Origin of the sequence: Plantibacter sp. RU18 (assembly GCF_050613355.1) — a bacterium.
Taxonomy (GTDB): domain Bacteria; phylum Actinomycetota; class Actinomycetes; order Actinomycetales; family Microbacteriaceae; genus Plantibacter.
Window position 1 is genome coordinate 2,206,307 of record NZ_CP159618.1, and the last position, 55,085, is coordinate 2,261,391.

The window sequence follows — 55,085 nt, forward strand, 5'->3', positions numbered from 1 at the left end:
TCCGCACCCGAATGGTGATGGAGGTCGGAAGCGCGGCGGAGATCCAGGACGTGACCGGTGAGGGTGTCGAGATCAGCTGGGTCGTCGGCGGCAATGGGCATGGTCCGTCCTGCTTCGACGAGGTCGTCCGAGACCTCGCGATCCCCGAAGGCGTGGGCTACATCTGGTTCGCTGGGGAGGCGTCGGTGATGCGCGGCATCCGCAAGGAACTCCGCCACGTGCGGAAGCTCCCGAACGCCGCCTACAAGACCGTCGGCTACTGGACGGTCGACGAGGAGCGCTGGGTGGAGCGCTGGAACGGCCTCGATGAGGTCACTCGGGCGGAGATCGATGCGCTCTGGGACGGTTGGGATGCTCCCGGTACCGACCAGGAGGCCATCACCGACGCGTACTACGACCAGCTCGAGCGCCTCGGGCTGTGAGCGTCGGCGGCCCGGCATGACCGTGACGCGTGAGGCGCGGACGTCCCTCGAGCAGCCGCTGGCGAGGGGCGTCGCACATCGGGACGGCGTCCGTGCCACCGGTCTGCTCATCTCGGTCTGCGTCTTGATCGTCGTGATCGCGCTGAGCCTCATGGTGGGTTCGAAGTCGATCGACGCGGGGACGGTGTGGCACGCGCTCCTCGGTGCTCCGGTGGGCGATGACGGATCGATCGTGCTCGAACTCCGGCTCCCGCGGACGATCCTCGGTGTGCTGGTCGGTGTGGCCCTCGGGCTGTCGGGTGCACTCATCCAGGCCCTGACCCGCAATCCGCTGGCCGATCCCGGAATCCTCGGGGTGAACGCCGGCGCAGGCTTCGCCGTCGTCCTCGCCGTCGCCCTGCTCGGCATCACGAGCATCCACCAATACCTGTGGTTCTCCTTCCTGGGTGCGGTCGTCGCGACCGTGCTGGTCTCCGTCATCGGCTCGGCGGGGCGCGGTGGCGCGACGCCCGTCCGCCTGACCCTCGCGGGGATCGCGCTCGCAGCGGTGCTCGGCGGGGTGTCCTCCGGCATCACCCTGCTCGCACCGCGGGTGTTCGACGCCATGCGGTACTGGGGTGCGGGGAACATCGCCAACCGACCGCCGGAGACCCTCGCGGTCATCGTTCCCTTCATCGTCGTCGGCGTCGTCATCGCGCTCGCCGTGGCGAAGCCGTTGAACGCTGTGGCCATGGGCGACGACCTCGCCGCAACGCTCGGCGCCAGGCTCGGCCGAACGCGAGTGCTCGTGATCGTCGCGGTGACGCTGCTCTGCGGAGCGGCTACTGCAGCGGCCGGTCCGATCGGCTTCGTCGGACTCATGGTGCCGCACATCGTGCGCTGGTTCGTCGGACCCGACCAGCGGTGGATCCTCGCCTACACCATCGTGCTCGCCCCGGTACTGCTCCTCGCCTCGGACATCGTGGGTCGAGTGGTGATGTCGTCAGGAGAGCTGCAGGTCGGCATCGTCACCGCGTTCATCGGCGCGCCCGTGCTCATCGTGCTCGTGCGTGGCAAGCGGGTGAGCGGCCTGTGAGCGCCCTCGTGGAGCGACCCGACGCTCGGACGCGCGAGCCCGTCGAGCTGTTCGGCAGGCGTCGTGTCGTCCTCAGGGTGGCAGGAGGCTCTGCGCTGATCGATGTGCGCTCCCTCGTCGTGTGCCTCGCACTGGCGGCGGTCGCCCTCGCCTGTGGTGTCGCCGCCCTCGCACTCGGCGACTATCCGATCGCCGTCCCCCAGATCCTCCTGGCAGTGACCGGCGGTGCCGACCCGCTCGAGCAGATGGTCGTCGTCGAATGGCGCCTCCCGCGGGTCGTGGCAGCGCTCGTCCTGGGCGGCGCGCTCGGCGTCAGCGGTGCGATCTTCCAATCGATCACACGCAATCCGCTCGGCAGCCCGGACATCATCGGCTTCAACACCGGCGCGTACACCGGCGCGCTCGTCGTGATGCTCCTGCTCGGCGGGAGCGGATCCACCGGCTTCGGGAGCGTAGCCGCAGGGGCGATGGTCGGTGGACTCGCGACGGCCGCCCTCGTGTTCCTGCTGGCCTATCGCCGCGGCGTCCAGGGCTTCCGGCTCATCATCGTCGGCATCGCCGTGAGCGCGACGCTCGCCTCCCTCAACACCTGGATGCTGCTGGAGGCCGAGCTCGGTGACGCGATGGCGGCGGCCGTCTGGGGTGCGGGCAGTCTGAACGCCGTCGGCTGGACGCAGGTCGGACCGCTCGTCGTCGCGATGGTGCTCCTGCTCCCGGTGCTCGTCGTCATCGCCCCAAGCCTCGGGATGCTCGAGCTCGGAGACGATCCGGCACGAGCCTCAGGCATCCGCGCCGAGCGGACGAGACTCGTGGCGATGTTCGTCGGCGTCGCCCTCACCGCTCTCGTCACCGCAGCCGCCGGACCGATCGCCTTCGTCGCACTCTCGGCACCGCAGCTGGCCAGACGACTCACCGCGTCCGCATCGGTTGGCCTCCTGCCGTCCGCGGTCATGGGAGCAACGCTCCTCCTCGCCAGCGACCCTCATCGCCCAGCGTGCGTTCGCACCCGTGCAACTGCCCGTCGGTGTCGTGACAGTCTGCATCGGCGGTGCGTACCTCCTATGGCTGCTGGTCAGGGAGGCGAGGCGACACTAGGCGGCCCGCTCGAGTCCCGTCCTCGGAACGGAACGCTCAGCCTCGAATCGTCGTGCGATGCGTCGCGCACGACCGAAGACGAACACCTGCTCTCCGACGACCGGTGGACACCAGCTGGCTGTTCAGGGCGAAGTTCGTGCCGGTTTTCTGGGAGAAACACGAGCAACAGGGACCGGTGGCGAAGCAGACCATCGGCGCTCGCCGCACCAACCCCACGACGGAGGAACGCATGACCGATGGCTGGAACGAGTTCTTCGTCGCGACCGCTGGAGCCGCAGCGGCGCTCGCCGGACTCATCATCGTGGCGATGTCGGTGAACATCGCGAAGATCATCGCGATTCCATCCATGCCGGCGAGGGCGGCTGCGACCATCAGCTCGCTCGTGCTCATCGTCGTGGTGGGGGTGGCCGGACTCATCCCGGGGCAGCCGGCGTCCGTGCTCGGCGTCGAGACGCTGGTGCTCAGCGCCATCGCCCTGGGCTTCGCGATCGACGCGGCCGGGCGCATCCTCCGCGAGGGGTACGGCCGACGCAGTACTCGGATCGTGAAGGCGCTGGTGCCGGTGCTGCAGATGGTGCCGTTCGTGCTCGGCGGCGTGATGCTCGTCGTCGGTTCGAGCGCAGGCCTCTACGCCGTCGCCGCCGGGTTCATCCTCGTCTTCATGGGTTCGGTGGTGAGCGCCTGGGTGCTCCTCGTCGAGATCCTCCGCTAGCTACCGGCGTCGCCGGGCGCATCTTCCGGGAGGCGGACGCCTGCAGCGCGGCGTCCGCCGCCCGGCTCACTTGGTCGAGCTTCGCATCACGCCGCGCACGACCCAGCAGGCTGAGGCGTGCCGGGCGGTCGAGCCCGCCGAGACCCGCTGGCGGCCGCCCGCGGACGCCAGGTGCTGCAGGGGAATATCGCCCATACTGAAAGGATGACGCGCGCGGGATCGTGATGCGGGAACGGAACGGGCCATGCGCAGAGCGGAGATCGACCCCGGGGGCGGCGCGCCGGCGAAGCAGTTGGCGCGCGAGGTCCTCATCCATGGTCCGCTCTCCCGTGCGGAACTCGGGCGGCGCCTCGGCCTGTCGCCGGCGAGCCTCACTCGCCTGAGCCGTCCCTATCTCGACGCAGGCCTGTTCGTCGACGGCCCGGAATCGGCGGAGCGGGTCGTCGGTCGCCCGGCCAAGCCGCTCGATGTGCGCACCGACGCTCAGCGGTACCTCGGCATGAAACTCACCGGAGATCAGCTGTTCGGTGTGAGTACCGATCTCCGGGCGAATCCTGGCGCCGACGCCGTGGAGCCGCTCGGGGGTCACGCGCCAGACCAGGTCGTCGCTGCGGCTGTACGCCTCGTCGAGCGACTGGGCGGTGTCGGCGGCGTCTCGGCGCTCGGAGTCAGTGTCGGGGGCAAGGTGGCGGATGCGCGGCGGGTCGTCCGAGCGCCGTTCCTCGACTGGCATGATGTGGAACTCGGGGAGATGCTCGAGCGGGCGCTCGGCGTGCCCGTCGTCCTCGAGAACGACGTGGTCGCGCTGACCGCGGCCGAGCACTGGTTCGGAGTGGCGAAGGGCGTCGCGAACTTCTCCGTCATCACGATCGGCGCGGGCGTCGGGTACGGTCTCGTCATCCACGATCGACCGGTCGTCACCGCTGACACCGGGCTCGGACTCGGCGGGCACTTCCCGCTGGACCCTGCCGGCCCGCTGTGCAGCGACGGGCATCGGGGCTGTTCGAGCGCCATGCTCGCCATCCCGCACCTCCGCGCGACGGCAGGAGCGGCCCTCGGCCGAGAGGTCGGCTACGAGGAGCTGCTGGCGCTCTCCGACGCCGGCGACCCCGTCGCCGCGGAGGTCGTCGGTGCTGCCTTGCGTGCGCTCGGGCGCATGATCGCCGCATCCGCCAACCTTGCCATGGTCGAGACGGTCGTCCTGTCCGGCGAGGGGCTCGCGCTCATCGAGGGGCGCCTGGACCGGGTGTTGACGGCGGTCCGAGCCGACCGTGACGTCGATGCGGCCCCCGTACGCGTCCTGCTCGACGACAGCGGATTCGCCGCTTGGGCACGTGGAGCGGCTGCGGTCGCGATCCAGGCCTCCTTCGGCTGACACTGGCGCCCCGGCTGTCTCGGACAGCTGTCCGAGAAGTCGTGGTATACTTGTCAGAATGCCTCGCACATCAGGAGTTCCCGCCCTCGGTGCCGAGCAGTCCACCGTCGGTCGGCCCGTTGCGGCCCAGGCGGACTCGTCCAGCCGTACAGCTCCGCCGTCGCGCGTCGAGCGTCCGGCTCCTGTGCTGCGCGTCACCGGAGATCCACGAGCCGAGCGCACGCGGTCGACGATCTTCGACGCGGTCGCCACCATCCTCGCCGGCCGCCCCGACCGCGTCTCCGTCGGCGACATCGTGCGGGTCGCCGGCATCAGTCGCAGCTCCTTCTACGCGCACTTCTCGAGCCTCGACGAACTCACGGCCGCCTACTTGCGCCGCCAGTTCGCAGAGCTCGGCGCACCGGTCGCGCTCGTGCGTTCGGCCCACGAGCCCTGGGGGAGTGCCGAGCGTGCTCGCGCGGCATACCGACGTCTCGTCGGCCAACTCCTGGAAGACGCGCCCCTGTACTCGAGCGTGCTCGAGCTGCCCGTCGCCCGCAGTGCTTTCGATGACCTGGTCGGGGAGCACGCAGACCAGCTCATCGCCGCCCTGCTGGAACACGCGGAGGCACCCGCCGGCATCCCGGTCGAGCTCGTCTCCGCTTACGTGGCCGGTGGCACACTGTCGCTCGTCGACGGCTGGCGTCGTGGCCGCATCGACGTGTCCGACGACGAACTCGTCGACGCACTCGTCGCGCTCCTGCCCGAGTGGCTGCTCGACGAACGCCCTGGAATTCCGAGCGCCTAGCCGCCCGGAGCACGACCGATCCGGCGCGGGAGCGCCGGTGACGACCTGAGAAGAGAAGAGGAACCATGCAGTTCATCGTTGGAGAGACCCTGGTCTACCCGCACCACGGAGCGGTCACCATCACCGAGTTGTCGAAGGTGACGATCAAGGGTGTCGAGCAGGACGTCATGACGCTTCGCGTGCACACGTCGGAGCTCACCATCAAGCTGCCGATCGCGAACGCCGACCTCGTCGGTGTCCGTGATGTCATCGACCACGATGGTGTCCAGGCCGTCTACGGCGTGCTCCGCGAGCCGTTCGTCGAGGAGCCCGGCAACTGGTCGCGCCGCTACAAGGCCAACCAGGAGAAGATGGCCAGTGGCAACGTCCACCGTGTCGGCGAGGTCGTCCGCGACCTGTGGCGTCGCGACCAGGACAGCGGTGTGTCCGCCGGCGAGAAGCGCATGCTGCAGAAGGCCCGTCAGGTGCTCGTCTCCGAGCTGGCGCTGGCACAGGCAGTGAGCGACGAAGAGGCCTCGCTCGGCCTCGATGAGGTGCTCGCGTCATCGATCTCCGCTCCGGAGGCCGTCGCAGCCAAGTAGTACTTCGCACGAGCGCCCCACCTGTCCGGGTGGGGCGCTTTCGTGTCGGTGCCAGCGCTCCCCTCTGGCGCGAGCGCACCCCTCTGGAGGCCCGCGCTCGCGTCAGCGGCCCGCGGCGGGATCAGCGCACCGCGCTGGCCCCCGAGCGACCTGATACGGGTGCGGAGCTCCTGTGATGTTTGTCGCTGCTAGTTGCCGCCGCCGCCGGCGACGATCGCCAGCAGACCGATGATCGCGATGATCGCGATCGGGCCGAACGACAGCGCCACCTTCGCGATGCTCCAGGTGCGGCTCTCCGGTTCGGGCGCCGGGAGCTCGGCGGGGGAGACGTAGACGGGCGCGGTGCGGTCACCGTCGGCGGCGTCGGCGCCGACGGATCCAGTCAACTGCAGGACCCTGGTGTCGGTCCAGGCGCGGCCGTCGAAGTGGACCTGCGTGTCGTCCTGGGTCGGGTGCGGGTACCAACCCGTGGCCTCGGTCTGGGCGGGCTTGTCGCGCTGGAACCGCAGTACCCGGGAGTCGCCCCATTCGAAGCCGTCGAAGTGCAGCTCCTTCGTGGGGTCGTCGGGGTGCGGGTACCAGCCTGCGGTCGTAGCCATTCCTCCAGTATGCCAGCGACAGCCTGAGGGAACACCGGAGCGGCGCGAACCTGTCATCGGCGTCCATCGCGGCGAGATGTAAAAGATTCTTGACGCCGTGTCTGCTTTTCTATACATTCAGCAGGGTTGGACCTGAACGAGCAGAGGAGCCCATGATGACGAGACAGGAACAGCGGGCATGGATCATGCTCGTCACCGCGATCGGCGGGTACGCGGTGTACCTCGTGATCGTGCTGAGCGCAGCGACGCACGCACCGCTGCCCGACATCGCCTACGTGGCGCCACTCCTCTGGACGATCGGTGGCGCCATCGCCGTCTCGATCGTCGTGGGAATCGTCGCCGGCATCGTCTCCTCGAAGGAGTCGTCGCTCGCGGACCAACGCGACCGCGACATCGCCAGGTTCGGCGATGCCGTCGGGCGGGCCTTCCTCGTCATCGGCGGGGTAGGTGCACTGCTGCTCGCGCTCGTCGACACCGACGGGTTCTGGATCGCCAATCTGCTCTATCTCGCGTTCGTCTGCTCAGCTGTGTTCGGTGGTGTCGCGAAGCTCGCCGCTTACCGACGGGGGATCCCCGCATGGTGAAGCCGACCGTCGTCACCAACTCGATCCGGTCGCTGCGCTTCGGCGCCGGTGAACTGACGCAGGCGGAGCTTGCCGCGCGCATCGGTGTCACTCGACAGACGGTGATCGCCATCGAGCAGGGCCGGTACTCGCCCACACTCGAGCTCGCCTTCAAGATCGCGCGTGCGCTGCAGGTGCCGCTCGATGCCGTGTTCCACTACCCCGAGACCGACGGAGACCAGCCGTGAGTGAGCCGACCGACGTCACGATCCCGACGTGGATGCGCGCGATCGTGCAGGATGAGTACGGCGACGCCGAGATGCTCCGCACGGAGCAGGTCCCGGTGCCGAGTCCAGGGCCGGGCGAGGTGCTCGTCCGGGTGCACGCTGCCGGAATCGACATGGGCGTCTGGCATCTCATGACCGGTAGACCCTTGCTGCTACGGCTGTTCGGATTCGGCCTGCAGCGTCCGAAACTGCGAGGCCGCGGTCGTGATCTCGCCGGGACCATCGTCGCGCTCGGCGCGGGCGTCGAAGGTCTGCAGGCGGGCGATGTGGTCTTCGGTACGGCCGACGCCGCATTCGCCGACCATGCCGTCACCAGGGCCGACCGACTGCTCGCGGCCCCACGGGGCGTGCCGCTCTCGCAGCTCGCCGCACTCCCCACCTCTGGCAGCGCCGCCTTGCATGGACTGCGGGATGCCGGACGCCTCCAGCGGGGGCAACGGGTGCTCGTCATCGGGGCAGGCGGCGGGGTCGGTAGCTTCGCGATCCAGCTCGCGGTGGCTGCCGGTGCGCACGTGACAGCAGTCTGCAGCGCGGCGAAAGCCGGACTCGCTCGATCGCTGGGCGCTGAGGCGGTCATCGACTACCGGTCCGAGACCCTCTCCCAGGCGATCGCCCGGGGCGTCGAGCGCTTCGACCTGGTCCTGGAGATCGCCGGAGAGCGGACGATCCGCGAGCTCCGGGCGGCGACCGTGCCGGGCGGTGCGATCGTGCTGGCCGGCGGCGAAGGGGGTGGGAGCATGCTCGGGGGCGTCGCGCACCAGCTCCGAGGCGTCCTCACCGCGCCGTTCGTCCGGCAGCGCATCGTCATGCTCGTCTCCGCCGAACGGCCGACCGACCTCGCAGAGCTCGCAGCCCATCTGGTCGCAGGAACCGTCGTGTCAACCGTCGACGCGGAGCTGCCACTCGAGCGTGTGCCCGACGCGCTGCGGCGGCTTGCACGCGGCGGCATCGCCGGAAAGCTCGTGATCAGAGTGTCGGATGACCCGGTCGACGCCGAATGATGGTCGGCCGGAGCCGCTCCGATCGGACGGATGGTGCGGTGAATCGGACCTTCGAGCCCAGCCGGTCGCGGATCGGCGGCAGAATGGAGGCAATCATGACGACGACACCAGCGCCCCGAGCCCCCCGTCCGCAGACGATCCTCGAAGTGGTCCGCACCACCTGGGTCACCCCGCACCTCGTGCGTTTGACGCTCGGGGGCCCGGGCTTCGCCGACTTCCAGCCGAAGGACGCCACCGACAGCTATGTGAAGATCTACTTCGCGAAGCCTGAACTCGAGCTCGACCCGCCCTACGACATCGCGGTGCTCCGCGACACGCTCGCACCCGAGGATCTGCCCGTCACGCGCACGTACACAGTCCGCCGTGTCGACACCTCGGCGCGCACGATCGACATCGACTTCGTGGTGCACGGCGACGAGGGGCTCGCCGGCCCCTGGGCAGCGGCAGCCCAGCCGGGGGACCGCGTCGTGTTCGCCGGTCCGGGTGGCGCGTACCGTCCGGATCCGGCAGTGGACTGGCATCTCTTCGCTGGCGACGAGTCGGCGGTCCCCGCCATCGCCGCAGCGCTCGAAGCGCTCCCCGCAGAGGCGAGGGGCCTCGCGTTCCTGGAGATCGGTGGCACGGACGACCTCATCGACCTGGTCCACCCCGCCGGCGTCCAGCTCATCTGGGTCGGGCGCAGCAGCCGCGACGACAGCACGGCAGGCCTGCTTGCGACAGCGGTCTCCGGGCACCCGTGGCCGGCCGGCCGCGTACAGGTCTTCGCTCACGGCGAGCGAGAGTCCATGAAGGCGTTGCGAGACGTGTTCCTCAACCAGCGCGGACTCGACCGGAGCCAGCTGTCGCTCTCCGGCTACTGGGCGAACGGCCGAACCGAGGATCGTTTCCAAGCGGAGAAGCGCGAGCCGATCGGCGTCGTCCTCCCGGCGTAGCGCCACTCGTCGTGCCAGCTTGCTGAGCGCCCGGTCAGAGATCGATCTCGCTCAGGCCAACCCGGTCACCGAAGCACTCCGGTCACCGAGCCTGTCGAAGTACAGGCTTCAGTGCGAGGGGTCCGCGGGCTTCGACCGGGCGCGTCGCACCCGCGACGGCCGTTCCACGCGCGCGCGGATGTCCGGTGGGACGAGGTCGAGTAGCTGGTCGCGGCGCAGCGGGAGGTCGAGGAGACTGAGCTTGAGCCGCCCCTTCCGAGAGTGTCTGCTGGGGTCGAGGCGGACCACGTTCGCGGCGTCGCGGACGAGCCTGACCGTCACGACGGCACCACTTGCGACGTCTGCGAGCACCTGACCGTCGATCTCGACCGCCGCCTGCTTCGTCGCCGCGCCGACCGAGAACTGCAGGCGCTCTGCCGGGCCGAGGATGAACGAACGGTCGATGCCCGACATCGGGGCGACCGGGGTCACCACGGTCGCGGCGACTGCTGGCGAGAGCACCGGCCCACCCGCCGCATAGTTGTACGCCGTGGAGCCCGTCGGCGTTGCGATGACGATCGCATCGGCTTTGAAGTAACCGTAGGCGGTGCCGTCGACGGCGAGGTCGGCCATGACCACGCCGGTGCCGGGGCGTCGTGCGATGGACACATCGTTGAAGGCGAGCAGGTGCGTGACGTCGTCGCCGGTCGTGATGGTCACTTCGAGGCCGTGGTGCGGTTCGAGGGAGAACTCCTTGTCGCTCACCCGCTGCAGGGCGTCGGGGAGTGCCGTCGGTTCGACCTCGACGAGGAAACCGACGTTGCCGTAGTTCACGCCGAGGACGGGCGCTGAGCGTCCGGCAAGGAGACGCATCGCTCCGAGCATGGTGCCGTCGCCGCCCATGGCCACCGCGACGTCGACCGAGGAGGCGAACGTGTCGTCGTCGAGCAGCTCGACGTCGTCTCCCAGGCGGCTCGCCTCCGTCTGCCGACCGACGAGCCGTGCACCGTGTTCGAGCTGCCACGCGCGCAGGATGCGGACCGAGTCGTCGATGTTCTTCGTGGGGTGGGTGATGAGGCCGATCGTCATCGACGGGCCAGCGGGATGCTTCGTGCGAGTGGTGGTCACCCGACGAGCATAGGGCGATCGGCTGACAGGCCGCTCGGGAGCGGAGCACCCTGTGGACAGCGCGCGTTTGGGATACTGAAGGCAGGTCGCGGGTGTGCCGCCGCCGAGGACGTCACAAGGAGCGACATGAGCGAGCAGACCAGCCGAGCCCCCAGGATGAGGCGCCCGGTGTCGATCGTGCTCTGGATCGTGGCCGTCCTCGTGATCGTGGTCCTCGGTTTCGTCGCGTGGACGCAGATCGTCATGCAGGGTACCCGCGACATCGCGCTCGAGGTCTGGAACGACCCCGCGGTGCGGGTGACGGACGTGGGCGACGCCGTGCTGCTCGAACCGACCGAGGAGGCCGACGAGGCGCCGAACGGCACCGGGCTCGTGTTCATCCCCGGGGCGAAGGTCGATCCGTACGCGTACCTGTACAAGCTCGCCGGCGTGGTCGAGGAGGCCGGGGTCACGGTGGTGATCACGAAGCCGACGCTCAACCTGGCGTTCTTCGATCAGCGTCCGCTGTCGACGTTCACCGCCGCGGCCCCCGATGTCGACTCCTGGTTCGTCGGCGGGCACTCGCTCGGTGGCGTCCGGGCCTGCCAGCTCGCGGACGACCCGGCCCTCTCGGGGCTCGTCCTGTTCGGTAGCTACTGCGCGAACGACCTGTCGTCCTCCTCGCTCGAGGTGCTGAGTCTCGCTGGAAGCGATGACGGCTTGAGCACGCCGGACAAGGTCGCCGATGTTCGCGTCCGTCTCCCCGCGGACGCGACGATGGTCGAGATCGAGGGTGCGAACCACGCGAGTTTCGGCGACTACGGCGTGCAACCGGGCGATGGCGCGGCGACCCTCTCCCCAGAGGATGCCCGCAGGGAGATCACGCGCGCACTGGTCGACCTCCTCGGCTGACCGCCTGAGGCCGAAGCGTTCCCGGGTCTCCGACCGGCCAATCGGTCATCGAGCCGGTCGGGACGCGATGCTCACCGGAACGGCCCCGTACTCGTCCTTCCGGCGATTGCGCTGGTGCGGAGCCTGCTGCGGCCATCCGGCTGGGGAGTCCTGCCAGTCCTCCTGGCGGCCGAACGGCGCGAGATCGAGATAGCCCGTCAAGGAGGACAGCGACTCGACGCCACGACCGGTCGTGGCGTACGTCTGGTACACCCGGTCCCCGTCGCGGAGGTAGACACTGATGCCGGGTACCTCGCCCGTGTCCTGGGTCCACCCGAAGTCGCGGTTGAACGGTGAGTGCTCCGATGAGACCCAGCGGGGCTCCCAGCCCATCCGTGCGCTGTAGGCGAGGAGTCGATCGATCGGTGCCCGCGAGATCCGGGCGACGGTGATGTCGTAGGCCTGGAGATGGACGAGCGGCCCGATCTGGTCGGCCAGGTTGGAACAGCTCGGGCATCCCTCAGTCCACTCCGGTTCGAACATGAAGTGCTGGACGACCAGCTGGCGGAAGCCGTGGAACAGCTCGAAAAGGCTCACCGGTCCATCGGCGCCGTCGAACACGTACTCGCCGACCTCGACCATCGGCAGGCGGCGGCGGGCCGCACTCGCCTCGTCCTTCGCGCGCGTCTCCGTCTTCTCGAGGGCGAGCAACGCGTCGCGCGACCGTTCCCATTCGACCCGGTCGACGACGGGTGGCCGCGCCGGCAGTTCGCTCGTGGGTTTCGACATCCGGAAGCCTCCTCGGTTGGGCGGCGGCGACCACCAGACCTCTTGTGGACACCGTTCACATTCGTTGGCCGCCACGATGCCACCGGTGGCGACACAGGTCAAGCCCCGCTTGCGTCCTGCCGCGTGTCATCCTCTGCGGCTCGCCCGATCAGGCCTTCGGGACTGGAGGTCCGACGATGAGCAGAGCGCTGAAGACCGCGATGACGACCGCCGTGCCGACGACGGTCAGGAGCACAGGGTGGCGCACGAGCCAGCGGGTCGTGCGATCCACGACGCGCTGATCGCGTGGGTCGTCGCCGGCGTCACGGCGCCACGGGCCGTCGAGGCGCCCGGCACGGTCGGCCCAGATGTCGAAGGGGATGGTCGCGTACGGGACGACGGCGCTGACGAGCCCGACCAGGATCGTGCCGGGTCGCCACCGCTGGTTGATTGCCGACGAGCAGCACGCTCGCGCCGTAGACGAGGAAGACGAAGCCGTGGACGGCGCCGCCGATGCTGACGCCGACGTCGGTCGTCTTCGCGCCGTACTTGAGGATCATGCCGATGATGAGCAGGGTCCAGGTGATCGCCTCGGCGATCGCGATCAGGCGGAAGAATCGGCGCGGCGACACGGGGGCTCCAAGGCTCGGGGTGCTGGTGTCCCATCATCTCAGAGCGTGGCTGGGAGGGTCGTCTCAGCGGCCGAGCGGCTGGAGGCCGACGACCTTCGCGTGCCACGGGCGGGAGGTGTCGGAGGCCACCGTGCCGTCGTCGACGTATTCGGAGTCGAGGTTTCGGCGTGCGCCGCATGGGCGCACTCTGGCACGCTGGGTTGGTCCGGGAATAGTCATCGTTCGGGCGAGGTTGACCGAGATGTATGCAAATGCATGTACACGGCGACCCGTCGACGACGCAGCACGCCCACCACGCGAACATGGAGGATCCCACATGACCACACCCCTCGAATTCGGCATCGACACCTTCGGGGACGTCACCGTCGACGCCGACGGCGCCACGCTGTCGCAGGCGCAGGTCCTCCGGAACGTCGTCGAGCAGGGGGTGCACGCGGAATCGGTGGGTCTCGACTTCATCGGCGTCGGAGAGCACCACCGGGCGGACTTCGCGGTCTCCTCACCCGAGGTCGTGCTCGCGGCCATCGCGTCGCGGACCGAGCGCATCCGCTTGGGGTCTGCGGTCACCGTGCTCAGCTCCGATGACCCGGTCCGCGTCTACCAGCGTTTCGCCACGCTCGACGGGATCTCGAACGGGCGGGCCGAGGTGATCCTCGGACGCGGCTCGTTCACGGAGTCCTTCCCGCTCTTCGGCTACGAGCTCTCGCAGTACGAGGAACTCTTCGAGGAGAAGCTCGAACTGTTCGCAGCGCTCCGCGAGGAGGGTCCGGTCACCTGGTCGGGCAACACCCGCGCACCGCTGCGGGAGCAGTCCGTGTACCCGCGCCTCGAGAGCGGCACGCTGAAGACCTGGGTGGGCGTCGGCGGCAGCCCGGAGTCGGTCGTCCGTGCCGCGCGATACGGCCTGCCGATGATGCTCGCGGTGATCGGCGGCGGCCCCCTGCGGTTCGCGCCGTTCGTCGACCTGTACCACCGCGCACTCGCCCAGTTCGAGCTACCCACCCAGCCGGTCGGGATGCACTCACCAGCACACATCGCCGAGACGGACGAGCGTGCTCAGGAGCAGCTGTGGCCGCACTACCGCGCGATGATGGACCGCATCGGTCGTGAGCGTGGCTGGAGCCCGATGTCCCGCAGCCACTTCGAGGACGAGGCCGGCCCTGAGGGTGCGCTCTTCGTGGGATCGCCGGAGACCGTCGCGCGCAAGGTCGCCGTGGCGGTGCAGGGCCTCGGACTCTCGAGGGTCGACCTCAAGATCAGCAACGGGACGCTCCCGCACGAGCACCTCATGGAGAGCATCGGGCTCTACGGCACCGAGGTCGTCCCGCGCGTGCACGAGCTGCTCGAGGCGCCAGCCGCCACAGACGAGTGATGGCTCGTGTCGGTCGGTTCCTGCCGGCCGACACCGCTGACGCGACGAGATGCTGCCGGAGGGTGCCGAGCGGCGCGTGTCGTCCTGGCAGAACTGCTCACCGGGGCGCCCGGTGTCGAGTTCGTCGGACGCGCGGGGACCGTCGCACAAGCACGACGGCTCCGCAGCTCGGCGTCGTCCTCCTCTCCGCCTAGGACCTCATGGACATGCTGCTCGACATGCCGGCGGACGTCCGGGAGGGGTGGAGCTACCTGTCGAAGACCTCCCCGCTCACCCACGAGATCCTGCCCGAGGCGATCCAGGAGTCGGCCGTCAGCTGCCTGCGCCGCGGTCCCGCGACGGGGCTTCGAGACCATCGGCCGTCAGCTCAGGACGCCAGCCGCGCCAGACCGGATGCCGGAGCCGGCCGTCCGGTGTCCACTCGCTGAATCGGACTTCACCGACGAGGGTCGGATCGAGCCAGTTCGCGTCGGCGGCGTCGGCGGTGGGGACACCGACCAGGTCTGTCGAGCGCCGGGCCAGGTCCTCGAACCGTATTGCCGTTGCAGCCAGCTCGCGGTCGGTGAATCCGCTGCCCACCCGGCCGGCGTAGTGCAGGCGGCCGTCCGCACCCGGCACGCCGAGCAGGAGCGAGCCGATACCGCCGGTCCGTCCGCCTCTGCCCGGTCGCCAGCCCGCCACGACCACCTCCTGCATCCGTTCGTGCTTGAACTTCACCCAGGTGCTGCTCCGCCTGCCCGATCGGTACCGGCCGTCGAGTTGCTTCGCGACGACGCCCTCCAAGCCGAGCCGACGGCTCACCTCGAAGGCGTCGCCGAGTGTGCCGTCGACAGCCGGTGGCACCTGTACGACCGCGCCGCCCTGGACCGTCCGCTCGAGGAGCTCGCGACGGTCCCGGTACGGCAGCGAGGTCCGGTCCACGTCGTCGAGGGAGAGCAGGTCGAACAGCAGGAGGCGGACCGGGGTGCGTCGGCGCTCGCGTTCCACATCGCGCTCCGAGGTGAGCTGCATGCGGCGTTGCAGCAACGAGAAGTCGGGGCGTCCATCGGGCCCCGAGACGACGATCTCGCCGTCGAGCACGGCGGCCCGGCCACCCATGCCGTCGGCGAGCTCGGCGACGACCTCCGGGTACGCCGCGGTCAGGTCCTTGCCGTTCCGGCTCGTCAGCCTGATCCGTCCCGTCTCGCCGTCGATGCTCGCGATGGCGCGGATGCCGTCCCATTTCATCTCGAACGCCCACGAGCCGTCGTCGACCACGTCGTCCGGAGCACTCGGACTCGCGAGCATCGGGGCGAGCGGCGCGCGGGGAGGGTGCGCGGTCGGCGCCGGCGTCTCTCCGGGTGCGCGCATCCGATGGATGAGCCAGGACGGCTTCCCCCGCTCATCGCCGCCGGAGGTCCGGATCAGCGCGAAGCGGACGGGGCCCCCGAGCCGCCCTCCGACTTCGCCGTGCAGGGTTGCGATCACCTCGTCGTCGCGCCACTTCTCGAGCTCGTACGTTCCTGCATCCCAGATCGCGACTTCACCGGCGCCGTACTCGCCCGCCGGGATCGTCCCCTCGAAGCTGCCGTACTCCAGCGGGTGATCCTCGGTGCGCACCGCGAGATGATTGCTGGCCGCTTCGTCGGGGACGCCTTTCGGCAGAGCCCAGGAGACCAACACGCCGTCGTGTTCCAGCCGGAAGTCGTGGTGCAGCTTGCGGGCGTCGTGTCGTTGGATCACGAACGCGAGAGCGGCGCCCGCCGGACTGGGTGCCGGGCGGTCCTCCGGAACCGGCTCAGGCGTCCGGGTCGCATCCCGCTTGTGCCGGTACTCGGCAAGTCGGTCCTCGTGTTCCGACGGCCGGATCGTGATCGACGGCCTCGCATCACCGAGCACCGACAACGGGTCTTTCCAGCCGCCGGCCAAACGCTCCAGCAGCTCGCGGAAGTCGAGCTGGGCGAGATCCGGACCATCCAGCTCACTCCACCTGCGGGGCGCCGCGACGGTGGGGCGCAGTCGCCCGCGGAGTGAGAACGGCGCGATGGTGGTCTTCGAGCCGTTGTTCTGGCTCCAGTCGACGAACACCTTCCCCGTCCGGCGTCGCTTCGCCATCTCGCTGACCACGAGGCTTGGCTCATCGGCCTCGAGCGCCCTGGCCAGCTCGTGAGCGACGAGTGACACCTCGGCTGCGCTCTGGCGGCCGTCGAGGGCCGCGTACAGGTGGATGCCCTTGCTGCCGCTCGTCACGGGTACCGGGTCGAGCCCCATGTCGACGAGGACGGGACGTGCGAGCCCGGCGACGGCTGCGCACTCGGCGAGCGAGACGCCGTCACCCGGATCGAGGTCGAGCACGAGCCGGTCCGGGTTCCGGCGTTCCCCCGACCTGTCGAACCGCCACTGCGGGACGTGGAGCTCCAGCGCCCCGAGCTGGGCGAGCCAGGTGAGCGTCGCGAGGTCGTCGATCAGCGGGTACTCGTTCGTGTGGTCGCTGTGCTCGATCGGCCGGCGCCGCACCCAGGACGGAGCCGACGGGCCGATGTCCTTCTGGAAGAAACCGGCCTCCGGTGCCTCGGCTGTGCCGACGCCGTGCACCCAGCGTTTCCTGGTCGCCGGGCGGTCGGCGACGTGCGGCAGGAGATGCTCGGCGACGGCGGCATAGTACGCGAGCACCTCCGCCTTCGTCGTGCCCGTCGCCGGGTACAGCACCTTGTCGAGATGGGTCAGCTGGATCCGGTGGCCGTCGACGCTGACCCACTGCGCCTCCCGATCGCTCCTGCTGGTCGTCGCCATGGGGATCAGCCTGCCGCGCGACGTCGTCAAGGGCTAGCCCTTGACGGGTTCGTGGGTGTCTACTGGGCGCAGGCCGCGGTCGGTCCGCGATCGAAGGGGAGGGATCCATGCGCGCGATCTGGAAAGGCGCGGTGACGTTCGGACTGGTGAACGTCCCGGTCAAGGTCTACAGCGCCACCGAGGACCACGACCTCTCGCTCCATCAGGTCCACGATGCCGATGGCGGACGCATCCGGTATCAGCGCAAGTGCGAGATCTGTGGCCAGATCGTCAGTTACGACCACATCGACAAGGCGTTCCAGGACGGCGAGCAGACGGTCGTCCTCACCGCGGACGACCTCGCGTCCCTCCCGGAGGAGCGCAGCCGGGAGATCGAGGTGGTCGAGTTCGTGCCGAGCGACGACCTCGATCCGATCATGTTCGAACGCAGCTACTTTCTCGAACCCGATTCTGCGTCGTCGAAGGCGTACGTGCTGCTCCGGCGGACGCTCGAGGAGACGGACCGCACGGCCATCGTCCGCTTCGCCCTCCGGCAGAAGACGCGACTCGGAGCCCTCCGGGTGCGCGAGGACGTCATCGTCCTCCAGTCGCTGCTCTGGGAGGACGAGGTGCGCGAGGTTCGTTTCCCGGCACTGGAGGAGTCCGTCAGGATCTCCGCCAAAGAGCTCGAGATGTCCGAGGCACTCGTCGAGTCGTTCTCCTCGCGTTTCCGTCCGGATGTCTTCGTGGACGAGTACCAGGCGCAGTTGCGGAAGCTCATCGAGGCCAAGCTGGAGCAGGGTGACGCGCTCGACACTGCTGCGACCTTCGGCGAACAGCCTGAGACCGACGAGGGCGAACCGGCCGAGCCGATCGACCTCATGGAGGTCTTGAAACGGAGTATCGAGCGCCAGCGCGGTGCCAAGCAGCCAGCCGCTGACGCACGGACCGGCGACACGGCGGCCGCAAAGAAGTCGACAGCGAAGAAGCCGGCCGCCAAGAAGCCGGCGGCGGAGAAGGCGCCGGCGAAGGCCAGGAAGACCGCCTGAGCGATCCCGCTCGGCATCGGGAGAAGGAGCAGCATCATGGAGCATCGCGTCACACCGTTCCTCTGGTACGACTCGCAGGCCGAGGAGGCGGCGGAGTTCTACGTGTCGCTCTTCCCGAATTCGAGAATCGTCTCGGTCAACAGGTATCCCGAGGGTGGACCGATGCCGGCTGGCCAGGCGATGGTCGTCGAGTTCGAGCTCGACGGGCTGCCCGTCAACGCGATGAACGCCGGACCGATCTTCTCCTTCACCGAGGCGTTCTCCTTCTCGGTGAAGGCCGACACACAGGAGGAGATCGACCGCCTGTGGGACGGACTCATCGCCGACGGCGGGAGCCCGAGTCAGTGTGGGTGGCTGAAGGATCGCTGGGGGCTGTCCTGGCAGATCGTGCCGGGCATCCTCGTCGAACTGCAGAACGACCCGGACCGCGAACGTGCCGGGCGCGCGATGAAGTGCATGATGGGGCAGACGAAGCTCGTCATCGCGGAGCTGGTCGCAGCAGCGGACGGCAACTGAGAGCGTCCTCCACAGGCTCGGCATCGGCAAGCGCCGACATCACCTCATCCGATCGACGGCGACGGTCAGCGGGTGCTGACAGACTGGCGACATGTCAGACAGCACCGCGCCCGAGTTCGACCACGTCCCGACGAATCCGCCCGACTCGGTCGCCGAGGCGACGGTGGCCCTCGAAGCGCTCACCGGCGTCGCCGGCGCACGGTTCCACGACGGACAGCTCGAGGCGATCCTCGCGCTCGTCGACGAACACCGGCGCACGCTCGTCGTGCAACGAACCGGCTGGGGGAAGTCCGCGGTGTACTTCATCGCGACGGCGCTGTTGCGTCGTCGCGGCGCAGGCCCGACCCTGCTCGTCTCGCCCCTGCTCGCGCTCATGCGCGACCAGGTCGCCGCCGCGGCCAGAGCCGGTGTCCGTGCCGTCGCGATCAACTCGGCGAATGCACACGAATGGGACGACGTCCGCGCCCGACTCGAAGCCGACGAGGTCGACGTGCTGCTCGTGTCGCCTGAGAGACTGAACAATCCGCGGTTCCGCGACGAACAGCTCCCGACCCTCGTCGCGCGTACCGGCATGCTCGTGATCGACGAGGCCCACTGCATCTCCGACTGGGGCCACGATTTCCGTCCCGACTATCGTCGCCTGTCGGAGCTCATCGGCAGACTCCCGCTCGATGTCCCGGTGCTCGCGACGACGGCGACGGCGAACGCCCGGGTGGTGCACGACATCGCCGAACAGCTCACCGCGCCGTCGGCCGCCGACGGGCCCGGCGGTGACGTCCTCACGATCCGAGGGTCGCTCGCCAGAGCGTCGCTGCGCCTCGGGGTCCTGCGCCTGCCCGAGTCTCGAGACCGCCTCACGTGGTTGCTGAGCCACCTCGGTGGTCTCACGGGTTCCGGCATCATCTACACCCTGACCGTCTCGGCCGCGGAGGACACGGCACGACTGCTACGGCAGGCCGGGCATGAGGTCCGTGCCTATACGGGCCGGACGGATCCAGACGAACGCGAGGAGTCGGAGCGCCTCCTCAAAGAGAATCGACTGAAGGCCCTCGTCGCCACGAGCGCGCTCGGTATGGGCTTCGACAAGCCCGACCTCGGGTTCGTCGTCCACCTCGGAGCCCCGTCATCGCCGGTCGCGTACTACCAGCAGGTCGGACGCGCTGGTCGTGCCACGGAGCACGCCGACGTCCTCCTGCTGCCGGGTTCCGAGGACGAGGAGATCTGGCAGTACTTCGCGACCGCCTCGATGCCCGACGAAGTCCGTGCAAGAGCAGTGCTCGACGCGCTCGACGATCGGCCGCGATCGACGCCGGCGCTTGAAGCGCTCGTCAACCTGCGCCGTACGCCGCTCGAACTGCTGCTCAAGGTACTCGACGTCGACGGTGCGGTGCAGCGGGTCGCGGGCGGCTGGGTGTCGACCGGGCAGCCCTGGAGCTACGACGGCGAACGTTACCGGCGGATCGCTGAAGCGCGCGTCGCGGAGCAGCAGGCGATGCTCCAGTACGAGCGCGGCGAGGAATGCCGCATGCTCGTGCTCCAGCGGGATCTCGACGATCAGAGTGCGGTCCCGTGTGGGCGATGCGACCGATGCGCCGGCGCGTGGTTCCCCACTGAGCTCGACACCGCTGCCGCCGCGTCGGCATCGGAGGCGCTCGGCCGGGTCGGCGTCGAACTCGAGCCGCGGGCTCAGTGGCCCACGGGTGCCGATCGCCTCGGGGTCTCCGCCGGCGGTGTCCCCGTCAAGGGTCGTATCGCCCCCGACGAGCGGCTGGAACCGGGGCGGGCTCTCGCCAGACTCACGGATCTCGGATGGGGAGGTGTGCTCCGGGAACTGTTCGCGGCCGGAGCGGTCGACGCGCCGGCGTCTCGTGCCGTCATCGACGCGAGTGTCCGCGTGCTCGCGGACTGGGATTGGGCGGAACGCCCGGCAGCGGTCGTGAGCATACCGTCCCGTTCGAAGCCGCTGCTCGTGGACTCGGTGGCGCGCGGCATCGCCGCACTCGGTCGTCTGCCGTATCTCGGCGAACTCGATCTCGTCGGCGACGGTCCGCGTGGTGGGCCGGGCGGCAACAGCGCATACCGTCTCGCCGGAGTCTGGGACGGTTTCGCCGTCGGGCAGGAGCTCCGCGCACAGCTGAGCGAGATCGAGGGGCGACCCATCCTGCTCGTCGATGATCGTGCCGACAGCCGCTGGACGCTGACGGTCGCCGGGCGTGTCCTCCGCCGCGGCGGGGCAGGCCCGGTCCTGCCGTTCACCCTCGGCATCGTCGGCTGACGACCGCCTCACTCGTCGCGCTCTGCCACGATGCCGGGACCCGGACGACGAGTGGTGTTGCCTCAATCGTCCAGTGCGCGGAGGAACGCTCCAGGAGTCGTGTCCGTCACACGACGGAAGGCGGCGATGAGGGAAACGTCGCCGCTCATCATCGTTCGTGCAGACTCGAGCGGCTGTCCTTCGCGTGGTGTCGTGGCAGGAGGATGGTGAACACCAGTCCGATCACCGCGGCAGCGGCGCAGATCGCGAAGCTCAACCGGAAGGCGTCGGCGCTCGGGGTGGTCACGGCGCCGACCGTGACGATCTGCGACGAGAGGATCGCGCCGATGACCGCACTCACGATCGTGGACCCGAGCGTGCGCATCACCGAGTTGAGCCCGTTCGATGCGGCCGTCTCGCTCGGCGGCACAGCGCCCATGATCAGCGTCGGCATGGCGGCGTAGGCGAAACCGACACCGAAGCCGACCGCCGTGGCGGTCAGCACCGTGTGCCAGACCTCCGTCATGAGGCCGATCGCGACCGCATAGCCGATCGCGATGATCGCGATACCGATGAGCAGACTGAGTCTGGCGCCCCTGGCAGCCGTGAGCCGTGCGGCCACCGGCGACATGGCCCACATGATCAGGCCGCTCGGCATGAGACAGAGGCTCGCGATCAGCATGCTCTGTCCAAGGCCGACCCCGGTGCCGACCGGTGCCTCGAGGATTCCAGGCAGGACGACGGTGCTCCCGAAGAAGGCGAAACTCACGGTGATCGATGCGAGGTTGGTGAAGAGGACGGTGCGCTTGACCGCTATCCTCAGGTCGACGAGTGGACTCGAGGTCCGGAGCTCGTACCAGCCCCACAACAGCAGGACCGCGACGCCGCCGATCAGGCAGCCGAGGGTTCCGAGACTCGTCCAACCCCATTCGTTCCCCTTCGAGACGGCGAGGAGGATCGGGACGAGACCGGCTGCGAGACCGATCGCGCCGATCCAGTCGAAGGTGCCGGAGGTCCGCAGTGTGCTGACCGGTACGAAACGCGCGACGAGGATGAACCCGACGAGACCGAGCGCTCCGGCGACCCAGAAGAGGACATGCCAGTCGAGGTACTGGGAGATCACCGCGGAGATGGGCAGGCCGACGGCACCGCCGATACCGAGCGTCGCGCTCACGAGCGCCACGGCAGGACCGAGGCGCTTCTCGTGCAGGACGTCACGGAGGATGCTGATGCCGAGGGGGATCACTCCCATCGCCATGCCCTGCAGCGCGCGGGCGATGATGAGCGGGACGATCGTCGAGGAGAACGCGGCGAGCACCGAGCCCGCCATCATGATGCCGAGCAAGATCAACACCATGCGGCGTTTGCCGTACAGGTCGCCGAGACGGCCGGCGATGGGCGTTGCAACGGCTGCGGAGAGCAGTGTCGCCGTGACGACCCACATGCTGTCGGAGGCATGGACGCCGAGGATGGTGGGAAGTGAGGGGACGAGCGGCGTGACGAGCGTCATCATGAACGCGGCGACGAGTCCCGTGAACGCGAGGCTGCTGACGACGGCGCGTTCCGCGAGCGGCTTCCGAAGCGCTCGTCGCTCGTCGTCGCTCAACCAGGAGCCCTCGGTTCCGTCGTGGTGGTCGTCGGCACGCTGATGATCGTCTGGCACGGATCCTGTTCCTGTGTGTGGGCTGCTGCGGCCTGGGCCACTCGTGGTCCAACGGCCGCAGCCCTCACCGTATTCCCCGCGACCGGGATTCCTCGGGCGCGTCCCGGCGCTCAGTGTGGCAGTCGTGGAACGGATGCGATGAGCTGTCTCGTGTAGTCGGCCGTGGGGGCGTGGAGGACCTGCCTCGTCTCGCCCTCCTCGACGACACGTCCGTGGCGCAGGACGACGGTGCGCTCGCACAGCGCTGCGACCGTACCGAGGTCGTGGGAGACCATGACGAGCGCGAGCCCGCTCCGCTCGCGCAGTTCTGCGAGCAGCTCGATGATCTGGATCCGCGTCGTCATGTCGAGTGCACTCACCGGCTCGTCGGCGAGCAGGAGCCGTGGATTCGCGACGATGGCGCGGGCGATGGCGATGCGTTGACGTTGGCCGCCGGAGAACTCGTGCGGATAGCGTGCGACCGCATCGGTCGGGAGCCCGACGGCGTCGAGGGCCGCGACGGCTCGAGCCGGCGCGTCCTGCGCCGATGCCAGACCGAGTGATCGCAGGGGTTCCGCGACGATGCGTCCGATCCGCTGTCGGGGATCGAGCGAGGAGTACGGATCCTGGAAGACGGCCTGCACCGAGGCGCGGAAGGTTGCGACCCGTCTCCGGTCCCTCCGCTCGAGCGGGGTCCCGTCGAAGCGGACGGTACCGGTTGTCGGAGCGTCGAGTCCGAGGAGCAGTCGCAGCAAGGTGCTCTTTCCGGCCCCCGATTCGCCGACGATCCCGACAGCTTCGCCCTGACCGACGCTGAACGAGACGTCCTCGAGGGCGGGACGTCCGCCGCGGTATCGGAAGTCGACGGAGTCGAGCTCGAGGATCGGGGCAGCCTGCCCGGGGAGGGGCCGTTCGTCCGCGGTCATCGGGGGTCCTCCAGCGCGTCGTCGATGGCTCGCGCGCTCGCGACGAGTCTGCGGGTGTCCTCATGCTGCGGCGCCGACAGCACCTGGGCGACAGGGCCGCGCTCAACGGCTCGGCCGTCGCTCAGCACGATCACCTCGTCCACCATCTGCGAGACCACGGCGAGGTCGTGGCTGATGAAGAGCAGCGCCATCCCGCGCTCACGGACGAGTCGGTCGAGGAGCGCCAACACCTCGGCCTGGACCGTCACGTCGAGCGCGGTCGTCGGCTCGTCGGCGATCAGGAGACGCGGTCGTCCGGCGAGGGCGATGGCGATGGCGACGCGCTGTCGCTGTCCGCCGGACAGCTCGTGCGGATATGACCGTTCGATGCGGCTCGTATCGCTCAGGGCGACCTCGCGCAAGGCGTCGGTGACGGCACTCCGCAGCGCCGCTCTGCGGAGTGCGCTGTGCCGGCGGAGCGGCTCCGCGAGCTGGTCACCGACGCGCATGAGCGGATCGAGGGCGGTCAGCGGCTCTTGGAAGACGAGGCCAGCGACCGTGCCGCGCAGAGGGCGCAGTGCCTGGTCGGTAGCACCGACGACCTCAGTGTCCTGCAATCGGATGCTTCCCGTCGCGACCAACTGCTCGGGGAGCAGGCCGAGTGCGGCGAGAGATGTCAACGACTTCCCTGAGCCCGAGCCGCCGATGAGGCCGACGCGGGATCCTGCGGTGGCCGAGAGGTCCAGGCCGGAGACGAGCGCGGCCGGGGGCGGCGTCGCCCGATCGACGCGGCGGCCGGCGCGGGTGATCGTCAGTCCTCGGATGGACAGGAGTTCGCTCATGCGCCTCGCCTCCTCGTCGGGTCGCCGAGCTCACGGAGTCCGTCGGCGATGAAGTTCACGCCGACGACGAGCATCACGATGGCGATGCCCGGCGCGATCGCTCCGACCGGTGCGGTGGTGACCGTCGCCTGGGCCTCCTGCAGCAGTCGACCCCAGGATGCGTTGGGCGGCGGTGCACCGAGCCCGAGATAGGAGAGGCTGGCTTCCGCGAGGACGGCGATACCGAATTGCAGGGCCAGGTTGACGCTGAGCGTCGGCCAGATGTTGGGCAGGATGTGCTGGCGGATCACTCCCGGCCAGCTCGTTCCGGACGTACGGGCAGCGACCACGTACTGTTCGCCGAGCACGCGTTTCGTGAGGATCCGGGTCAGCCTGGCGACGATCGCGGACATGGCGAGACCGATGGCGAGGATCGCAGTGCCGAGTGACGCACCCTGCGCCGCGACGATGAGCATCGCGAGCAGCAGGACAGGGAAGGCGATGACGACGTCGAGGGCGGCTGAGATGGTGTCGTCGAGCCAGGGCGCGGCGAATGCCGCGGCGAGGCCGAGGGCGATGCCGATGACAGCGCCGACGGCGACGGCCCCGGCTCCCGTGGCGAGCGCGATTCGAGCGCCGATCATGAGTTGTGTCATGAGGTCGCGGCCGAGCTTGTCTGTACCGAGCCAGTGCGCTCCGCTCGGGCCTTCGAGGCGTCCGCCAGAGGTGTCGGACGGCTGGTACGGCAGCCACAGGAGTGAGATCCCTGCGAGCAGCACGATGATCCCGACGAGCACGATCCCGATGGTCAGCGTCGTCGACCGTGCGCGGCGTCTGGACGAGCGGTCTGGCGGGGGAGTGAGCGCGGTCTGCGCCTCGGTCGCGCTCATCGGAGTCCGTTCCCCGAGATGGAGGTGCGCAGGCGTGGGTCGATGAGCCGCTGCACGACGTCGGCGAGGAACCCCGTGAGGAGGACGACGAGGGTCGATACGAGCAGGATGCCCTGGATGTTGGGGTAATCGTGTTGCTGGATGGCGGTGAGCAGCATCGAGCCGAGCCCGGGCAGGCTGAAGACACTCTCGACGACGACCGCGCCGAGGAAGGTCGTCGCGAGTTCGATGCCGAGGATCGCGACGACGGGGACGGCGGCGTTGCGCGTACCGTGGCGGAGCAAGGCCTCACCGAATCCGGAGCCCTGGGCGCGAGCAGAGCGCAGGTAGTCGCTTCCGAGCACGTCGAGCGTGGCGGAGCGCACGTACCGCGTGATGGAGGCGCTCATGACGATGGCGATGGTGATGACGGGCAGGGCGAGACTCGTCAGTGCGGCGACGGGATCCGCCCAGTCGTCGCGGGGGAATCCGCCGGACGGGAAGAGCCGGAGCGTGACGGCGAACACACTGACCAGGAGGATGCCCACCCAGAACACCGGGACGGCGATACCGAGTTGCGACAGCCCCGAGAGCGCGACGCCGTACCAACGGTCCGCACGGAGCGCCGAGACGACGCCGGCGACGAGGGCGATGACGAGTGCGAGGAGGAAGGCCAGGATGGTGAGCGGCACGGTGACCTGCAGGCGCGCGAGGATCTCGGGGCCGACCGGCAGGGAACTGACGAACGACGACCCGAGGTCGAGCGTGAGCACTCCACCGAACCAAGCCGCGAACTGCTCCCCGAGCGGTCGATCGGCGCCGACCTGCTCGCGCGCCGCGTCGATCTGCTCCTGCGTCGCGTTCACCGAGAGGAGCGCGTTCGACGGGTCCCCGGGCAGGAGCCTGAGCAGCACGAACAGCACCGTCATGGCGACGAGGAACGACACCACCAGGAAGGCGGAACGGCGGAGGAGGTAGAGGAGCATGGTGGGTCTCAGGATCGCACGCATCGCCGACCGGAGCACCGGACGGCGATGCGCGTCGGACTACTTGCGGACGATGTCCGCGACGAAGAACTGCGAGTTCAGGCCGTTGACGCCGTACCCGGACACGTCGCTCGCGGCGATCACGATCTGCGGGTACAGGTACAGCCAGACGCTCGCCGCATCCTCAGCGATCTGCTCATTGACAAGCTTGAGCTTCGCGGTCTGCTCGTCGGTCGTCATGGCCTGCTCCGCCTCGGCGACCCACTGCGTGACCTCCGGGTTGTCGTACCCCCAGTAGAAGTCGGGGTTCCCGTACCAGACGACGTCGCGGTCGTTGACGTGCTCCTGGAGCGTCGCCTGGAAGTCGCGCTCCTTGAAGACCTTCGAGTACCACTCGTCGGCGCTGATCGTGTTGATCCGGGCGGTGATGCCGACCTTCGCGAGCTCGCTCTGGAGGAACTCCGCGACGGCCGGGTGCGGGTCGTAGCTCGGGGTGTCCAGGGTGAACGTGAAGCCGTCGGCGTATCCGGCGTCCGCCAGCTCCTGCTTGGCGAGCTCGACGTCGTAGGGGTTCACCTGCGTCAGGTCCTCGTACCACGGGTCCGTCGGGGGGACCATGGAGCCGATGAGCGTGCCGTAGTCGCCCCAGATCGAGGAGAGGAGCTTCTTGGTGTCGATCGCCGAGGAGACGGCCTTGCGGACGAGCGCCTGATCGAATGGTGCGACGCGATCGTTGAACGCGAGCAGCTCCTTCGTCGTCGAGTCGCCGTCCGAGACGACGTAGTCGGCGTTGTCGGTGAACTGGCTCAGCTGGTCAGGGCTCTGGACACTCGTGATGACGTCGATCTGCTTCGTGACGAGCGCGTTGCTGAGCGCGGTGGCATCGGTGAAGTAGGTGAACACGACCTCGGCGTTCTTCGCAGCATCACCCCAGTAGTCGTCCCAACGTTCGAGGCTGACGGTGCTGCCGCGCTTCCACTCGCCGAGTGTGTACGGACCGGTGCCGTCCTCGCTCGTCTTGAGGTCGGTCGCCGCGTCGTTCACGATCCACACATAGCTGAGGTTGTAGATGAACGAGATCGAGCGCTCGGACAGCGTGATGACGACGGTCTTGTCATCCGGGGTGTCGATCCCCGCGATGACGGCGAAGCTGCTCTTGCGCGCCGACTGCGAGTCCTCGGCGGTGACCGCCTCGATGCTCGACTTCACGTCAGCCGAGGTGAGCGCGTCACCGGAGTGGAACGTCACGCCGTCCTGCAGTGTGAAGGTGTAGGTGAGACCGTCGTCGCTGACTGAGCTGTCGGCGGCGAGCACGGGTTCGACCGCTCCGTCGTCGGCGAGCCGGTAGAGCCCCTCGTAGACGTTCCCGCTCAGAGCCTCGACGACGCCCTGGCCGCCTCCGCCCGTGTTGCTGAGGTTCTGTGGCTCGTAGAGCGAGCCGATGGCGATCGTCGCCTCGTCGCCGGTGCTCGAGGTGCCGCCGCCGCCCGCGCAGCCCGCGAGGGCGATTGCGGTGGCGACGGAGAGGGCGATCACGCCGGTGGTTCTCTTCACGGGTACTCCTGTGCTGTGGGGTGCTGGTGCTGTGGGGCGCTAGCGCTGTGGGGTGTCAGAGGGTGTAGACGTCGAAGCCGTCGGTGAAGCGGACGAAGCGTTCTCCGGCGAGGACGTCGCCCGGAAAACGGTTCTGGGCGGGCGGCATCGGGCAGTTGTACTGGACCGAGAAGCCGCAGGGCGGCACGAAGGCGCGGTTGAAGTCGAGCACGACCTCGCCGGCGGTACCGAATCCGCCCTCGTCGGCCCGCTGCACGAAGAGGAACCGGCCCGATCCGTAGGTGCCCGTCTCGTCGTCTCGACCGTTCGTCGCGTCGCCGAAGATGAGGAGCAGCGTCCCGCCGTCGTCGAAGGCGCTCATCGTGTACCGGGTTCCGTCCCGGGTGAAGGTGATGTCGCCGGGGACGACGAGTTCGCGGGAGCCGCCGTTGTCGCGGATGTGCTCGAAGGGCACGGTCCGTGAGCCGGCGACCGGGGTGAACTGCGCGGCCTGCACCCAGGACGGGTCGAACGCGAACGTCGGGATCTCGTCGAAGGCGCGGATCGCCGGGGCATCTGCGTCCCAACGGCGGATGCCGACCTCGGTGGCACCGGTGTCGAGGTGCGTGCGCTGCAGCGTCGTCACGGTCACCGTCGCCGGCTGCTCGGCGGCGAGACGGGCGGCCGCCGCCTCGATCGTCTCGGGAGTCTCGTCGTTCAGCCAGCTGGTCTCGACGAGGGAGAGGTTGCCGGTTGGCCCGGTGACGGATGCCCGGCGGCTCGAACGCCAAGCGTCGTGGGCAGTCTGTGCGTCCGGCTCGGTGGCGGTGTGCGGGTGCTGGGAGGTGCTCGGCATATCTCGATTCTCCGGAGAACGACGGGCGGGTCCCAATCGTGTGTCCTTCGGAGTCCAGCTCGTTCGGGGGGAGAACTATTCCCGACATCTGCCGCATAGTACCCGATCACGTGTGTGCGAGGATTTCCTCATGAACGCCAGGCTCGTCCCAATGCCCACCGACCGTCTCCGAGGATGGATGCTGGCAGCGAACGCCCAGTACCGGATTGAGCGCATCGAGGCCGGCGAGACCGAGGCGGAGGCGACGGCGAAAGCCGCGCAATCGCTCGCGGACACCTTCCCGGCGGGCCGGATGCAGGTGGGTCATCTGGTGTTCGAGGTCATGGTCGACGAGGTCCCGGTCGGTGTGCTGTGGATCGGTCCGCGCAGCACCAGCCAGCCTGACGAATGGTGGATCTGGGACGTCGAGATCGACGAGGCGCACCGTGGTCGAGGGTTCGGACGCCGCGCCATGGAACTGGCGGAGACCGCAGCACAGGAGCAGGGCGCCAAGACGCTCGGCCTGAACGTGTTCGGTTTCAACCGGGTCGCTCGCGGGCTGTACGAATCCCTCGGGTACGAGACGATGGCCGTGCAGATGCGTAAAGCGCTCTGAGGTCGTTCGTCCCGGTCCGACGGCGATCACAGGCCGTCGATCAGCTCCGTCATGACGCGGTCCGCGAGTGAGGGTGGCTTCGGGTGGCCGTCTGCGGTAGTCCGTGACGGCGTCGCGGCGTCCAGCGCGAGGACCTCTCCGTGGAGATGCTCCATCTTGGCGTCGAGCCGCGAGGCTGCTTCGGCGGCGTGCTTGAGCTCTGCGAGCAGGGTGTCGGGGACGGCCTTGTCGTACTTGTAGTAGATCTTGTGCTCGAGGCTCGCCCAGAAATCCATCGCGATCGTGCGGAACTGGATCTCGACCGGAACCTGCACGACGCCGTCGGACATGAACACCGGGACCTCCACGATGACGTGGAGGCTCTGGTAGCCGTTCGGTTTCGGGTGCGCGATGTAGTCCTTGACGCGCACGACGGTGATGTCCTGCTGACTCGTCAGCAGCTCGAACACCTTGTACGTGTCGGAGATGAAGCTGCACGTCACCCGGACGCCCGCGATGTCCGTGATGTGCTCGCGGATGTCGTCGATGTCCTGACCGTACTGTTTCCGCTCGATCTTGCCGATGATGCTCTCCGGCGACTTCAACCGGGAGCTGATGTGCTCGATCGGGTTGTAGTCGTGGATCTGGCTGAACTCCTCTTTGAGGATGTTGATCTTGGTCGTGATCTCATCGATCCCGAACTTGTACAGCATCATGAATCGCGTGAACTCGTCCTTGAGGCGCTTCAGCTCCTCGAGGTTCTCCGACGACGATGGTCCGCTCATGATGTTCCGCTCCAGCTCTGCTTCTCCCGGGCCGATGGCCCGCTGGCACTCTACTGACATGGCCTTGGAGCCTCTCCCAGCCAGCTGTGAATCCGTCCCCGCGCTCAGACTTCAGTGCTGCAGTACCGGTCGGCGGCGGGCTGCCGCCTGCAACCGACGAGCACGTCCCGCGGTGAGGACGAGACCGACGACGACACCGGCGATGGCGCCGGTCGTGTTCGCGACGAGGTCGCGGGTGTCGCTCACCCGGCCCGGGATCATCAATTGGATGGTCTCGATCCCGACGGTGAGCGTCGCGGCGGCCAGGATCGCGAGCCACCAGCGCCGCCGCCCGAAGAGCAGGAGGAAGAAGACCCCGATGGGAATGAACATCGCGATGTTCGCGCCGAACTCCACGCGGTCATAGGTGATCCAGGACGTGGCCTCAGAGCGTGACAGGACGTCGATCACGCGGTAGACGAGCCGCTCCGTCGCTCCGTCGAAGGGTCGAGGGCCGAGCGTGACGAACCCCACGAGCGCGAGGTACGCGACAGTGAGGGTGCTGAGCACGGGGTGGCGACGGAACATCGTCACAGGATGCCTGAACCACCTTGGTGAGACTTGAGCGTTCCCTGGGTGCTCCCGATGCGTTGGCGATGAACGAGCGCGCCGGGTCAGTGGCCGCGCAGGCGTTCGATGTCTCGGCGTTCGCGTTTCGTCGGCCGACCGGCCCCGCGGTCGCGGACGGCGACGACCTGACGCTCCTCCGGGGTCGGGAGCGGGGGAGAGCGGTCGATGAGGCAGTCGGCTGCCACTTCAGCGCCGACGCGTTTGGCGATGAGGCGGCGCACCTCCACGATGCGATCGAAGCCGGCGACGCGGAGTCGCACCTCATCGCCGATCCGGACCGGCTGCGCGGGCTTCGCCCGTTCACCGTTCACCCGCACATGCCCCGCTCGGCATGCCGTCGCGCCCGCAGAGCGCGTCTTCGTGAGCCGCACGGCCCAGATCCACGCGTCGACGCGGACGCTCGAGGTGCTCTCCATCCTCCGACTGTAGAGCAGCCCCGCCGCCGGTCCGCGATCGTTGGCGACGCCCGTGCCGTCGGTAGACTCTGACCGTGGGTGAGGACGTGGAGCGCGGAGTACGGACCGGCGAGGACCGCGTGGTCACGGTGCCCAACGCTCTGAGTGCCTTCCGCCTCGTGCTGGTCCCGGTCTTCCTGGTGCTCCTGCTGCAGGGGCAGGACCTGTGGGCGCTCGCGACGCTCGCGTTCTCGGGTTTCACGGATCTGCTCGACGGCTGGGTGGCGCGCCGATTCGACCAGATCACCAAGCTCGGCCGCCAGCTCGACCCCGCTGCCGATCGGCTGTACATCATCGCCGCGCTGCTCGGTCTCGCGGCTCGTGGGCTCATCCCGTGGTGGCTGCTCGTGGTCGTGCTCGGCCGCGACCTGCTGCTGCTCGGTCTCGCGGTCGTGCTGCATCGCTCGGGGCGTGCGGTGCTCCCCGTGATCCGCGTCGGCAAATGGGGGACGGCGCTGCTCTTCATCGGTCTTCCGGTGCTCATGCTCGGGCAGGCGTTCCCGCTGATCTCCCCGGTCGCGACGCCGATCGGATGGGCCTGCTCGATCGTCGGTGCCGTCCTGTATTGGTGGGCGGGTTTCCTCTACCTCCGTCAAACCGTCGAGATCGCGGGGCGTGCGCGCCGGAAACCTCACGATTCCTCCCTACCACCCTCGACCGGGCGGCTCGACAGGGACGCCACATCGGATACGCTTGACGGAGAGGAGGTCGACGGTGGCTGAGCACGATGAGAAGAATCCCGCGACCGGGGCGTACACGCCGGGAGCTGCCGAGGACGGCACCCCGACGAACGGCTCGGATGAGCGCGAAGTCGACACGACCCTCACCTTCGGTGAGGACCTCGGAGCAGCCCTTGCGGCCATCGACTCCGACGTCACCGCCGAAGAGCATGAGGCCATCGCAGCGCTGCCCTCCGGGTCCGCACTGCTGATCGTGCGACGCGGCCCGAACGCAGGCGCTCGTTTCCTGCTCGACGCCGACGTCACCACGGTCGGGCGTCACCCCGAGGCCGACATCTTCCTCGACGACGTCACGGTCTCGCGCCGGCACACCGAGTTCCACCGTCACGGCACGGCGTTCGAGATCCGCGACCTGAACTCGCTCAACGGCACCTACTTCGACGGCATCCGCATCGACAAGGCGATCCTGCGGGATGCGGCAGAGGTGCAGATCGGTAAGTTCCGACTCACCTTCTACGCTTCTCGGATCGACCTCGCATCGCAGCTGGGAAGCTAGTGGCGGCTGCCAGCGCTGAGGCGCGAGGCGACGGAGCTCCGCTGCTCGGTATCGGCCAGGTGCTCGCGCGGCTCACGCCGGAGTTCCCCGAGTTGAGCAACTCGAAGCTCCGCTTCCTGGAGGAGCAGGGTCTCGTGTCGCCTGCCCGCACGAAGTCCGGCTACCGCAAGTTCTCCGGTGACGATCTCGAGCGTCTCCGCCTCATCCTGTCCATGCAGCGAGACCACTACTTCCCGTTGAAGGTCATCCGCACCTACCTCGTCGAGGTCGACGCGGGCCGATCCCCGATGTTCCCCGGCACCGGCCAGGCTGTCGGCTCGCCGTCGATCCACCCGAGCGCCAGGCGTCTCTCACGGAACGAACTCATCCGTGAGGCCGGCGCCACGCCCCTGCTGTTCAACGACGCGGTCAGCGCGTCGCTGATCCTGCCGGCGGAGAGCTACGGCGACGACGTCGCCTCGCTGCTGCGCATCCTCGTCGAGCTGCAGCGGTCCGGGATCGAGCCGCGTCACCTCCGCGGCTTCCGAGCCTCCGTGGAGCGTGAGGTCGGGTTGATCGAGAGTGCCCTGAGCGCGGTCGCGAAGCGGAACGACGCGGCCGGTCGAGCTCGTGCAGCGGACCGGTCGCTCGAGATCGCCGCAGCGCTCGAAGGAGTGCGGTCGAATCTCGTCCGTTCGGCGCTCGAGAGACATCAAACCTCCTGACCCGCGGGTTCGGGCGTAGACTGCCCTCATCCACCACGGCACGCCCTGGCACCCGGTCCACCACGGACCGCTCAGTCACGGTCAGGTCACGGTTCGATCACTCGCCACGACACGCCGCCGCTTTCGGACGGATGTCGCAGCGTTGGGGCCACCGGATCGGTAGCGTGGTGGGAGCGACAAGCCGTCACGACGTCCCCGTCGAGACCACGCAGATGCCGCATCGAACATCGAGGAGAACCAGACATGAGTGAACTCAGTCGCGACAGTGCGTCACGATACGGTGACCTCGGGCTGCTGTTCACCGATGGTCTGCCCGAGCTCGAAGACGGCCAGGGCTATCGCGGGGCGATCGCCGCCCGTGCAGCCGGCATCAGCTATCGCCAGCTCGATTACTGGGCGCGCACCGGCCTCGTGGAGCCGACCGTGCGAGGCGCTTCCGGCTCCGGCACCCAGCGTCTCTACGGTTTCCGCGACATCCTCGTCCTCAAACTCGTGAAGCGACTGCTCGACACCGGCATCTCCCTCCAGCAGATCCGCACCGCCGTCGATCAGCTCCGAGAGGCGGGGATCGTGGATCTCGCGCAGACCACGCTGATGAGTGATGGCGCGAGCGTGTACCTCTGCACCTCCAACGACGAGGTCATCGACCTCGTCAGCCGCGGACAGGGCGTCTTCGGCATCGCCGTCGGCAAGGTCCTCCGCGAGGTCGAGTCCACCCTCATCGAGTTCGACGCGCAGGCCAGCGACCCGCTCGACGAGCTTGCAGCGCGTCGTACCGCCCGCACTGCCTAGGGCGCACTCCGCACCAGCACGTCACCCTCTCGCAGAGTCCGGCTCGTCGAGCGCGCTTCCGTGCGCGAGTGCTTTCCCGGCTGTCGGGCGCGCTCCCGCGCCCCGAGCTTGTCGAGGGGCATCATGGACGCCACCCGAACCCAGGGGCGGAGGCTCGACTGTTGTCAGTCCTCGGTCGTCGAAGCGGCGTCGATCGCCGCCGGGCTGACCGTGTTGCTCGCCACCGCGGCCGGCTCCGGGGGAGCACCGTCGGCATACTCGCCGACGCGTCCGGTGCGGAGCACTCGATCGAGGAGCGAGTCGAAGTTCTTCGCCATCTCCTGAGCGGTGTCGCCGGGCCAGACGTGCACGGGCTTCGCTGCGCCCTGCGCCTGCTGGAGAGAGGTGCGCTCGAGCAGCTGCGGGTTGAGGATGAGGGGGCCGAACATGTCGCGGAGTTCCTTGATGCGGAACTGGTGCTCCATCGACTGCGGGCGGACCCGGTTCACGATGATGCCGAGCGGCTGGAGCCTGGGGCTCAGTCCGCGACGGATCTCCTCGACGGCACGCAGGGCGCGGTCTGCGGCGGAGACGGAGAACAGGCCGGGCTCGGTCACGACGGCGACACGGTCGCTCGCAGCCCAGGCCGTGCGGGTGAGGGCGTTGAGCGAGGGGGCGCTGTCGATGAGGACGAGGTCGTACTCCTCCTCGACGTGGGCGAGAGCCTCTTCCAACCGCCAGATGTCACGGATGCTCGGGTGCGGGCCGTCGAAGTTGATGGCCGACGGGCTGCCGATCATGACGTCGATCTTGCCGGGGTGGATCTTCGTCCAGCCGCTCGCCACGATCGCCTGTTCGACGATCTTCTTCTTCGGCGAGGTCAGGACATCGGTCACCGTGAGGTGGCCCGCGACGTCGACGGCCATACCCGTGGAGACGTCCGACTGGGGGTCGAGATCGACCACCAGAGTGCGGATGTCCTTCGAGAACGCGGCGGAAGCCAGGCCAAGGGTGACGGTGGTCTTGCCGACGCCCCCCTTCAGGGAGCTAACGCTGAGTACATGCACAAGGCACAACGTTACCTTGACTAGGCTAGGTAATCTCAACGTTTGCTGAGTTGGCTGTTGTGGGAAGGGTTCCATGTTCAGGAAGATTCTTGTCGCCAATCGCGGAGAGATCGCCATTCGGGCGTTCCGTGCCGCGTATGAGCTGGGGGCGAAGACGGTTGCGGTGTTCCCCTATGAGGACCGCAATTCGATGCATCGGCTGAAGGCCGATGAGGCTTACCAGATCGGCACAGAGGGTCACCCGGTCCGGGCTTACCTCGACGTCTCGGAGATCATCCGGGTCGCGAAGGAGTCCGGTGCCGACGCGATCTACCCCGGCTACGGGTTCCTCTCCGAGAACCCCGAGCTGGCAGAGGCCGCTCGTGCTGCAGGGATCACCTTCATCGGTCCGCCGTCGTCGGTGCTCGAGATGGCTGGCAACAAGGTCACCGCGAAGGAGCACGCCATCGCTGCGGGCGTCCCGGTGCTGAAGTCGACGCCCGCGAGCCGCGACATCGAGGAGCTCCTCGCCGGCGCAGCGGACATCGGATTCCCCATCTTCGCCAAGGCCGTCGCCGGTGGTGGCGGGCGCGGGATGCGCCGGGTCGACACGCCCGAGGAACTGCGCGGCGCCCTCGAGGCGGCCATGCGCGAGGCTGACAGCGCCTTCGGCGACCCGACGATGTTCCTCGAGCAGGCTGTCGTGCGTCCGCGCCACATCGAGGTCCAGATCCTCGCGAGCGCAGACGGCGAGACCATCCACCTCTTCGAGCGCGACTGCTCCGTGCAGCGTCGCCACCAGAAGGTCGTCGAGATCGCTCCCGCTCCGAACCTCGACGAGGACGTCCGTCAGGCGATGTACCGCGACGCCATCACGTTCGCGAAGTCCATCGGCTACGTCAACGCCGGCACGGTCGAGTTCCTGCTGGACACGGCTGGTGAGCGCAAGGGCGAGCACGTCTTCATCGAGATGAACCCGCGTATCCAGGTCGAGCACACGGTCACCGAGGAGGTCACCGATGTCGACCTCGTGCAGTCCCAGATGCGCATCGCGGCGGGCGAGTCGCTGAGCGACCTCGGCCTCACCCAGGACTCGCTGCACCTGCGCGGCTTCGCCCTCCAGTGCCGCATCACCACCGAGGACCCGACCGCCGGGTTCCGGCCGGACACCGGCAAGATCACCACCTACCGTTCGCCGGGAGGCGGCGGGATCCGCCTGGACGGCGGCACCGTGGCGTCCGGAGCACAGATCAGCCCCCACTTCGACTCCATGCTCGCGAAGCTCACGTGCCGCGGACGCACCTTCGAGGCAGCGGTCACCCGCGCCAAGCGGGCTCTCGCCGAGTTCCGCATCCGAGGCGTGTCGACGAACATCCCGTTCCTGCAGGCCGTGCTCGAGGACCAGTCCTTCGTCGCAGGAGACCTGAGCACCTCCTTCATCGACGAGCGCCCGCAGCTGCTGCGCGGCCATGTCTCGAAGGACCGCGGCACGAAGATCGTGAACTGGCTCGCGGATGTCACCGTGAACCAGCCGAACGGTTCGCGCCCGCCCGGCGCCGACCCTGCGGCCAAGCTGCCGGCGATCGACATCACCGCCGACGCCCCCGCCGGCTCGCGCCAGCGTCTGCTCGAGCTCGGCCCGAAGGGTTTCGCTGACGCCCTGCGTGCGCAGAAGGCCCTCGCCGTCACCGAGACCACGTTCCGCGACGCCCATCAGTCGCTGCTCGCGACCCGTGTGCGCACGAAGGACCTGCTCGCGGTGGCCCCGTACGTCTCGAGGCTCACCCCCGAGCTGCTGTCCGTCGAGGCCTGGGGCGGCGCGACATACGACGTCGCCCTCCGTTTCCTCGGTGAAGAACCGTGGGAGCGTTTGGCGTCACTGCGTCAGGCAATGCCGAACATCGCGATCCAGATGCTGCTCCGCGGCCGGAACACGGTGGGCTACACGCCGTACCCGACCGAGGTGACGAGTGCCTTCGTGCACGAGGCCGCCGCGACGGGTATCGACATCTTCCGCATCTTCGACGCGCTGAACGACGTCTCACAGATGCGTCCGGCGATCGACGCGGTCGTCGAGACCGGCACGACGATCGCGGAGGTCGCCGTCTGCTACACGGGGGACCTCCTGAACCCGGCGGAAGACCTCTACACCCTCGACTACTACCTGCGTCTCGCCGAGAAGATCGTCGAGTCCGGCGCACACGTCCTCGCCATCAAGGACATGGCCGGCCTGCTGCGACCGTTCGCGGCGGCGAAGCTCGTCACTGCCTTCCGGGAGCGCTTCGACCTCCCGGTCCACGTGCACACCCACGACACGCCGGGTGGTCAGCTGGCGACACTGCTCGCAGCGAGCAACGCCGGTGCCGACGCGGTCGACGTCGCGAGCGCACCGATGGCAGGCACCACCAGCCAGCCGTCGGCGTCCTCGCTCGTCGCGGCGCTCGCGCACACCGAGCGCGACACTGGCATCTCGCTGCAGGGGATCTCGGACCTCGAGCCCTACTGGGAGGCCGTCCGAGCGATCTACCGTCCGTTCGAGTCCGGCCTCGCCGGCCCGACCGGTCGCGTCTACACGCACGAGATCCCCGGCGGACAGTTGTCGAACCTGCGTCAGCAGGCCATCGCGCTGGGGCTGGCGGACCACTTCGAGCTCATCGAGGACATGTACGCCGCGGCGAACAACATCCTCGGTCGGGTCCCGAAGGTGACACCGTCCAGCAAGGTCGTCGGCGACCTCGCCCTGCACCTCGCCGCGGTCAAGGCGGATCCCGCCGACTTCGAGGCGAATCCGGAGAAGTACGACGTCCCCGACTCGGTCGTCGGCTTCATGGCCGGTGAACTCGGTGAGCTGCCCGGCGGTTGGCCTGAGCCGTTCCGCTCGAAGGTGCTCGCCGGTCGCTCGGTCGACATCGGCATCACGCCGATCACGCCGGAGGACCAGGCGGCTCTCGACGGCTCGTCGACGGAGCGTCGTGCCACGCTCAACCGACTCCTCTTCCCTGCACCGACGAAGCAGTTCGAGCAGCAGCGTGAGCAGTTCGGTGACCTCTCCGTCGTCGACACCACCGACTACCTCTACGGTCTCGAGCCGGGAGTGGAGCATGTCGTCGAGATCGACAAGGGTGTGCGGCTGTTCGTCGGCCTCGAGGCGATCGGAGCGGCGGATGAGAAGGGCATGCGCACCGTCATGGCCACGCTCAACGGCCAGTTGCGCCCGGTGTTCGTGCGCGACCGTGGCATCGAGGTCGACTCGAAGGTCGCGGAGAAGGCTGATTCCGCCGTGCCCGGACAGGTTGCAGCGCCGTTCTCCGGTGTCGTGACGGTCAAGGTCGCTGTCGGTGATCGCGTCGAGGCCGGTCAGCCGGTCGCATCGATCGAGGCCATGAAGATGGAGGCGGCGATCACCTCGGCCGTCGCCGGCGTCGTCGAACGTCTCGCGATCCCGGCCACCCAGCAGGTGGAGGCGGGTGACCTGCTCGTCGTCGTGAAGCCGAGCGCGTAGCTCAGGATGCTCAGCTCGGACGCCGTCCGAGGCAACCACTCATCGGAACCGGTCGTATCACCCGCTGTCGGGCGATACGGCCGGTTTCCGCGTCCCCTTACGCTGCCCGCTCGCCGTGAGTAGGCTGTGTGCCCTGAGCAGTGCCTGCGTTGTACCCGCATGAGCGTGGGCCGAACCGAGCAGGGGGCCAGCGATGTCCGAAGCACGTCAGCACGGCGATCGTCGGCACGCCCTGGTTCGCGACGCGGAGACGGGTGCGGTCGTCCCCGGGCAGCACACCGCGGCTCGGCGGGCGGTCGTCGTCACCGCCGGGATCGAGCTCCCGCCGCCTGCGCGTCGGATCATGCCGGCGGACGAGCGCGCCGTCGCGCTCGACGAGCTGCCGGTCGATCCCGCTGTCGCGGCCATCCACGGAGCAGGGACCCGGTCGATCCGCATCGTCAACGATGAAGCGGTCGACGGGTCGTCGGGCGCGGTGGTGGGGTCATTGGGGGAGTCGGTACCGTCGGATCACGTCGACGACGAGACGCTGTCGACCGGGGAACTCAGGCTGCGTGCACGACGTCGCCATGACGGGAACGAGCCGGAGCGATCCGACGAATTGACGGCCGACCGACTTCTGTCCGGGTCGAAGTCGTTGCGCATCCCGCCGAAGGGGTTCTGGCGGAGCCGGTTCTACCGGTGGTCAGGGGGCTCACTCCGGCTCAAGGATTCGAAGGAGGCTCGCGCGGAGGCCGCCCTCGACGCTCGGATCGCGAAGGCGCTCGACGGCGGCGCACGCTACGTCCCGGTGCTCACACGCAAGGGCGGCGTGGGGAAGACCACCGTGACCACGCTGCTCGGGATGGCGCTCGCCAGCACCAGGGAGGACCGGGTGATCGCCATCGATGCGAATCCGGATCGTGGGACGCTCGCCGAACGCATCGCGAAGCCCGCCAGGTACACCGCGAAGGATGTGGTGGAGCGGGCTGCGAGCCTCGGTGGGTTCACGGACTTCTCCGAGATGGTCGCCCGGGATGCGACAAGACTCGACGTCATCGCCTCCGACACAGACCCGCACCGCTCCGAGGCATTCGACGATCACGACTACGACATCGTCGCGGATCTCGCGGCGCAGCACTACTCGATCGTGCTGACCGACTGCGGAACAGGCATCGTCCACTCCGTGATGCGCGCGACCCTTCGTCGGGCGGATACGATCGTTGTCGTGACGGGTGGCAGCGTCGACGAGGCCAGGTCGGCTTCTGAGACGCTCTCCTGGCTCGAGTCGAACGGGTATCCGGAGCTCGTGCGGAACGCCGTTGTGGCGCTCAACACGGCGACGCAGGGGACCCAGCTCGTGAACCTCCGGGAGATCGAGACGCACTTCGCCTCCCGGGTCAGGCACATCGTCCGCATCCCCTACGACCCCCGGCTCGCCGCCGGAGGCCCTGTCTCGTTCCGTGATCTCAGCCCCGTCACCCGCCATGCGGCGCGCACGCTCGCCGCGCTCGTGCTGGAGGGACTGCCCGCCACGAGGAAGGTGCCCGTGCGCGACGCCTGAATGGAAGGACCCACCCATGGCGACACGCACCATCAGACTCTTCGGCGACCCGGTGCTGAAATCCCCGACGATCGAGGTCGGGGCGATCGACGACGACGTGCGGGGACTCGTGCGTGACCTCGTCGACAGTGTCGAGCTCCCAGGACGCGCGGGGGTCGCTGCCACACAGATCGGCGTCGGGTTGCGGGTGTTCAGCTACAACGTCGACGGCGTCATCGGATACCTCATCAACCCTCGGCTCGTCGAGGCGAGCGGCGACGTCGAGGAGATCGGGGAGGGTTGCCTGTCGGTTCCCGGTCTGTGGTTCCCGACCCCACGCCACCCGTACGCGCGCGCCGTGGGCCTCGACCTCGACGGCGAAGAGGTGGTCGTGGAAGGTGAGGGGCTGCTCGCTCAGGCGTTGCAGCACGAGACCGATCACCTCGACGGTGTCCTCTATCTCGACCGTCTGTCGAAGGAGCACCGCCGTGAGGCGATGAAGCAGGTCCGCGAGAGCGACTGGTTCTAGCCGACGCGGAAGGCCCGGCATCGGGCTCACGTCCTCCACAGGGCCCGCTCCACACGTCGAGCAGTCCCGCTCACCCACCCGCCCCGGCGACCGAGCAGCCCCGGTCACCGAGCTCGTCGAGGTGCTACTGCAGCGACATGCCCTGGGTCTCGGGGGAGCCTGCGCCGATGTACATGCTGTCGATCGTCTCGGCGAAGTCCTTCAGGATCACGTTGCGCTTGATGCTGAGCTTCGGCGTGAGGTGGCCGCTCGCTTCGGTGAGCTCCTCGTCGAGGATGACGAACTTGCGGATCGACTCCGCGCGCGACACCTTGGTGTTCGCCTCGTCGATCGCGCGCTGCACCGCAGCGAGCACCGCCGGGTTTCTCGCGGCCTGCGCGGCGGTCATCGTGCCGTCCTCGCCGTTGTTCGCGAGCCAGGTCGGCAGCATCTCGGTGTCGAGCGTGATGAGCGCGCTGATGAACGGCTTCTGGTCGCCGACGACGACGAGCTGACCGACCACGGGGGTCGCGCGGATCGGGTCCTCGAGCGCAGCCGGTGCGACGTTCTTCCCGCCCGCGGTGACGATGATCTCCTTCTTGCGTCCCGTGATGGTGAGGAACCCGTCACTGTCGAAGGAGCCGATGTCTCCGGTGCGGAACCAGCCGTCGTCGAAGGCCTCTGCGGTGGCTTCCGGGTTCTTCCAATACTCCTTGAACACGTTGATGCCGCGGACCTCGACCTCGCCGTCGTCGGCGATCCGGAGGGAGACCCCGGGCAGTGCCGGTCCGACGGTGCCGATCTTCGACTTCTTCGCGAGGTTCACCGAGGCAGGAGCCGTCGTCTCGGTCAGGCCATAGCCCTCGAGGATCACGATGCCGAGCGCATGGAAGAAGTGACCGAGCCGAGGTCCGAGCGGCGCGCTGCCCGAGACCGCGTACTGCACGCGTCCGCCCATTGCGGTGCGGATCTTCGACAGCACGAGACGATCAAGCACACGGAACTTGACCGTGAGCCCGAACGGCACTTTGCCGGCCTCGAGCGCCTTCGAGTAGGCGATGCCGGTCTCGGCCGCGGCCCGGAAGATCTTGCCCTTGCCACCGGCCTCGGCCTTCTGCTCGGAGGAGTTGTAGACCTTCTCGAAGACACGGGGGACCGCGAGGAGGAAGGTCGGCTTGAAGGTGCCGAGCGAGGGAAGCAGTTGCTTGGTGTCGGGTTGGTGCCCGGTCTTCACGCCGGAGTGGACACAGAGGACCGCGATGAAGCGCGCGAAGATGTGCGCGGTCGTGATGAAGAGGAGCGTGGATGCGCCCGGGGTGGACACGACCTCTTTCAAGGCGACGGCGGAGTTCCGTGACAACTCGACGAAGTTCGAGTGGGTGAGCACACAGCCCTTCGGGCGGCCGGTGGATCCGGAGGTGTAGATGAGGGTGGCCATGTCGGAGCCGACCGCGAGGTTGCGGCGGCGCTCGATCTCCTCGTCGCTGATGTCGGTTCCGGCGGCTGCGATCTTGTCGAGGTCGCCGAGGTCGATCTGCCACACGCGGGCGACGGACGGAAGGTCGCCGTGTACCTCGTCGAAGCGGGCGAACTGGTCGGGGGTCTCGACGATGACGCTCGTCGCCCCGGAGTCGCTGAGGATCCACTGGACCTGGCTCGGTGAACTCGTCTCGTAGATCGGGACGAGGAGGGCGCCGGTGAACCAGACGGCGAAGTCGATGAGGGTCCACTCATAGCGCGTCTTGCACATGAGGCCGATCTTGTCGCCGGGCTCGATACCCGAGGCGACGAGGCCCTTGGCGAGCGCGACGACCTGCGCGTGGAACTCCGCGGTGGTCACATCCACCCACTCGGAGCCCCGTGGGACGGCGAACAGGGCGGCGTTCGGGGCGGCGGCGAGTCGTTTCACGAGCAGGTCGGTCGCGTTGGCGGACGGGTCTGCTGCGACGACTGCGGGGACGTCGAACTGTTCCACGGCAACTCCTTCGGTACCAGGGTCGGCAAGATGTCCGTCCATCCTAGGGCACCGGGATTTGACGGGTTTCTGTGGCGCGCAGACGCTCAGTAGACTCGACTGCGGCGCGCCGACGGGCGGTCGACTCCCTGTGGAGCCGACACTCGACGGCCGCATCGAGCACATCAGCAGAGGGAGACGGCACAGCAATGGCCAACGCGATCGGGATCGACATCGGCGGAACGAAGATCGCGGGCGGTGTCGTCGACGACGACGGCCGGATCCTCGCCGCTGGTCGCACGCCGACGCCGGCCACGGATCCCGATGCCATCATCGAGGCGGTCGTCGAGATGGTCCGATCACTCGATGACGGGACCATCAGCAGCGTCGGGGTCGCTGCGCCGGGATTCTTCGACGCGAACCGCTCGACGGTCTACTACTCACCGAACATCGCATGGCGGAACGAGCCGCTTCAGGCCCGCCTGGCGGCGCGTCTGCCGGACAAGATCGTCACGATCGAGAACGATGCGAACGCCGCCGGCTGGGCGGAGTTCCGCTTCGGTGCCGGGCGTGACGAGCGCAGCATGGTCATGGTGACCATCGGCACGGGTGTCGGTGGTGCGATCGTCCTCGACGACCGTCTCCTGAAGGGTGGCTTCGGCAGTGGCGCCGAGCTCGGTCACATGCGCCTCGTCCCCGACGGCCTGCCCTGCGGCTGCGGTGCCCGCGGCTGCGTCGAGCAGTACTGCTCCGGCACGGCGCTCCTCCGACTCGCGAACCAGGCTGCAGACGCAGGCGGCGACGGCGCCGCGCTCGCCCGTGCCCGCGACGCGGCAGGCGGACTCCTCAACGGTCACCATGTCTCCGCCTTGCTCGAAGCAGGCGACCCCGGGGCGCTCCGCTGCCTGAGCGGTCTCGGTACGCACCTCGGCGAGGCGCTCGCGAGCTTCTCGGCGATCCTCGACCCCAACGTCTTCGTCATCGGCGGGGGAGTCGCACAGGCTGGCGAGCTGCTGCTCGATCCCGTGCGGCAGGCGTTCCTCTCGCACCTTCCGGCCCGGGGCTTCCACCCGGAGCCGACCTTCAGCATCGCGCAGCTCGTCAACGACGCTGGCGTGATCGGCGCTGGCGACCTCGCCAGGAGCACCATCGTCGTCGCCTAGCGGTCGACGGGAAGCGGGAGCAGCACGATGTTCTACTGGTTCATGAAGTACCTGGTGGCCGGACCGATCCTGAAATCGATCTTCCGTCCCTGGGTGATCGGCGCTGAGAACATCCCGGAACACGGTGGTGCGATCATCGCCAGCAACCATCTGTCGTTCATCGACTCGGTCATCCTGCCGTTGTGCGTCGACCGACGGATCTCCTTCCTCGCGAAGAGCGAGTACTTCCGCGGGAAGGGCTTCGGCGGCTGGGCGACGAAGACCTTCATGCTCGGTACCGGCCAGCTCCCCATCGACCGCTCCGGCGGAAAGGCCTCGGAGGCGTCGTTGAACACCGGCCTCGCCGTGCTCGGCGGTGGCAACCTCCTCGGCATCTACCCCGAAGGCACCCGCAGCCCTGATGCGCGCATGTACCGTGGCCGCACGGGTGTCGCGCGCATGGTGCTCGAAGCGGGAGTCCCCATCGTGCCGATCGCGATGATCGACACCGAGAAGGTCATGCCGATCGGCTCCAAACTCCCGCGGATCCGCCGCATCGGCATCGTCATCGGCAAGCCGCTCGACTTCTCGCGCTTCGAGGGGATGGAGGGCGACCGCTTCATCCTGCGCAGTGTCACCGACGAGCTGATGGTCGAGCTCCGACGCCTGTCGGGCCAGGAATACCGCGACGTGTACGCCACGAGCGTCAAGGAGCAGGTCGCCACACCGTGGCGCTAAGCTGACTAGCCGGGCCGCGATTGCGGCCCGATCCCTCCGAGACGCGCTCCGGAGTGCGTCACCGGTCCGAGAGAAACAGGAAATCCGTGTCCCACGCTACAGAACCAGTCGTCATGGCCGAACCTTCGGTGATCGCCGGGCTGGACTATTGGCGTGAGCTGCCGATCAAGCAGCAGCCGTCGTGGCCGGACCAGGCAGCGGTGGAGCGTGCCTCCGCCGAACTCGCCACGCTCCCGCCCCTCGTCTTCGCCGGCGAGGTCGACATCCTGCGCGATCGGCTGGCCCGTGCCGCGAGCGGCAACGCGTTCCTGCTCCAGGGCGGAGACTGTGCTGAGACCTTCGCCGGCGCGACCGCTGAACAGATCCGCAACCGTGTGAAGACCGTGCTGCAGATGGCCGTCGTCCTCACCTACGGTGCATCGATGCCGGTCGTGAAGATGGGCCGGATGGCAGGTCAGTTCGCGAAGCCGCGCTCCAACGACTCGGAGACCCGCGGCGACGTCACGCTCCCGGCGTACCGCGGTGACATCGTCAACGGATACGACTTCACGCCGGAGTCCCGGACCGCGGATCCGGCTCGTCTGGTGAAGGGGTACCACACCTCTGCATCGACGCTGAACCTCATCCGTGCGTTCACGCAGGGTGGCTTCGCGGACCTGCGCGAGGTCCACAGCTGGAACAAGGGGTTCGCAGCGAACCCCGCCAACCACCGGTACGAGGGACTCGCGCGCGACATCGATCGTGCCATCAAGTTCATGGAAGCGGCCGGTGCCGACTTCGATCAGTTGCGCGGTGTCGAGTTCTACTCGAGTCACGAGGCCCTGCTCATGGACTACGAGCGTCCGATGACGCGGATCGACTCCCGCACTGGTACGCCGTACAACACCTCGGCGCACTTCGTGTGGATCGGTGAGCGCACACGCGAACTCGACGGCGCGCACGTCGACTTCCTCTCACGGGTGCGCAACCCGATCGGTGTGAAGCTCGGGCCGACCACCTCTGCAGACGACATGCTCCGCCTCATCGACAAACTCGACCCCGAGCGTGAGCCCGGCCGTTTGACGTTCATCACGCGCATGGGCGCCGGGAAGATCCGCGACGCACTGCCGCCGCTGCTCGAAGCGATCAAGGGTGCTGACGCGACGCCGCTGTGGGTCACGGACCCGATGCACGGCAACGGGCTCACGACGCCGACCGGCTACAAGACGCGTCGTTTCGACGACGTCGTCGACGAGGTGAAGGGCTTCTTCGAGGCGCACCGGGCAGCGGGCACCCACCCGGGCGGGATCCACGTCGAGCTCACCGGCGATGACGTCACCGAGTGCCTCGGCGGTTCGGAGCAGATCGACGAGGCGGCCCTCGCGACGCGGTATGAGTCGTTGTGCGACCCGCGACTCAATCACATGCAGTCGCTGGAGCTCGCGTTCCTCGTCGCCGAGGAGCTCGCAGCCTCGAAGTAGCACGACACGCAGAAGCGCCCGCCATCCGGTTCATCCCGGTCGGCGGGCGCTTTCGTGTCGCGCTTCGACAGCCCGTCCACCGGACCCCGTTCGCCGAGCCGACCCCGTTCGCCGAGCCTGTCGAGGTGCCGACCCTCTCACGCCTGCGAGACGCGGACCATGTTGCCGGAGGGATCACGGAACGCGCAGTCGCGCGCACCCCAGCCCATCTCCTTCGGCTCCTGCAGCACCTCCGCGCCGGAGGCACGGACCGACTCGAATGTGGCGTCGAGGTTGTCCGCGCGAAAGACCAGCATGGGCAGCATGCCCTTCGTGAGCAGGAGTTGGAGTGCGTCGCCGTCCTCCTGCGAGCGTCCGGCGTGCGGCTCGGACAGCACGATGTCGAGCCCTGGCTGCGCGTCGCTCCCGAGGGTGACCCACCGGAAGCCGCCGTTGGCGACATCGTTGCGCAGCTGGAGGCCGAGGGCCTCGCCATAGAAGGCGATGGCCTGGTCGACGTCGTTGACGGTGATGTTGCAGTACTGGAGTGAGATCGTCATGTCGACGACGTTACGCCGTCGCCGCTCCGGTCGCTTCTCGGATCCTGCTCGATGCTCCCTGTCCTGCGACTGGTCGATGCGCCGGGCGGGTGGTGACCTTCGCGACGCAGTTCGGCATGGCTTCGACCGCATGGTGCTCGCGGCGCCGATACGCACTCGGCGTCTCGCCGGTGATCGCGGCGAACGCGGTGCTGAAGGAGCCGAGCGAGGTTGCTCCGACGGCGATGCAGGCGTCCGTGACGCTGGTGCCCGCTCGAAGCAGCGCCATCGATCGTTCGATCCTGCGTGTCATGAGGTACCCGTAGGGCGTCTCGCCGTAGATGGTACGGAACCGGCGGGAGAAGTGCGCGGGAGACATCAGCGCTTTCGCCGCCATCGTCGGGACGTCGAGCGGTTGCGCGTACTCACGGTCGATGAGATCGCGCGCGCGGCGCAGGTGCGCGATCTCCGCCAGCTCCTCAGAGGTCATGCGGTGATCGTACCAGCGCTCGTGCACCGCCGTGTCGGCCACCACTCCTGGCCTCCCTGAGCGGTTACAACCCGAAGTCGGGAGCGGCTACAACCCGAAGTCGGTGATGTTGATGGTCGAGCCCTTCTTGACCGACTTCCCGGCCTCGGGGTCCGTCTTCTTGACCTTGAAGATATCTCGGAACGCCTCAGCCACGGCGATGTCGCCGACGGTGAACCCGGCGTTCTGCAGGGTGGTGATCGCCGCATTGATCGTCTGGCCCGTGGTGTCCGGGACCGCCACCAGCTCCACACCCTTCGACACGATGAGTGTCACGTCGTCGCCGGGGATGAACGCCGCCTCGTTACCGTCGGCGTCGGTCTTCGCCTGGATGCCGATGACCTGCCCGGCCGGGATGGTGTCGTCGAAGGCCTCTGTCGAGGTCTCCACACCCAGACCGACGGCGTCGAGAGCTGTACCGGCCTGATCGGGGGTCATACCGGAGACGTCGGGCACCTGGCCGGCCGAGACCAGCAAGGTCACGGTCGATCCCTCGAACGACGGGCCGCCCTGACCGTAGTCGGCTCCCGACGTCGAGTCGGAGGCGGCGAGCACGATGTCTTTCGCCACACTCGGGTCGAACTGCTGGTTCACGGTGCCGACGCGGACGCCGATCGCCTTCAACCGTTGTTCGGCGTCCGTCTGCGAGAGTCCGGCGAGCACAGGGATGTCGACCGGCTGCGGGCCCTGCGACACGAGGACGGTCACGGTGCTGCCCTTGTCGATGCGGGTGCCTCCGGGCGGATCGGTGGCTGCCACCGTCCCCGCTGCGACGGTCAGGCTGAACGTGGCGCCCTGAGCCGGCACGAACCCGAGTTCGGTGAGCTGGGCGGCGGCCTGGTCGTACGTGCCCGCTGCGATCTTCGGTACCTCGACGAGTGATCCGGGTCCTTGGCCGAAATACCACCCGGTGCCGCCGGCGAGGGCGGCGAGCATGAGCACGATCGTGAACAGGGCGACGCCGACGCGACGACGCTTGCGGGCTTTGGTCGCAAGTTTGCCCGGTCCATCGGTGGCCTTCGGGTCCGCGGCGATCTTCTGCGGTTTCGTGCCGCGACCGATCACCTGCGTCGCATCGTCGGCGTTCTCGGTCGTGTACGAGGCCGGCATGACGATCGTCGGCTGTGCGCCGGTCGCCACCGAGGTGAAGCCGAGATTGGACTCGATCGAGCGGAGTCGCTCGAGCATCGCGCCGGCGTTCGCAGGCCGGTCGTCCGGCTCACGCTCGGTGGCCCAGAAGACGAGGTCGTCGAGTTCCTTCGGCACGACCGGGTTCTTCGCGCTCGGTGCCGGAACCGACTCGTTCGCGTGCTGGTACGCGATCTGCATGGGCTGTTCACCCTTGTACGGCTGCTCGCCGGTGAGCATCTCGTAGAGCATGATGCCCAGCGCGTAGATGTCGCTGCGCGCGTCGGCCTGTCCGCGGGTGACGAGTTCGGGGGAGAGGTACGCGATCGTGCCGAGCAGAGCTTGGCCGGTCGCCGTGTTCGCACTGGCCGCCCGGGCGAGACCGAAGTCGCCGATCTTGATCCGGCCGTCGTCGGCCAGGAGGACGTTCTCGGGTTTGACGTCGCGGTGCACGATGCCGGCGCGGTGCGCCGCAGCGAGGCCGGACAGCACCGCGTCGAGGATGTCGGCGGCCTGGCGCGGCGTGAGGGTGCCGTTGTCACGGATGAGGTCGCGCAGCGTGATCCCCGGCAGATGCTCCATGACGAGGTACGCCATGTCCGAGTCCTGACCCTGGTCGAAGACGCTGACGACGTGCGGGTTGGCGAGGCGTGCCGCCGAACGGGCCTCTTGGATGAAGCGGTTCTTGAACGTCGTGTCGTCGGAGAGATGGCCGTGCATCACCTTGATCGCGACGCGGCGCTCGAGCCTCTGGTCGGTCGCGAGGTACACCGTCGCCATGCCGCCCCTGGCGATGCGTGAGCGCACCTGGTATCTCCCGTCGAGGAGACGGCCGATCATCGGATCGGTCTGCTGATTGCTGCTCACCAGTCGAGTGTATGGAACGCGGACGGTGATGAGCTGCCAACACCCCGGGTGGGCGGCGAGGAGCATGGATCGTTACCCGAACGCGATCGGAGGGGCGTTGTGGCAGACTGCTCTGCGTGACTGAGCAGAATTCCGAACTCGTGTGGTTCACCCTTCCCGATCTGGCGACCGAGCTCGGCGTCCAGATCCGCCGTGTCCGTCAGTACTTGGAGGAGCGGGACCTCCTCGCCGTCCGGCGCGACGGCGTCGTGCAGATCCCGTCCTCGTTCATCCAGGACGGCGGGCCGGTGCACAATCTGCGCGGCACCCTCATGCTCCTCGCCGACAACGGCTTCGACGACGAGGCTGCGATGGTGTGGATGCTCGAGGACGACGAGGCGATCGGCACCTCGCCTATTCAGGCGCTCCGCGAGGGGCGTCGTTCCGAGGTCCGTCGTGTCGCACAGGCGCTCGGCTGAGCCGTCGACGGGACGAGCTGAGCCGCCGATGAGCTGAGGCGTCGATTGTCTGAACAGCGGGCCGGCCGAGTCGATGAGGATCGCGGAGCCCCTTCGCCGTCGGTCTAGGTGCTGCTGCCCAGGAGGTTGTCGACGCGCGCTCGTCGGGGCTGAGAGCGGGATGACTGAAGTATGCGGTCGACGAGTTCGTGAATGGCAGCGTCGACAGACAACCCCGTGTCGAGTGGCGCGGTGAGGTGGTCGAGCATCAGTCCGTCGATGGCGTAGTGAAACAGGGCGATCTCGGTTCGTCCACCGGGCAGGCCAGAAGCGTCGTTGAATGCGACATCCTCCTGGAATGCTCGCTGTCGCCACGCTCCGAGCGTCGAGGCGATTGCGGGGCGTCGAGCAGCCTCTAGCCGCAGCTCGAAGAGGGCAAGCGAAACGTGCGGGTCATCGCTGAGTCGTCGCACGACGTCTCGTAGGTAGTCGGCAAAGAGCGCGCGGTCGGGAGACCGGGCGCCATGGGACGGAACGATCTCGGGATCGGGTGTGAGTCGCTCGCCGATGCGGTCAACGAGTGCGGAGATGAGATCGTCGCGGGGCGGGAAGTAATTCGACGCGGTGCCGCGTGGTGTGCCGGCTGCGGCGTCTACAGCTCGGTGGGTGAGACCGCGTGCTCCCTCTTGAGCGAGCACGCGGATCCCGGCGTCGGCGAGAGCAAAGCGTCGTTCGTCGTTGCGGGCCATGTCGCCCATGCTAGCCAAACCACGACTGCTGCTGTAGTTTAACTACGACAAATGTCGTGATTGGAGACGTCATGCGAGAACTCGTCTACTACGTCGCCGTCAGCATCGACGGGTATATTGCCGACCCGACAGGCGGGTTCGATGCGTTCCTTGTCGAAGGCGACCATGCGTCGGTGGTGTTCGGCGAGTACGCAGATGCGTTACCCGCGCATGCACATGCAGCGCTGGGCATCGAACCTCCGAGAACGCGATTCGATACGGTGATCATGGGGTGGAACACGCTCACCCCCGCCCTCGACATCGGCGTCACTAGCCCCTACCCCCACCTGCGCCAGATCGTCGCGAGTCGCCACCCGCGCGACGTCGACCCGGCGATCATCCTCACGGACGATCCGCTCGCCGCGGTCCGCGGCCTGAAGCGAGAGGATGGTCTGGACGTCTGGCTGTGCGGTGGTGGCGAGCTTGCGGGCACGCTTCTGTCGGAGATCGATCACCTCGTCATCAAACGCAACCCCGTCGTCTTCGGCTCCGGCATCTCGATGTTCGGCGGTGCCCCCTACGAGCCGTCCGCGTTCGCTCTGACCAAAACCCGCTCATTCGAGTCGGGTGTCGTGATCGAGGAGTACGTCTCCAGGAGCAGAGCAGGAGTACCGTGATCGTGCACGGACCCCCGCGCGAAGGCCACCGCACCCTAACGCTCCGATGACGCTCGAAGCTCGTCGCCGGCTGCTCGAGCGGCGTCGCGCACGATGGTCAAGCTCCCGCGACGGCAGCGCCCGCTGCTGTCGACAACGTCCTGGCTTCATGCATCTAGGTGTCGCGCCGTGCCACCGCCACAGCGAGCCCTCGCAGGTGCGCGCGGGCGTCGTCGTTGATCGGCGCCTCGCCGAGCGCCGTGAGTGCCCGTGCGACATGGTCCTGGATGAGCTTCTCCACCTTGTCGACCGCGCCACTGTCTTGAATGGTCGCCTGGAGGAGGCCGATCTGATCGTCGTCGAGATCCGGGTCTCCGAGCATCTCGTCGAGGATGGTGCGTGCCCCGGGCTGCAGCGCCTCCCGGGTGAGCGCGATGAGGATGGTCCGCTTGCCCTCGCGGAGGTCGTCGCCGCTCGGTTTGCCGGTCACGGCAGGATCGCCGTAGACGCCGAGGAGGTCGTCGCGAAGCTGGAAGGCGATCCCCAGCGGGAGCCCGTAGCTGCGGAGTGATGCGAGCTGCTGTTCGTTGGCACCGCCGAGCAGTGCCCCGAGCGCGAGCGGCGACTCGATGCTGTACTTGGCTGACTTGAAGATCAGGACGCGTTCGGCGCGGCTGCGGTGCTCGTCCTCAGCGGCGTCACGCCAGGCTCGTTCCTCGAGGATGTCGAGGTACTGACCGGCAGTCACCTCCGTCCGCATGCGGTTGAACTCGGTGCGGGCGGCGCGGGCGGCCCGGCGGTCGTCCATGAGGTACAGGCCGTCGTCGAGCATCTCGTCGCTCCAACCGAGCAACAGGTCGCCCAAGAGGGTGGCCGCGCCGGTGCCGAACGTCGTCGGATCGCCCTCCCAGCGGCCGCGGCGGTGCAGATCAGCGAACGAGACGTGTGCGGACGGAGCCCCGCGCCGGGTGTCGGAGTTGTCGATGATGTCGTCGTGGACGAGCGCCGCAGCGTGGAAGAGTTCGAGCGCTCCGCACGCGGAGACGACGGTTTCGAGGCTGCTGTGGCCACTCGCATGTCGCCCGGCGGAGACCGCCTGCCAGCCCCGGAAGCAGAACTGCGCCCGGAACCGTTTTCCAGCGCTGAGAAATTCCCGGGAGAAGTCGACAAACGGGGAGAGCTCCGGTCCGATCTGAGCGACAATGGAGCTGCGCGAAGAGAGAAAGTCGGTGAGCCCGCGGCCTACCATGGTGGCGAGTTCAGTGCTTTCGATCACGCACCTAGCCTAGTCATGCTTCGGTGACTAGACTTGATCAACTACGTCGCGTCGTGTGACCTTGAGGGGAATCAGATGCCACTTTCAGAGCAGGAGCAACGGCTCCTCGATGAGATGGAACGCCACCTCTACCGCAGCGATGCCGATTTCGTGTCCAAGGTCAGTGCCGGCGCAGGTAAGCCGAGCTATCGCGGAATCGCTCTCGGCTCTCTCATCGCTGTGGTCGGAGCGATCGGCCTCGTGCTCGGGGTCGTGATCCAGCAGCCGATCGTCGGCCTGCTCGGCTTCGCGGTGATGCTCACGGGCGTCCTCGTCGCAACCAAGCCGACCCGAGCACCGCTCGAGGCGCCGCGTCCGCGCCAGGCGGCTCCCGCTGGCCAGAAGTCGTCGAGACTCATGGACCGCTTCAACGACCGCTGGGACAAGCGCCAGTCCGGCGACCAGCAATAGCGCACCACCACCTGACTCCACTTCGCTCGCCGACGGCATCGTCGCTGCGGGAGCGCCAACGGGGCCGATCTTCGGATCGGCCCCGTTTTGTCGTCTCCGGCCCTCCCCAGCGCTCCTGATTCCGCTCTGAATCCTCCATTTCCCTCCACCCCGAGAATCTCCGGATTTTCGGGGTTTTTTTATTGGCATTGCGGCCCAGAATGGAGGAATGTGCTGGGTTTGTGGCGCAAAGTGGAGTAAAGTGGAGTCCAACCAAGATGTTGGCCGGAACGATTGGGGGTGGGGACGCATGTTCCTCGGTAGTCACGCCCCCAAACTCGATGAAAAAGGCCGCATCATCCTGCCGGCCAAGTTCCGCGATGAACTCTCCGGCGGGGTCGTCATGACCAGGGGCCAGGAGCACTGCATCTACGTCTTCAGCACGCGCGAGTTCGAAGCGCTCCACGAGAAGATCCGCCAGGCACCGGTCACGAGCAAGCAGGCCCGTGACTACCTGCGTGTGTTCCTCTCGGGAGCGAGCGCCGAAACCCCTGACAAGCAGCACCGCGTGACCATCCCGTCCAACCTGCGCCAGTACGCCGGGCTCAGCCGCGACCTCGTGGTCATCGGTGCCGGTAGCCGCGCGGAGATCTGGGATGCCGAGGCCTGGGAGTCCTACCTCGCCGAACAGGAGAGCGTCTTCTCCGAGACCGCCGAGGAGGTGATTCCCGGACTCTTCTAGCGCCCTGCCCTCTGACTCCCAGCCGTCCCTCGCCCTGACACACTTCCCCGGTGCCAGGTCGGAACGGATGGGGATCAGGGGACAGGGACCGTCCGGACAACGCATATGGCCATCAACGACATTCACACACCGGTGCTCCTGCAGCGCTGCATCGACCTCCTCGAACCGGCGATCTCGCATGAGGGGGCCGTCCTGATCGACGCCACGCTCGGCATGGCCGGTCACGCCGAGGCGATGCTCGAGCGTTTCCCCGGACTCACACTCATCGGACTCGACCGCGACCTGGACGCGCTGACGATCGCCGAGGAGCGTCTCGCGAGGTTCGGGACGCGCGCCCGGTTCGTCAAGGCGGTCTACGACGACATCGACGAGGCGGCGGAAGAACTCGGGTTCCCGCAGGTCGACGGCATCCTCTTCGACCTCGGCGTCTCCTCGCTCCAGCTCGACCGCACCGAGCGCGGCTTCTCCTACTCCCAGGACGCACCGCTCGACATGCGCATGGACGCCTCGAGCGAGTTGACCGCTGAGACGATCCTCGCCACCTACGACGAGGTCGCGCTCCGGAAGATCTTCTGGGAGTACGGCGACGAGAAGCTCGCGCAGCGCTACGCCAGACGCATCGTGGAGGAGCGCCAGAAGCAGCCCCTCACGAGCTCCGGTCAGCTCGTCGACCTCATCGACCGCGCCACCCCCGCAGCCGCCCGCCGCACCGGTCACCCCGCTAAGCGGGTGTTCCAGGCGCTCCGTATCGAGGTCAACGCGGAGCTGTCGGTCCTCGAGGCCGCAGTGCCCCGCGCACTCGATCTGCTCCGGGTGGGCGGACGGGTCGTCTTCCTCGCATACCAGTCGCTCGAGGACAAGATCGTCAAGCGCGAACTGCAGGTCAGGTCGAAGTCCACGACGCCACCCGGCCTCCCGATCGAACTGCCGGAACACAGCGCGGAGTTGAGACTCCTCGTGAAGGGCGCCGAACTCGCCACGGAAGCGGAGATCGACGAGAACCCGAGAGCGAAACCCGTGCGGCTCCGTGCGGCTGAACGGCTGAGGAGGCCAGCATGAGCGGAGCGACCGCGGCACTCGATCTCGCACCCGACCGATTCGGGCGTGCCAAGCCGCGTCCAGAGCGCCTCGCACCTGAACGCCGTCACATCAGGGCGGTCCTCCCCGGAGCGCTCGCGAAGACGCGGCCCCGACCGCTCTACGCCGTGATCGTCGTCGGTGCGGTCATCGCGATCGTCTCGGGGCAGTTGCTCCTGAGCGTCGGTCTCAGCCAGGGCGCGTACCAGATCCAACAGCTCGAAGGCCAGCAGGTCGAACTCGGCCGCACCTCGGCGGCTCTCGCCGAGGACCTCGACCGGCTCGCGTCGCCGCAGTACCTCGCCGTCAACGCGCAGGCACTCGGCATGGTCGGCAACTCCCTGCCGAGCTACCTCAGGCTCTCGGACGGTGCAGTACTGGGCACCCCGACACCGGCTGCAGCGAGCACCAGCCCGATCTTCGGCGCGACGCTCGTCCCGAACGCGCAGACTGCGACGATTCCGCTGGTAGGTGGCCAGAACCCTGCTGCGGCGGACGGCGCGTCGAGCCCGGATGCGGGCACGACGCCCGTACCGTTGCAGGACGGGCTGCCGTCGCCGACCACGCGATGACCGCCCGATTCCGGACATCAGGGAGCGCGCTCGAACGGAGCGCAGCGCCAGGGGAGGACGCGGTGGAGGCACCATGGTGAGGCACACGAAGACCACCCGCCGTCGCCTCGCCTTCACGATCGTCGCGGTCTCGATCGTCATGACCCTGTTCGTCATGCGTCTGGTCGACATCCAGGTCGTCCGAGCGAGCGCACTCAGCGCAGAGTCGCTCGAGAAGACCGAGACGGGCGACACGATCCTCGCGACGCGTGGCAGCATCCTCGCCTCCGACGGCTCCGTGCTGGCCGAAGCGGTCATGCGGTACACCGTGCAGGTCTCGCCGAAGGATGCCGGCGAGTTCGAACGCGACGTCGACGGCACCGAGCAGACGATCACGCTTGACCAGGCGACCAACGAGATCGGCGCGATCGTCGGCAAAGCGGGGCCCGAGGTGCTCGCGCTGATCACCGACGCGCTGGCCGCAGACAAGGACTCGCTCTACGCGCTCATCGCGAAGAACCTGACCCTCGACCAGCTGCGCGCACTCAAGGCGCTCGAGATCCCGTGGACGACGTTCAGTGAATCGCCCTCGCGCGTCTACCCGAACGGTGCCGTCGCCGGCAACATCGTCGGGTTCGTCGGTGAGGAGGGCGAGGCACAGGCCGGTGTCGAACTCATGGACGACTCCTGCCTCGCGGGTGAGAACGGGCGTACCACCTACGAGAAGGGCAGCGGCGGACTGCCGCTCCCCGGCACGACGGTCACGCAGTCGGCGAAGGAT

57 protein-coding genes and 1 pseudogene (2 of these 58 running past the window's edge) are annotated in these 55,085 nt (G+C 68.1%); 34 read left to right on the forward strand and 24 right to left on the reverse strand.

Annotated features, from left to right (window positions below):
- The 7 genes and pseudogenes from ABMA10_RS10625 to ABMA10_RS10655 form a co-directional block, all read left to right on the forward strand.
- Positions 1-422, forward strand: partial view of a siderophore-interacting protein gene (locus ABMA10_RS10625; protein WP_431031484.1) — the end only. The gene continues 469 nt to the left of window position 1, outside the view; only the last 422 of its 891 coding nucleotides appear in the window; the start codon falls outside the window, past its left edge; it ends in the stop codon at positions 420-422.
- Between the two features lie 16 nt (positions 423-438).
- A complete protein-coding gene (locus tag ABMA10_RS10630; RefSeq protein WP_347866670.1) occupies positions 439-1,497 on the forward strand; it encodes a Fe(3+)-siderophore ABC transporter permease in 1,059 nt (352 codons plus the stop codon).
- Positions 1,498-1,505: 8 nt separating this feature from the next.
- A pseudogene (locus ABMA10_RS10635) lies at positions 1,506-2,592 on the forward strand (FecCD family ABC transporter permease).
- Positions 2,593-2,767: 175 nt separating this feature from the next.
- A complete protein-coding gene (locus ABMA10_RS10640; RefSeq protein WP_414693587.1) occupies positions 2,768-3,304 on the forward strand; it encodes a hypothetical protein in 537 nt (178 codons plus the stop codon).
- Between the two features lie 244 nt (positions 3,305-3,548).
- Positions 3,549-4,679: an ROK family transcriptional regulator gene (locus tag ABMA10_RS10645; RefSeq protein ID WP_347866667.1), complete on the forward strand. Its 1,131-nt coding sequence runs from the start codon at positions 3,549-3,551 to the stop codon at positions 4,677-4,679.
- 58 nt (positions 4,680-4,737) lie between these two features.
- A complete protein-coding gene (locus ABMA10_RS10650; protein WP_347866666.1) occupies positions 4,738-5,466 on the forward strand; it encodes a TetR/AcrR family transcriptional regulator in 729 nt (242 codons plus the stop codon).
- Between the two features lie 65 nt (positions 5,467-5,531).
- The gene (locus ABMA10_RS10655) at positions 5,532-6,047 is read left to right on the forward strand and encodes a CarD family transcriptional regulator (protein ID WP_347866665.1); all 516 of its coding nucleotides are present in this window, start codon (positions 5,532-5,534) and stop codon (positions 6,045-6,047) included.
- A gap of 188 nt (positions 6,048-6,235) precedes the next feature.
- Here the strand turns inward: ABMA10_RS10655 and ABMA10_RS10660 are convergent, their stop codons facing one another.
- On the reverse strand, positions 6,236-6,646 hold the full coding sequence (locus tag ABMA10_RS10660; RefSeq protein ID WP_347866664.1) for a hypothetical protein: 411 nt from the start codon (positions 6,644-6,646) through the stop codon (positions 6,236-6,238).
- 155 nt (positions 6,647-6,801) lie between these two features.
- Between ABMA10_RS10660 and ABMA10_RS10665 the strand changes: the two genes are divergently transcribed.
- From ABMA10_RS10665 to ABMA10_RS10680, 4 genes are all read left to right on the forward strand, one after another.
- Positions 6,802-7,230, forward strand: a complete 429-nt coding sequence (locus ABMA10_RS10665) for a hypothetical protein (RefSeq protein WP_347866663.1) — start codon at positions 6,802-6,804, stop codon at positions 7,228-7,230.
- Positions 7,224-7,457, forward strand: a complete 234-nt coding sequence (locus ABMA10_RS10670) for a helix-turn-helix transcriptional regulator (RefSeq protein WP_347866662.1) — start codon at positions 7,224-7,226, stop codon at positions 7,455-7,457. The genes ABMA10_RS10665 and ABMA10_RS10670 overlap by 7 nt, the downstream gene beginning before the upstream one ends.
- Positions 7,454-8,497 (forward strand): NAD(P)-dependent alcohol dehydrogenase, encoded by a 1,044-nt coding sequence (locus ABMA10_RS10675; RefSeq protein ID WP_431031485.1) that lies wholly within the window; start codon positions 7,454-7,456, stop codon positions 8,495-8,497. The genes ABMA10_RS10670 and ABMA10_RS10675 overlap by 4 nt, the downstream gene beginning before the upstream one ends.
- 95 nt (positions 8,498-8,592) lie before the next feature.
- Positions 8,593-9,429 carry a siderophore-interacting protein gene (locus ABMA10_RS10680; RefSeq protein ID WP_431031486.1) on the forward strand — a complete coding sequence of 279 codons (837 nt, stop codon included), beginning with the start codon at positions 8,593-8,595 and terminating at the stop codon, positions 9,427-9,429.
- Positions 9,430-9,537: 108 nt separating this feature from the next.
- Here ABMA10_RS10680 and ABMA10_RS10685 read toward each other — a convergent pair whose 3' ends face one another.
- Positions 9,538-10,536 (reverse strand): NAD(+)/NADH kinase, encoded by a 999-nt coding sequence (locus ABMA10_RS10685; RefSeq protein ID WP_347866659.1) that lies wholly within the window; start codon positions 10,534-10,536, stop codon positions 9,538-9,540.
- Positions 10,537-10,662: 126 nt separating this feature from the next.
- On the opposite strand from ABMA10_RS10685, the gene ABMA10_RS10690 reads away from it, so the two are divergent.
- A complete protein-coding gene (locus ABMA10_RS10690) occupies positions 10,663-11,427 on the forward strand; it encodes an alpha/beta hydrolase (protein WP_347866658.1) in 765 nt (254 codons plus the stop codon).
- Between the two features lie 45 nt (positions 11,428-11,472).
- On the opposite strand, the gene ABMA10_RS10695 is transcribed toward ABMA10_RS10690, so the two are convergent.
- The 4 genes from ABMA10_RS10695 to ABMA10_RS10710 all read right to left on the reverse strand — a co-directional run bounded on the left by ABMA10_RS10695 (position 11,473) and on the right by ABMA10_RS10710 (position 13,025).
- On the reverse strand, positions 11,473-12,195 hold the full coding sequence (locus tag ABMA10_RS10695) for a DUF899 domain-containing protein (RefSeq protein WP_431031487.1): 723 nt from the start codon (positions 12,193-12,195) through the stop codon (positions 11,473-11,475).
- Positions 12,196-12,343: 148 nt separating this feature from the next.
- On the reverse strand, positions 12,344-12,466 hold the full coding sequence (locus ABMA10_RS10700; RefSeq protein WP_347866656.1) for a hypothetical protein: 123 nt from the start codon (positions 12,464-12,466) through the stop codon (positions 12,344-12,346).
- A gap of 31 nt (positions 12,467-12,497) precedes the next feature.
- Positions 12,498-12,806 (reverse strand): DUF3817 domain-containing protein, encoded by a 309-nt coding sequence (locus ABMA10_RS10705; protein WP_347866655.1) that lies wholly within the window; start codon positions 12,804-12,806, stop codon positions 12,498-12,500.
- A 63-nt stretch (positions 12,807-12,869) separates the two neighbouring features.
- On the reverse strand, positions 12,870-13,025 hold the full coding sequence (locus ABMA10_RS10710) for a hypothetical protein (protein ID WP_347866654.1): 156 nt from the start codon (positions 13,023-13,025) through the stop codon (positions 12,870-12,872).
- A 97-nt stretch (positions 13,026-13,122) separates the two neighbouring features.
- On the opposite strand from ABMA10_RS10710, the gene ABMA10_RS10715 reads away from it, so the two are divergent.
- Complete coding sequence (locus ABMA10_RS10715) at positions 13,123-14,178, forward strand: LLM class flavin-dependent oxidoreductase (RefSeq protein WP_347866653.1); 1,056 nt, start codon at positions 13,123-13,125, stop codon at positions 14,176-14,178.
- A 312-nt stretch (positions 14,179-14,490) separates the two neighbouring features.
- Here the strand turns inward: ABMA10_RS10715 and ABMA10_RS10720 are convergent, their stop codons facing one another.
- The gene (locus tag ABMA10_RS10720; protein WP_347866652.1) at positions 14,491-16,950 is read right to left on the reverse strand and encodes an ATP-dependent DNA ligase; all 2,460 of its coding nucleotides are present in this window, start codon (positions 16,948-16,950) and stop codon (positions 14,491-14,493) included.
- 107 nt (positions 16,951-17,057) lie between these two features.
- Between ABMA10_RS10720 and ABMA10_RS10725 the strand changes: the two genes are divergently transcribed.
- The 3 genes from ABMA10_RS10725 (at position 17,058) to ABMA10_RS10735 (ending at position 20,769) form a co-directional block, all read left to right on the forward strand.
- Positions 17,058-17,978 (forward strand): Ku protein, encoded by a 921-nt coding sequence (locus ABMA10_RS10725; protein ID WP_347866651.1) that lies wholly within the window; start codon positions 17,058-17,060, stop codon positions 17,976-17,978.
- Between the two features lie 36 nt (positions 17,979-18,014).
- Positions 18,015-18,494, forward strand: a complete 480-nt coding sequence (locus ABMA10_RS10730) for a VOC family protein (protein WP_347866650.1) — start codon at positions 18,015-18,017, stop codon at positions 18,492-18,494.
- Between the two features lie 91 nt (positions 18,495-18,585).
- Positions 18,586-20,769, forward strand: coding sequence for a RecQ family ATP-dependent DNA helicase (locus tag ABMA10_RS10735; RefSeq protein WP_347866649.1), 2,184 nt, complete (start codon positions 18,586-18,588; stop codon positions 20,767-20,769).
- A gap of 148 nt (positions 20,770-20,917) precedes the next feature.
- Here the strand turns inward: ABMA10_RS10735 and ABMA10_RS10740 are convergent, their stop codons facing one another.
- From ABMA10_RS10740 to ABMA10_RS10770, 7 genes are all read right to left on the reverse strand, one after another.
- Positions 20,918-22,411 (reverse strand): MFS transporter, encoded by a 1,494-nt coding sequence (locus ABMA10_RS10740; protein WP_431031488.1) that lies wholly within the window; start codon positions 22,409-22,411, stop codon positions 20,918-20,920.
- Positions 22,412-22,521: 110 nt separating this feature from the next.
- Positions 22,522-23,316 (reverse strand): ABC transporter ATP-binding protein, encoded by a 795-nt coding sequence (locus ABMA10_RS10745; RefSeq protein ID WP_347866647.1) that lies wholly within the window; start codon positions 23,314-23,316, stop codon positions 22,522-22,524.
- Positions 23,313-24,137: an ATP-binding cassette domain-containing protein gene (locus ABMA10_RS10750; protein WP_431031489.1), complete on the reverse strand. Its 825-nt coding sequence runs from the start codon at positions 24,135-24,137 to the stop codon at positions 23,313-23,315. Before ABMA10_RS10750 ends, ABMA10_RS10745 begins: the two co-directional genes overlap by 4 nt.
- Positions 24,134-25,006 carry an ABC transporter permease gene (locus ABMA10_RS10755; RefSeq protein WP_431031490.1) on the reverse strand — a complete coding sequence of 291 codons (873 nt, stop codon included), beginning with the start codon at positions 25,004-25,006 and terminating at the stop codon, positions 24,134-24,136. The genes ABMA10_RS10750 and ABMA10_RS10755 overlap by 4 nt, the downstream gene beginning before the upstream one ends.
- On the reverse strand, positions 25,003-25,971 hold the full coding sequence (locus ABMA10_RS10760; RefSeq protein WP_347866645.1) for an ABC transporter permease: 969 nt from the start codon (positions 25,969-25,971) through the stop codon (positions 25,003-25,005). The genes ABMA10_RS10755 and ABMA10_RS10760 overlap by 4 nt, the downstream gene beginning before the upstream one ends.
- Before the next feature lie 60 nt (positions 25,972-26,031).
- Entirely contained in the window at positions 26,032-27,525 is a 1,494-nt protein-coding gene (locus ABMA10_RS10765) for an ABC transporter substrate-binding protein (RefSeq protein WP_347866644.1), read from the reverse strand.
- Between the two features lie 55 nt (positions 27,526-27,580).
- Complete coding sequence (locus ABMA10_RS10770) at positions 27,581-28,360, reverse strand: DUF1684 domain-containing protein (protein WP_431031491.1); 780 nt, start codon at positions 28,358-28,360, stop codon at positions 27,581-27,583.
- Positions 28,361-28,490: 130 nt separating this feature from the next.
- Between ABMA10_RS10770 and ABMA10_RS10775 the strand changes: the two genes are divergently transcribed.
- Complete coding sequence (locus ABMA10_RS10775; RefSeq protein ID WP_347866642.1) at positions 28,491-28,955, forward strand: GNAT family N-acetyltransferase; 465 nt, start codon at positions 28,491-28,493, stop codon at positions 28,953-28,955.
- 26 nt (positions 28,956-28,981) lie between these two features.
- On the opposite strand, the gene ABMA10_RS10780 is transcribed toward ABMA10_RS10775, so the two are convergent.
- From ABMA10_RS10780 to ABMA10_RS10790, 3 genes are all read right to left on the reverse strand, one after another.
- Positions 28,982-29,719, reverse strand: coding sequence for a GTP pyrophosphokinase (locus tag ABMA10_RS10780; protein WP_431031492.1), 738 nt, complete (start codon positions 29,717-29,719; stop codon positions 28,982-28,984).
- A gap of 111 nt (positions 29,720-29,830) precedes the next feature.
- Entirely contained in the window at positions 29,831-30,286 is a 456-nt protein-coding gene (locus tag ABMA10_RS10785; protein WP_347866640.1) for a VanZ family protein, read from the reverse strand.
- 86 nt (positions 30,287-30,372) lie between these two features.
- Positions 30,373-30,744, reverse strand: coding sequence for an RNA-binding S4 domain-containing protein (locus ABMA10_RS10790; RefSeq protein WP_347866639.1), 372 nt, complete (start codon positions 30,742-30,744; stop codon positions 30,373-30,375).
- Between the two features lie 74 nt (positions 30,745-30,818).
- On the opposite strand from ABMA10_RS10790, the gene ABMA10_RS10795 reads away from it, so the two are divergent.
- From ABMA10_RS10795 to ABMA10_RS10810, 4 genes are all read left to right on the forward strand, one after another.
- Complete coding sequence (locus ABMA10_RS10795; protein WP_347866638.1) at positions 30,819-31,505, forward strand: CDP-alcohol phosphatidyltransferase family protein; 687 nt, start codon at positions 30,819-30,821, stop codon at positions 31,503-31,505.
- Positions 31,498-32,019: an FHA domain-containing protein gene (locus ABMA10_RS10800; protein ID WP_347866637.1), complete on the forward strand. Its 522-nt coding sequence runs from the start codon at positions 31,498-31,500 to the stop codon at positions 32,017-32,019. The genes ABMA10_RS10795 and ABMA10_RS10800 overlap by 8 nt, the downstream gene beginning before the upstream one ends.
- Positions 32,019-32,723 (forward strand): transcriptional regulator FtsR, encoded by a 705-nt coding sequence (ftsR, locus tag ABMA10_RS10805; RefSeq protein WP_347866636.1) that lies wholly within the window; start codon positions 32,019-32,021, stop codon positions 32,721-32,723. The genes ABMA10_RS10800 and ftsR overlap by 1 nt, the downstream gene beginning before the upstream one ends.
- 243 nt (positions 32,724-32,966) lie before the next feature.
- Positions 32,967-33,515, forward strand: a complete 549-nt coding sequence (locus ABMA10_RS10810) for a MerR family transcriptional regulator (RefSeq protein WP_347866635.1) — start codon at positions 32,967-32,969, stop codon at positions 33,513-33,515.
- Positions 33,516-33,679: 164 nt separating this feature from the next.
- Here ABMA10_RS10810 and ABMA10_RS10815 read toward each other — a convergent pair whose 3' ends face one another.
- Positions 33,680-34,561 carry a ParA family protein gene (locus ABMA10_RS10815; RefSeq protein WP_347866634.1) on the reverse strand — a complete coding sequence of 294 codons (882 nt, stop codon included), beginning with the start codon at positions 34,559-34,561 and terminating at the stop codon, positions 33,680-33,682.
- Between the two features lie 73 nt (positions 34,562-34,634).
- On the opposite strand from ABMA10_RS10815, the gene ABMA10_RS10820 reads away from it, so the two are divergent.
- The 3 genes from ABMA10_RS10820 (at position 34,635) to ABMA10_RS10830 (ending at position 40,093) form a co-directional block, all read left to right on the forward strand.
- On the forward strand, positions 34,635-38,042 hold the full coding sequence (locus ABMA10_RS10820) for a pyruvate carboxylase (RefSeq protein ID WP_431031493.1): 3,408 nt from the start codon (positions 34,635-34,637) through the stop codon (positions 38,040-38,042).
- Between the two features lie 193 nt (positions 38,043-38,235).
- Complete coding sequence (locus ABMA10_RS10825) at positions 38,236-39,585, forward strand: MinD/ParA family ATP-binding protein (protein WP_347866632.1); 1,350 nt, start codon at positions 38,236-38,238, stop codon at positions 39,583-39,585.
- 16 nt (positions 39,586-39,601) lie between these two features.
- Positions 39,602-40,093, forward strand: coding sequence for a peptide deformylase (locus ABMA10_RS10830; RefSeq protein WP_347866631.1), 492 nt, complete (start codon positions 39,602-39,604; stop codon positions 40,091-40,093).
- Positions 40,094-40,217: 124 nt separating this feature from the next.
- Here ABMA10_RS10830 and ABMA10_RS10835 read toward each other — a convergent pair whose 3' ends face one another.
- Positions 40,218-42,047, reverse strand: a complete 1,830-nt coding sequence (locus ABMA10_RS10835) for an AMP-dependent synthetase/ligase (RefSeq protein ID WP_431031494.1) — start codon at positions 42,045-42,047, stop codon at positions 40,218-40,220.
- A gap of 188 nt (positions 42,048-42,235) precedes the next feature.
- Between ABMA10_RS10835 and ABMA10_RS10840 the strand changes: the two genes are divergently transcribed.
- From ABMA10_RS10840 to ABMA10_RS10850, 3 genes are all read left to right on the forward strand, one after another.
- A complete protein-coding gene (locus ABMA10_RS10840) occupies positions 42,236-43,189 on the forward strand; it encodes an ROK family glucokinase (RefSeq protein WP_347866629.1) in 954 nt (317 codons plus the stop codon).
- 27 nt (positions 43,190-43,216) lie between these two features.
- Positions 43,217-43,906: a lysophospholipid acyltransferase family protein gene (locus ABMA10_RS10845; RefSeq protein WP_347866628.1), complete on the forward strand. Its 690-nt coding sequence runs from the start codon at positions 43,217-43,219 to the stop codon at positions 43,904-43,906.
- A 113-nt stretch (positions 43,907-44,019) separates the two neighbouring features.
- On the forward strand, positions 44,020-45,366 hold the full coding sequence (locus ABMA10_RS10850; protein ID WP_347866627.1) for a class II 3-deoxy-7-phosphoheptulonate synthase: 1,347 nt from the start codon (positions 44,020-44,022) through the stop codon (positions 45,364-45,366).
- A gap of 137 nt (positions 45,367-45,503) precedes the next feature.
- Here ABMA10_RS10850 and ABMA10_RS10855 read toward each other — a convergent pair whose 3' ends face one another.
- The 3 genes from ABMA10_RS10855 to pknB form a co-directional block, all read right to left on the reverse strand.
- Positions 45,504-45,905 carry a VOC family protein gene (locus tag ABMA10_RS10855; RefSeq protein ID WP_347866626.1) on the reverse strand — a complete coding sequence of 134 codons (402 nt, stop codon included), beginning with the start codon at positions 45,903-45,905 and terminating at the stop codon, positions 45,504-45,506.
- Between the two features lie 10 nt (positions 45,906-45,915).
- Complete coding sequence (locus tag ABMA10_RS10860; RefSeq protein ID WP_347866625.1) at positions 45,916-46,374, reverse strand: helix-turn-helix transcriptional regulator; 459 nt, start codon at positions 46,372-46,374, stop codon at positions 45,916-45,918.
- Positions 46,375-46,461: 87 nt separating this feature from the next.
- Positions 46,462-48,381, reverse strand: coding sequence for a Stk1 family PASTA domain-containing Ser/Thr kinase (pknB, locus tag ABMA10_RS10865; RefSeq protein WP_414693591.1), 1,920 nt, complete (start codon positions 48,379-48,381; stop codon positions 46,462-46,464).
- A gap of 143 nt (positions 48,382-48,524) precedes the next feature.
- On the opposite strand from pknB, the gene ABMA10_RS10870 reads away from it, so the two are divergent.
- Positions 48,525-48,866, forward strand: coding sequence for an Rv2175c family DNA-binding protein (locus ABMA10_RS10870; RefSeq protein ID WP_347866623.1), 342 nt, complete (start codon positions 48,525-48,527; stop codon positions 48,864-48,866).
- A 104-nt stretch (positions 48,867-48,970) separates the two neighbouring features.
- On the opposite strand, the gene ABMA10_RS10875 is transcribed toward ABMA10_RS10870, so the two are convergent.
- On the reverse strand, positions 48,971-49,594 hold the full coding sequence (locus ABMA10_RS10875; protein ID WP_347866622.1) for a TetR/AcrR family transcriptional regulator: 624 nt from the start codon (positions 49,592-49,594) through the stop codon (positions 48,971-48,973).
- Positions 49,595-49,665: 71 nt separating this feature from the next.
- On the opposite strand from ABMA10_RS10875, the gene ABMA10_RS10880 reads away from it, so the two are divergent.
- Positions 49,666-50,250 carry a dihydrofolate reductase family protein gene (locus tag ABMA10_RS10880; RefSeq protein WP_347866621.1) on the forward strand — a complete coding sequence of 195 codons (585 nt, stop codon included), beginning with the start codon at positions 49,666-49,668 and terminating at the stop codon, positions 50,248-50,250.
- A 154-nt stretch (positions 50,251-50,404) separates the two neighbouring features.
- Here the strand turns inward: ABMA10_RS10880 and ABMA10_RS10885 are convergent, their stop codons facing one another.
- Positions 50,405-51,505, reverse strand: coding sequence for a polyprenyl synthetase family protein (locus ABMA10_RS10885; protein WP_347866620.1), 1,101 nt, complete (start codon positions 51,503-51,505; stop codon positions 50,405-50,407).
- Between the two features lie 75 nt (positions 51,506-51,580).
- Here ABMA10_RS10885 and ABMA10_RS10890 point away from each other — a divergent pair, with 75 nt between their 5' ends.
- The 5 genes from ABMA10_RS10890 to ABMA10_RS10910 all read left to right on the forward strand — a co-directional run.
- Positions 51,581-51,955 (forward strand): DUF3040 domain-containing protein, encoded by a 375-nt coding sequence (locus tag ABMA10_RS10890; RefSeq protein ID WP_347866619.1) that lies wholly within the window; start codon positions 51,581-51,583, stop codon positions 51,953-51,955.
- Between the two features lie 289 nt (positions 51,956-52,244).
- On the forward strand, positions 52,245-52,676 hold the full coding sequence (gene mraZ, locus ABMA10_RS10895) for a division/cell wall cluster transcriptional repressor MraZ (protein ID WP_064297003.1): 432 nt from the start codon (positions 52,245-52,247) through the stop codon (positions 52,674-52,676).
- 105 nt (positions 52,677-52,781) lie between these two features.
- Positions 52,782-53,735, forward strand: coding sequence for a 16S rRNA (cytosine(1402)-N(4))-methyltransferase RsmH (gene rsmH / locus ABMA10_RS10900; RefSeq protein ID WP_347866618.1), 954 nt, complete (start codon positions 52,782-52,784; stop codon positions 53,733-53,735).
- On the forward strand, positions 53,732-54,325 hold the full coding sequence (locus ABMA10_RS10905; protein ID WP_347866617.1) for a hypothetical protein: 594 nt from the start codon (positions 53,732-53,734) through the stop codon (positions 54,323-54,325). The genes rsmH and ABMA10_RS10905 overlap by 4 nt, the downstream gene beginning before the upstream one ends.
- Positions 54,326-54,398: 73 nt before the next feature.
- Positions 54,399-55,085 carry the start of a peptidoglycan D,D-transpeptidase FtsI family protein gene (locus tag ABMA10_RS10910; protein ID WP_347866616.1) on the forward strand. Its footprint extends 1,086 nt past the window's final position, so only the first 687 of its 1,773 coding nucleotides appear in the window; its start codon is at positions 54,399-54,401; its stop codon lies beyond the right edge, outside the window.

What these genes read in the sequence shown, in the direction of transcription:
- ABMA10_RS10630 (WP_347866670.1), top strand. Translation starts at nt 439, where the DNA reads ATGACCGTGACGCGTGAGGCGCGGACGTCCCTCGAGCAGCCGCTGGCG.
- ABMA10_RS10645 (WP_347866667.1), top strand. Translation starts at nt 3,549, where the DNA reads ATGCGCAGAGCGGAGATCGACCCCGGGGGCGGCGCGCCGGCGAAGCAG.
- ABMA10_RS10650 (WP_347866666.1), top strand. Translation starts at nt 4,738, where the DNA reads ATGCCTCGCACATCAGGAGTTCCCGCCCTCGGTGCCGAGCAGTCCACC.
- ABMA10_RS10655 (WP_347866665.1), top strand. Translation starts at nt 5,532, where the DNA reads ATGCAGTTCATCGTTGGAGAGACCCTGGTCTACCCGCACCACGGAGCG.
- ABMA10_RS10660 (WP_347866664.1), bottom strand. Translation starts at nt 6,646, where the DNA reads ATGGCTACGACCGCAGGCTGGTACCCGCACCCCGACGACCCCACGAAG.
- ABMA10_RS10665 (WP_347866663.1), top strand. Translation starts at nt 6,802, where the DNA reads ATGACGAGACAGGAACAGCGGGCATGGATCATGCTCGTCACCGCGATC.
- ABMA10_RS10670 (WP_347866662.1), top strand. Translation starts at nt 7,224, where the DNA reads ATGGTGAAGCCGACCGTCGTCACCAACTCGATCCGGTCGCTGCGCTTC.
- ABMA10_RS10680 (WP_431031486.1), top strand. Translation starts at nt 8,593, where the DNA reads ATGACGACGACACCAGCGCCCCGAGCCCCCCGTCCGCAGACGATCCTC.
- ABMA10_RS10690 (WP_347866658.1), top strand. Translation starts at nt 10,663, where the DNA reads ATGAGCGAGCAGACCAGCCGAGCCCCCAGGATGAGGCGCCCGGTGTCG.
- ABMA10_RS10695 (WP_431031487.1), bottom strand. Translation starts at nt 12,195, where the DNA reads ATGTCGAAACCCACGAGCGAACTGCCGGCGCGGCCACCCGTCGTCGAC.
- ABMA10_RS10710 (WP_347866654.1), bottom strand. Translation starts at nt 13,025, where the DNA reads ATGACTATTCCCGGACCAACCCAGCGTGCCAGAGTGCGCCCATGCGGC.
- ABMA10_RS10715 (WP_347866653.1), top strand. Translation starts at nt 13,123, where the DNA reads ATGACCACACCCCTCGAATTCGGCATCGACACCTTCGGGGACGTCACC.
- ABMA10_RS10720 (WP_347866652.1), bottom strand. Translation starts at nt 16,950, where the DNA reads ATGGCGACGACCAGCAGGAGCGATCGGGAGGCGCAGTGGGTCAGCGTC.
- ABMA10_RS10725 (WP_347866651.1), top strand. Translation starts at nt 17,058, where the DNA reads ATGCGCGCGATCTGGAAAGGCGCGGTGACGTTCGGACTGGTGAACGTC.
- ABMA10_RS10730 (WP_347866650.1), top strand. Translation starts at nt 18,015, where the DNA reads ATGGAGCATCGCGTCACACCGTTCCTCTGGTACGACTCGCAGGCCGAG.
- ABMA10_RS10735 (WP_347866649.1), top strand. Translation starts at nt 18,586, where the DNA reads ATGTCAGACAGCACCGCGCCCGAGTTCGACCACGTCCCGACGAATCCG.
- ABMA10_RS10745 (WP_347866647.1), bottom strand. Translation starts at nt 23,316, where the DNA reads ATGACCGCGGACGAACGGCCCCTCCCCGGGCAGGCTGCCCCGATCCTC.
- ABMA10_RS10750 (WP_431031489.1), bottom strand. Translation starts at nt 24,137, where the DNA reads ATGAGCGAACTCCTGTCCATCCGAGGACTGACGATCACCCGCGCCGGC.
- ABMA10_RS10755 (WP_431031490.1), bottom strand. Translation starts at nt 25,006, where the DNA reads ATGAGCGCGACCGAGGCGCAGACCGCGCTCACTCCCCCGCCAGACCGC.
- ABMA10_RS10760 (WP_347866645.1), bottom strand. Translation starts at nt 25,971, where the DNA reads ATGCTCCTCTACCTCCTCCGCCGTTCCGCCTTCCTGGTGGTGTCGTTC.
- ABMA10_RS10770 (WP_431031491.1), bottom strand. Translation starts at nt 28,360, where the DNA reads ATGCCGAGCACCTCCCAGCACCCGCACACCGCCACCGAGCCGGACGCA.
- ABMA10_RS10775 (WP_347866642.1), top strand. Translation starts at nt 28,491, where the DNA reads ATGAACGCCAGGCTCGTCCCAATGCCCACCGACCGTCTCCGAGGATGG.
- ABMA10_RS10780 (WP_431031492.1), bottom strand. Translation starts at nt 29,719, where the DNA reads ATGAGCGGACCATCGTCGTCGGAGAACCTCGAGGAGCTGAAGCGCCTC.
- ABMA10_RS10785 (WP_347866640.1), bottom strand. Translation starts at nt 30,286, where the DNA reads ATGTTCCGTCGCCACCCCGTGCTCAGCACCCTCACTGTCGCGTACCTC.
- ABMA10_RS10790 (WP_347866639.1), bottom strand. Translation starts at nt 30,744, where the DNA reads ATGGAGAGCACCTCGAGCGTCCGCGTCGACGCGTGGATCTGGGCCGTG.
- ABMA10_RS10810 (WP_347866635.1), top strand. Translation starts at nt 32,967, where the DNA reads ATGAGTGAACTCAGTCGCGACAGTGCGTCACGATACGGTGACCTCGGG.
- ABMA10_RS10820 (WP_431031493.1), top strand. Translation starts at nt 34,635, where the DNA reads ATGTTCAGGAAGATTCTTGTCGCCAATCGCGGAGAGATCGCCATTCGG.
- ABMA10_RS10825 (WP_347866632.1), top strand. Translation starts at nt 38,236, where the DNA reads ATGTCCGAAGCACGTCAGCACGGCGATCGTCGGCACGCCCTGGTTCGC.
- ABMA10_RS10830 (WP_347866631.1), top strand. Translation starts at nt 39,602, where the DNA reads ATGGCGACACGCACCATCAGACTCTTCGGCGACCCGGTGCTGAAATCC.
- ABMA10_RS10840 (WP_347866629.1), top strand. Translation starts at nt 42,236, where the DNA reads ATGGCCAACGCGATCGGGATCGACATCGGCGGAACGAAGATCGCGGGC.
- ABMA10_RS10845 (WP_347866628.1), top strand. Translation starts at nt 43,217, where the DNA reads ATGTTCTACTGGTTCATGAAGTACCTGGTGGCCGGACCGATCCTGAAA.
- ABMA10_RS10850 (WP_347866627.1), top strand. Translation starts at nt 44,020, where the DNA reads ATGGCCGAACCTTCGGTGATCGCCGGGCTGGACTATTGGCGTGAGCTG.
- ABMA10_RS10855 (WP_347866626.1), bottom strand. Translation starts at nt 45,905, where the DNA reads ATGACGATCTCACTCCAGTACTGCAACATCACCGTCAACGACGTCGAC.
- ABMA10_RS10860 (WP_347866625.1), bottom strand. Translation starts at nt 46,374, where the DNA reads ATGACCTCTGAGGAGCTGGCGGAGATCGCGCACCTGCGCCGCGCGCGC.
- pknB (WP_414693591.1), bottom strand. Translation starts at nt 48,381, where the DNA reads ATGATCGGCCGTCTCCTCGACGGGAGATACCAGGTGCGCTCACGCATC.
- ABMA10_RS10875 (WP_347866622.1), bottom strand. Translation starts at nt 49,594, where the DNA reads ATGGCCCGCAACGACGAACGACGCTTTGCTCTCGCCGACGCCGGGATC.
- ABMA10_RS10880 (WP_347866621.1), top strand. Translation starts at nt 49,666, where the DNA reads ATGCGAGAACTCGTCTACTACGTCGCCGTCAGCATCGACGGGTATATT.
- ABMA10_RS10890 (WP_347866619.1), top strand. Translation starts at nt 51,581, where the DNA reads ATGCCACTTTCAGAGCAGGAGCAACGGCTCCTCGATGAGATGGAACGC.
- mraZ (WP_064297003.1), top strand. Translation starts at nt 52,245, where the DNA reads ATGTTCCTCGGTAGTCACGCCCCCAAACTCGATGAAAAAGGCCGCATC.
- rsmH (WP_347866618.1), top strand. Translation starts at nt 52,782, where the DNA reads ATGGCCATCAACGACATTCACACACCGGTGCTCCTGCAGCGCTGCATC.
- ABMA10_RS10905 (WP_347866617.1), top strand. Translation starts at nt 53,732, where the DNA reads ATGAGCGGAGCGACCGCGGCACTCGATCTCGCACCCGACCGATTCGGG.